Source organism: Virgibacillus sp. MG-45 (assembly GCF_036409425.1).
Classification (GTDB): domain Bacteria; phylum Bacillota; class Bacilli; order Bacillales; family Amphibacillaceae; genus LDC-1.
On sequence record NZ_JAXOFU010000005.1, the window covers coordinates 173014 to 227856 of the forward strand.

53 protein-coding genes (1 of these 53 only partly in view) are annotated in these 54843 nt (G+C 37.6%); 5 read left to right on the top strand and 48 right to left on the bottom strand.

Features of this window, described 5'->3' with window-relative positions; all coding sequences use genetic code 11:
• The 22 genes from hslU to smc all read right to left on the bottom strand — a co-directional run.
• Window positions 1-1244, bottom strand: partial view of an ATP-dependent protease ATPase subunit HslU gene (gene hslU / locus SPK86_RS07640; RefSeq protein WP_284139942.1) — the 5' portion only. Its footprint begins 151 nt before the window's first position; the window shows 1244 of its 1395 coding nt (coding positions 1-1244); it begins with the start codon at window positions 1242-1244; its stop codon lies off the left edge, out of view.
• 21 nt (window positions 1245-1265) lie between these two features.
• Entirely contained in the window at window positions 1266-1811 is a 546-nt protein-coding gene (gene hslV / locus SPK86_RS07645; protein ID WP_284139941.1) for an ATP-dependent protease subunit HslV, read from the bottom strand.
• A gap of 26 nt (window positions 1812-1837) precedes the next feature.
• Window positions 1838-2743, bottom strand: a complete 906-nt coding sequence (gene xerC / locus SPK86_RS07650; RefSeq protein ID WP_330949020.1) for a tyrosine recombinase XerC — start codon at window positions 2741-2743, stop codon at window positions 1838-1840.
• A gap of 431 nt (window positions 2744-3174) precedes the next feature.
• Window positions 3175-5253 (bottom strand): type I DNA topoisomerase, encoded by a 2079-nt coding sequence (topA, locus tag SPK86_RS07655; RefSeq protein ID WP_330949021.1) that lies wholly within the window; start codon window positions 5251-5253, stop codon window positions 3175-3177.
• A 160-nt stretch (window positions 5254-5413) separates the two neighbouring features.
• On the bottom strand, window positions 5414-6313 hold the full coding sequence (gene dprA, locus SPK86_RS07660; protein ID WP_330949022.1) for a DNA-processing protein DprA: 900 nt from the start codon (window positions 6311-6313) through the stop codon (window positions 5414-5416).
• A 116-nt stretch (window positions 6314-6429) separates the two neighbouring features.
• The gene (sucD, locus tag SPK86_RS07665; RefSeq protein WP_330949023.1) at window positions 6430-7332 is read right to left on the bottom strand and encodes a succinate--CoA ligase subunit alpha; all 903 of its coding nucleotides are present in this window, start codon (window positions 7330-7332) and stop codon (window positions 6430-6432) included.
• 57 nt (window positions 7333-7389) lie between these two features.
• Window positions 7390-8550, bottom strand: coding sequence for an ADP-forming succinate--CoA ligase subunit beta (sucC, locus tag SPK86_RS07670; protein ID WP_284139936.1), 1161 nt, complete (start codon window positions 8548-8550; stop codon window positions 7390-7392).
• Window positions 8551-8640: 90 nt separating this feature from the next.
• A complete protein-coding gene (locus SPK86_RS07675) occupies window positions 8641-8910 on the bottom strand; it encodes an EscU/YscU/HrcU family type III secretion system export apparatus switch protein (protein WP_284139935.1) in 270 nt (89 codons plus the stop codon).
• Window positions 8907-10667, bottom strand: a complete 1761-nt coding sequence (locus tag SPK86_RS07680; RefSeq protein WP_284139934.1) for a hypothetical protein — start codon at window positions 10665-10667, stop codon at window positions 8907-8909. The genes SPK86_RS07675 and SPK86_RS07680 overlap by 4 nt, the downstream gene beginning before the upstream one ends.
• A gap of 52 nt (window positions 10668-10719) precedes the next feature.
• Complete coding sequence (locus SPK86_RS07685) at window positions 10720-11487, bottom strand: ribonuclease HII (protein WP_330949024.1); 768 nt, start codon at window positions 11485-11487, stop codon at window positions 10720-10722.
• Window positions 11488-11639: 152 nt separating this feature from the next.
• Entirely contained in the window at window positions 11640-12488 is an 849-nt protein-coding gene (ylqF, locus tag SPK86_RS07690) for a ribosome biogenesis GTPase YlqF (RefSeq protein ID WP_330949025.1), read from the bottom strand.
• A 6-nt stretch (window positions 12489-12494) separates the two neighbouring features.
• The gene (gene lepB, locus SPK86_RS07695; RefSeq protein ID WP_284139931.1) at window positions 12495-13067 is read right to left on the bottom strand and encodes a signal peptidase I; all 573 of its coding nucleotides are present in this window, start codon (window positions 13065-13067) and stop codon (window positions 12495-12497) included.
• A 158-nt stretch (window positions 13068-13225) separates the two neighbouring features.
• Window positions 13226-13570: a 50S ribosomal protein L19 gene (gene rplS / locus SPK86_RS07700; RefSeq protein WP_330949026.1), complete on the bottom strand. Its 345-nt coding sequence runs from the start codon at window positions 13568-13570 to the stop codon at window positions 13226-13228.
• Window positions 13571-13742: 172 nt separating this feature from the next.
• Complete coding sequence (gene trmD, locus SPK86_RS07705; protein ID WP_330949027.1) at window positions 13743-14486, bottom strand: tRNA (guanosine(37)-N1)-methyltransferase TrmD; 744 nt, start codon at window positions 14484-14486, stop codon at window positions 13743-13745.
• On the bottom strand, window positions 14486-15004 hold the full coding sequence (gene rimM, locus SPK86_RS07710) for a ribosome maturation factor RimM (protein ID WP_284139928.1): 519 nt from the start codon (window positions 15002-15004) through the stop codon (window positions 14486-14488). The genes trmD and rimM overlap by 1 nt, the downstream gene beginning before the upstream one ends.
• Complete coding sequence (locus SPK86_RS07715; protein WP_284139927.1) at window positions 14997-15404, bottom strand: YlqD family protein; 408 nt, start codon at window positions 15402-15404, stop codon at window positions 14997-14999. The genes rimM and SPK86_RS07715 overlap by 8 nt, the downstream gene beginning before the upstream one ends.
• Before the next feature lie 89 nt (window positions 15405-15493).
• The gene (locus SPK86_RS07720) at window positions 15494-15721 is read right to left on the bottom strand and encodes a KH domain-containing protein (RefSeq protein ID WP_284139926.1); all 228 of its coding nucleotides are present in this window, start codon (window positions 15719-15721) and stop codon (window positions 15494-15496) included.
• Window positions 15722-15737: 16 nt separating this feature from the next.
• Window positions 15738-16010 (bottom strand): 30S ribosomal protein S16, encoded by a 273-nt coding sequence (gene rpsP, locus SPK86_RS07725; RefSeq protein ID WP_284139925.1) that lies wholly within the window; start codon window positions 16008-16010, stop codon window positions 15738-15740.
• Window positions 16011-16089: 79 nt separating this feature from the next.
• Window positions 16090-17433: a signal recognition particle protein gene (gene ffh / locus SPK86_RS07730; RefSeq protein WP_284139924.1), complete on the bottom strand. Its 1344-nt coding sequence runs from the start codon at window positions 17431-17433 to the stop codon at window positions 16090-16092.
• Window positions 17434-17446: 13 nt separating this feature from the next.
• Entirely contained in the window at window positions 17447-17770 is a 324-nt protein-coding gene (locus SPK86_RS07735) for a putative DNA-binding protein (RefSeq protein WP_284139923.1), read from the bottom strand.
• Between the two features lie 70 nt (window positions 17771-17840).
• The gene (gene ftsY, locus SPK86_RS07740) at window positions 17841-18842 is read right to left on the bottom strand and encodes a signal recognition particle-docking protein FtsY (RefSeq protein ID WP_284139922.1); all 1002 of its coding nucleotides are present in this window, start codon (window positions 18840-18842) and stop codon (window positions 17841-17843) included.
• Window positions 18843-18859: 17 nt separating this feature from the next.
• Window positions 18860-22426 (bottom strand): chromosome segregation protein SMC, encoded by a 3567-nt coding sequence (smc, locus tag SPK86_RS07745; RefSeq protein ID WP_330949028.1) that lies wholly within the window; start codon window positions 22424-22426, stop codon window positions 18860-18862.
• 241 nt (window positions 22427-22667) lie between these two features.
• Here smc and SPK86_RS07750 point away from each other — a divergent pair, with 241 nt between their 5' ends.
• Window positions 22668-22892, top strand: a complete 225-nt coding sequence (locus SPK86_RS07750; protein WP_284139920.1) for a DUF1128 domain-containing protein — start codon at window positions 22668-22670, stop codon at window positions 22890-22892.
• Between the two features lie 93 nt (window positions 22893-22985).
• On the opposite strand, the gene rnc is transcribed toward SPK86_RS07750, so the two are convergent.
• The 9 genes from rnc to sdaAB all read right to left on the bottom strand — a co-directional run bounded on the left by rnc (window position 22986) and on the right by sdaAB (window position 31102).
• Window positions 22986-23672: a ribonuclease III gene (gene rnc, locus SPK86_RS07755; RefSeq protein WP_284139919.1), complete on the bottom strand. Its 687-nt coding sequence runs from the start codon at window positions 23670-23672 to the stop codon at window positions 22986-22988.
• A 124-nt stretch (window positions 23673-23796) separates the two neighbouring features.
• Complete coding sequence (gene acpP, locus SPK86_RS07760; RefSeq protein WP_284139918.1) at window positions 23797-24030, bottom strand: acyl carrier protein; 234 nt, start codon at window positions 24028-24030, stop codon at window positions 23797-23799.
• A gap of 36 nt (window positions 24031-24066) precedes the next feature.
• Entirely contained in the window at window positions 24067-24807 is a 741-nt protein-coding gene (fabG, locus tag SPK86_RS07765; protein WP_284139917.1) for a 3-oxoacyl-[acyl-carrier-protein] reductase, read from the bottom strand.
• Window positions 24808-25746, bottom strand: coding sequence for an ACP S-malonyltransferase (fabD, locus tag SPK86_RS07770; RefSeq protein WP_284139916.1), 939 nt, complete (start codon window positions 25744-25746; stop codon window positions 24808-24810).
• Between the two features lie 4 nt (window positions 25747-25750).
• Window positions 25751-26758: a phosphate acyltransferase PlsX gene (plsX, locus tag SPK86_RS07775; RefSeq protein ID WP_284139915.1), complete on the bottom strand. Its 1008-nt coding sequence runs from the start codon at window positions 26756-26758 to the stop codon at window positions 25751-25753.
• Between the two features lie 73 nt (window positions 26759-26831).
• Complete coding sequence (gene fapR / locus SPK86_RS07780) at window positions 26832-27404, bottom strand: transcription factor FapR (protein WP_284140115.1); 573 nt, start codon at window positions 27402-27404, stop codon at window positions 26832-26834.
• A gap of 89 nt (window positions 27405-27493) precedes the next feature.
• Window positions 27494-29527, bottom strand: a complete 2034-nt coding sequence (recG, locus tag SPK86_RS07785) for an ATP-dependent DNA helicase RecG (RefSeq protein WP_330949029.1) — start codon at window positions 29525-29527, stop codon at window positions 27494-27496.
• 17 nt (window positions 29528-29544) lie between these two features.
• On the bottom strand, window positions 29545-30420 hold the full coding sequence (sdaAA, locus tag SPK86_RS07790) for an L-serine ammonia-lyase, iron-sulfur-dependent, subunit alpha (protein ID WP_284139913.1): 876 nt from the start codon (window positions 30418-30420) through the stop codon (window positions 29545-29547).
• A 19-nt stretch (window positions 30421-30439) separates the two neighbouring features.
• Window positions 30440-31102: an L-serine ammonia-lyase, iron-sulfur-dependent subunit beta gene (sdaAB, locus tag SPK86_RS07795; RefSeq protein ID WP_284139912.1), complete on the bottom strand. Its 663-nt coding sequence runs from the start codon at window positions 31100-31102 to the stop codon at window positions 30440-30442.
• Window positions 31103-31397: 295 nt separating this feature from the next.
• Here sdaAB and SPK86_RS07800 point away from each other — a divergent pair, with 295 nt between their 5' ends.
• Together SPK86_RS07800 and SPK86_RS07805 are read left to right on the top strand one after the other, a co-directional pair.
• Window positions 31398-32675, top strand: coding sequence for an NCS2 family permease (locus tag SPK86_RS07800; protein ID WP_284139911.1), 1278 nt, complete (start codon window positions 31398-31400; stop codon window positions 32673-32675).
• Window positions 32676-32953: 278 nt separating this feature from the next.
• The gene (locus SPK86_RS07805; protein ID WP_330949030.1) at window positions 32954-33157 is read left to right on the top strand and encodes a hypothetical protein; all 204 of its coding nucleotides are present in this window, start codon (window positions 32954-32956) and stop codon (window positions 33155-33157) included.
• 371 nt (window positions 33158-33528) lie between these two features.
• Here SPK86_RS07805 and SPK86_RS07810 read toward each other — a convergent pair whose 3' ends face one another.
• Window positions 33529-35193 carry a DAK2 domain-containing protein gene (locus SPK86_RS07810; RefSeq protein ID WP_284139910.1) on the bottom strand — a complete coding sequence of 555 codons (1665 nt, stop codon included), beginning with the start codon at window positions 35191-35193 and terminating at the stop codon, window positions 33529-33531.
• 30 nt (window positions 35194-35223) lie between these two features.
• Window positions 35224-35586: an Asp23/Gls24 family envelope stress response protein gene (locus tag SPK86_RS07815; RefSeq protein WP_284139909.1), complete on the bottom strand. Its 363-nt coding sequence runs from the start codon at window positions 35584-35586 to the stop codon at window positions 35224-35226.
• A 323-nt stretch (window positions 35587-35909) separates the two neighbouring features.
• Here SPK86_RS07815 and rpmB point away from each other — a divergent pair, with 323 nt between their 5' ends.
• Complete coding sequence (rpmB, locus tag SPK86_RS07820; RefSeq protein WP_088050134.1) at window positions 35910-36098, top strand: 50S ribosomal protein L28; 189 nt, start codon at window positions 35910-35912, stop codon at window positions 36096-36098.
• 365 nt (window positions 36099-36463) lie between these two features.
• Here rpmB and spoVM read toward each other — a convergent pair whose 3' ends face one another.
• From spoVM to SPK86_RS07895, 15 genes are all read right to left on the bottom strand, one after another.
• Complete coding sequence (spoVM, locus tag SPK86_RS07825; protein WP_284140114.1) at window positions 36464-36547, bottom strand: stage V sporulation protein SpoVM; 84 nt, start codon at window positions 36545-36547, stop codon at window positions 36464-36466.
• 50 nt (window positions 36548-36597) lie between these two features.
• Window positions 36598-37245, bottom strand: a complete 648-nt coding sequence (locus SPK86_RS07830; RefSeq protein ID WP_284139908.1) for a thiamine diphosphokinase — start codon at window positions 37243-37245, stop codon at window positions 36598-36600.
• A 4-nt stretch (window positions 37246-37249) separates the two neighbouring features.
• Window positions 37250-37906, bottom strand: coding sequence for a ribulose-phosphate 3-epimerase (rpe, locus tag SPK86_RS07835; protein ID WP_284139907.1), 657 nt, complete (start codon window positions 37904-37906; stop codon window positions 37250-37252).
• 2 nt (window positions 37907-37908) lie between these two features.
• Entirely contained in the window at window positions 37909-38790 is an 882-nt protein-coding gene (rsgA, locus tag SPK86_RS07840) for a ribosome small subunit-dependent GTPase A (protein ID WP_284139906.1), read from the bottom strand.
• Complete coding sequence (gene pknB / locus SPK86_RS07845; RefSeq protein WP_330949032.1) at window positions 38791-40809, bottom strand: Stk1 family PASTA domain-containing Ser/Thr kinase; 2019 nt, start codon at window positions 40807-40809, stop codon at window positions 38791-38793. It lies immediately after the preceding gene.
• Window positions 40803-41564, bottom strand: a complete 762-nt coding sequence (locus SPK86_RS07850; RefSeq protein WP_284140113.1) for a Stp1/IreP family PP2C-type Ser/Thr phosphatase — start codon at window positions 41562-41564, stop codon at window positions 40803-40805. The genes pknB and SPK86_RS07850 overlap by 7 nt, the downstream gene beginning before the upstream one ends.
• 140 nt (window positions 41565-41704) lie before the next feature.
• Window positions 41705-43054: a 16S rRNA (cytosine(967)-C(5))-methyltransferase RsmB gene (gene rsmB / locus SPK86_RS07855; protein WP_330949033.1), complete on the bottom strand. Its 1350-nt coding sequence runs from the start codon at window positions 43052-43054 to the stop codon at window positions 41705-41707.
• Between the two features lie 2 nt (window positions 43055-43056).
• The gene (fmt, locus tag SPK86_RS07860; RefSeq protein WP_330949034.1) at window positions 43057-43998 is read right to left on the bottom strand and encodes a methionyl-tRNA formyltransferase; all 942 of its coding nucleotides are present in this window, start codon (window positions 43996-43998) and stop codon (window positions 43057-43059) included.
• Between the two features lie 24 nt (window positions 43999-44022).
• Window positions 44023-46431, bottom strand: coding sequence for a primosomal protein N' (gene priA / locus SPK86_RS07865; protein ID WP_330949035.1), 2409 nt, complete (start codon window positions 46429-46431; stop codon window positions 44023-44025).
• Entirely contained in the window at window positions 46431-47636 is a 1206-nt protein-coding gene (coaBC, locus tag SPK86_RS07870; RefSeq protein WP_284139901.1) for a bifunctional phosphopantothenoylcysteine decarboxylase/phosphopantothenate--cysteine ligase CoaBC, read from the bottom strand. Before coaBC ends, priA begins: the two co-directional genes overlap by 1 nt.
• A 176-nt stretch (window positions 47637-47812) precedes the next feature.
• Window positions 47813-48013 (bottom strand): DNA-directed RNA polymerase subunit omega, encoded by a 201-nt coding sequence (gene rpoZ, locus SPK86_RS07875; RefSeq protein WP_284139900.1) that lies wholly within the window; start codon window positions 48011-48013, stop codon window positions 47813-47815.
• The gene (gene gmk / locus SPK86_RS07880; RefSeq protein ID WP_284139899.1) at window positions 48010-48630 is read right to left on the bottom strand and encodes a guanylate kinase; all 621 of its coding nucleotides are present in this window, start codon (window positions 48628-48630) and stop codon (window positions 48010-48012) included. Before gmk ends, rpoZ begins: the two co-directional genes overlap by 4 nt.
• A gap of 71 nt (window positions 48631-48701) precedes the next feature.
• The gene (gene remA / locus SPK86_RS07885) at window positions 48702-48962 is read right to left on the bottom strand and encodes an extracellular matrix/biofilm regulator RemA (protein ID WP_284139898.1); all 261 of its coding nucleotides are present in this window, start codon (window positions 48960-48962) and stop codon (window positions 48702-48704) included.
• An 84-nt stretch (window positions 48963-49046) separates the two neighbouring features.
• Window positions 49047-49931 carry a YicC/YloC family endoribonuclease gene (locus tag SPK86_RS07890; RefSeq protein ID WP_330949036.1) on the bottom strand — a complete coding sequence of 295 codons (885 nt, stop codon included), beginning with the start codon at window positions 49929-49931 and terminating at the stop codon, window positions 49047-49049.
• Between the two features lie 348 nt (window positions 49932-50279).
• Entirely contained in the window at window positions 50280-52934 is a 2655-nt protein-coding gene (locus tag SPK86_RS07895; protein WP_330949037.1) for a calcium-translocating P-type ATPase, SERCA-type, read from the bottom strand.
• Between the two features lie 120 nt (window positions 52935-53054).
• Between SPK86_RS07895 and SPK86_RS07900 the strand changes: the two genes are divergently transcribed.
• On the top strand, window positions 53055-54758 hold the full coding sequence (locus SPK86_RS07900) for an Rqc2 family fibronectin-binding protein (RefSeq protein ID WP_330949038.1): 1704 nt from the start codon (window positions 53055-53057) through the stop codon (window positions 54756-54758).
• Window positions 54759-54843: the final 85 nt, after the last annotated feature.

A 54843-nucleotide genomic window follows, 5' to 3' on the forward strand; every position in this document is an offset into this window, starting at 1 on the left:
CTTCTTGCTCCAATATTATCTGTGTCTTGATTTACTTGAAAGGCAATTTCCGCTAGTCTGTCTATCGCCTCATTCGTAAACACAACGTTAATACCTTCTGTTTTTAACAGTGCGGTATATTGCTTTAACAAGGCATTGGACGGTTCCTTTAAAATGCGCTTAAAATCCTCAGTTGAAAGTTTTTCTAACTCTACTCGAATAGGAAATCTCCCTTGAAGCTCTGGAATTAAATCCGAAGGTTTCGCCATATGGAATGCCCCTGCAGCAATAAATAACATGTGATCGGTTTTAACAGGACCATGCTTTGTCACAATTGTAGATCCTTCTACAATTGGTAAGATGTCTCGCTGGACACCTTCACGAGAAACATTTGGAGAATGCTCCTGTTTACCAGCAACTTTATCGATTTCATCGATAAATATGATCCCAGATTGCTCGGCACGAACAATTGCTTCCTGCGCTACTTCCTCCATGTCAATCAGCTTTTGAGCTTCTTGTTGAGTTAGCACTTTTCTTGCCTCTGATACTGGAAGCTTCCGAGTCTTTTTCTTTTTTGGCATGAATTGTCCTAACGCATCTTGCATATTCATACCCATATGCTCCATGCCAGAGCCTTGAAGCATATCAAAAAAAGATGGTTGTAATTCTTCAATATTTACAGTAACGATGTTGTCTTCTAATTCGCCTAATGCTAATTGATGTTGTACTCGCTGGCGTTTTGTTCTGATTTCATGGTCCTGTTCCTGATCCTTTTCTTGGTCGTCATCACTTTGCTGACCCGAAAAGAGTAATTCAAATGGATTTTTAACACTTGTTTGCTTTTTGGTCTGCGGCACAAGCAAGGTCACAAGAATTTTTTCCGCCTCTTGTTTTGCTTTTTCCATTACTGAATTCATCTTTTCTTCACGAACCATGCGTACAGACATTTCTACCAAATCGCGAACCATCGATTCTACATCGCGCCCAACGTAACCAACTTCAGTAAACTTCGTAGCTTCTACTTTAATAAATGGTGCGCCAACAAGTTTAGCAAGTCTTCTAGCGATTTCGGTTTTCCCAACCCCAGTTGGACCGATCATCAAAATGTTTTTTGGTACTATTTCGTCTTTAATTTTTTCTTCAAGCTTCATACGTCGATAGCGATTTCTAAGTGCAACAGCTACCGATTTTTTAGCTTGCTGTTGACCAATAATATATTTATCCAACTGACCCACAATTTGCTTTGGAGTTAAATCTACACCCATTCCTTTGTAATGGCCTCCTTATTACTCTAAAACTTCTAGAGTAAGCTGATCATTAGTAAACACACAAATTTCACCAGCAATTGTTAAAGCTGCTTCCGCAATGTCTTTCGCTGTCATTTGGTCTGCATACTTAGCCATTGCTCTTCCAGCACTTAGAGCATAATTCCCTCCTGAACCAATTGCGAGGATACCATCATCTGGTTCAATGACTTCTCCAGTGCCGGAAACTAAAAACATATGCTGCTTATTCATGACAATCAACATAGCTTCTAACTTGCGAAGTACTTTGTCACTTCGCCACTCTTTTGCTAATTCAACAGCTGCCCTAGCTAAATTACCATTATACGCCTCAAGCTTACCTTCAAACTTTTCAAAAAGCGTGAAAGCATCCGCAACAGAACCAGCAAATCCAGCTAAAACCTGCCCATTGTATAGCTTGCGTACCTTTTTTGCTTTATGCTTCATTACGACAGAGTTCCCTAAAGTTACTTGACCATCGCCACACATAGCGCATTGTCCGTTATGCATGATTGAAAAAATTGTCGTAGCATGCATTTCATTCGCCAATAAACTCACCTCTTCACTGGCATATTTCAATGATGTGCTCTAGGATGACTGTTCATATAAACTGTTCGCAAACGATCTTTCGTAACATGTGTATATATTTGCGTAGAGGATAGATTTTCATGCCCAAGTAATTCTTGGACGGTTCGTAAATCAGCACCTTCATTTAACATATGTGTTGCAAATGTATGTCTTAATTTATGTGGGTGCACATGTATAGTAAGAGACGCTTGCTCTACTAGCTTATTAAGAATTAAGCGAATCCCACGAGCAGTTAATGGATTACCTCGAGCATTTAAAAATACAGCATCAGTAGTATTCCCAGACTTCTCTATTAATTGTTTTCTACCGTCCTGTATGTAAGTTTCCAAAGCGGCTTCAGCAAACCTTCCAAAAGGAATATATCGTTCTTTATTTCCTTTTCCTTTTACAAACATTGTTCCAATAGCAAAATCAATATCGACGAGTTTTAAGTTTTGACACTCACTAACTCGCATACCTGTAGCATATAGAACTTCTAATATTGCTTGATTTCGTTGTCCTAATGAACTCGATAAATCACTTACTTCAAACAATTTTTCAAGTTCTTCTGTATATAAGAAGCCTGGTATTGATTTTCCTGCCTTTGGTAATGATACTTGAACAAATGGATTGCCAGTAACGATATTCTCTCGTTCTAGGAATCGATAAAAACTTCTCAAACTAGAGATGTTTCTAGACACTGATCTTCTGCTCAGCTTTCGGCTATACAACGTAGTTAAGAATAAACGCACAACTCGATAATCAATCTCAGCTAGTTCTGTTAACCCTTCCTGCTCCATAAACAAAAAAAATGTTTCCAGATCATTCTGATAATATTTTACAGTATATGGAGAAGCGTTTTTTTCAATTTGCAAATACTCCATAAATTGCTTGCACGCTATCTCATGCTTCATTACGTCTTCACCCCATTGAACAGCGACTAAATCATATCATACTGAATTTGAGAAAGCAATAAATTTAACAAAATTGTAACAAGATTCAGAATCGATTACTATTTTTTGAAAATGGAAACAAGATTTAATGAATTTTAGTAGGATTTTCTTAGAAGTTAAGCTCACTACTAAACTTATTATCATACAGTGTGTGTCAAGTAAAAACACTTACCAATAGGGAATTATATCCCTTTTTAATTAAATAGTCAACTAATTTACGTTTCATAGAAAATGGGAACGATACTATCATCATAACCGTTTTATCACAACATTAATCATAATACATTGAATTTTTTTGTTTCATAAGATCATTAGCGTTAATTACTACATACCAAAACCGAATCAAAGACAAACGAAAAAGTCGTTTGACTATAGATCAAACGACTTGTCATCTAGCTTTGTAGCTTTTCTTTATAATCACATTTCGTACATTGAATTTGGGTTGTTTTTTTATTTCGCTTTTCTACAAGCAAGGATTCACATTTAGGACAAGGTCTAGCAACTGGCTTATCCCAAGAAACGAAATCACATTCAGGAAATTGATCACAACCGTAAAACACACGACGTTTCTTTGATTTCCTTTCGACAATGTTTCCTTTTTTACATTTTGGACATGATACGCCTATTTCTTTCAATATCGGTTTTGTATTCCGACACTCTGGAAAATTAGAACATGCCATAAACTTCCCATAGCGACCCATTTTAAATACCATCTCATGTCCGCACTTCTCACAATCCTCGCCAGCAGGCTCATCTTTGATCTCAATTTTATCCATTTCATTTTCTGCAACTACAAGTCGCTTATTAAAATCACCATAAAAATCATCGATGATTTGAACCCATTGGATATTACCATCTTCAATTGAATCTAATTCACTTTCCATTTTCACAGTAAAATCAACATCGATAATTTCTGGGAAAAATTCTTTTAGTAAATCAATAACGATAATACCAAGTTCAGTAGGAACAAAACGTTTATTGTCAATACTTACATAGCCTCTTCTTTGAATGGTGTCCAAAGTTGGGGCGTACGTAGATGGTCTCCCAATCCCTTTTTCCTCCATCGTCTTTACAAGTCGAGCTTCTGTATAGCGTGGTGGTGGTTGCGTAAAATGCTGATTCGGATCAATGGAGTTCGCTTGTACAATCATACCTTCAGATAGGTCTGGAAGAAGCTTGTTCTCATCCTTTTTATTATCATCATTTCCTTCTACGTATACCTTCATAAAGCCTTTAAACTTTATAGTAGAGCCGGTTGCCCGAAACTCAACATTATTATTTAACAAGTGGACTGTCATTGTATCGAGCACAGCTGCAGCCATTTGACTCGCTAAAAACCGTTCCCAAATAAGCTTGTAAAGACGCAATTGATCACGAGATAAAATATCCTTTAATGAGCTTGGATCACGATTAACTGAAGTTGGACGAATGGCTTCGTGAGCATCTTGTGCTCCTTCTTTTTGCTTATCATTCGCTTGCTTTCCAAGAAACTCTTTCCCAAATTTGTCTTCAATATAAATTGTCGCTTCTTGTTTTGCAGTTTGCGAGATACGCGTTGAATCAGTACGCATATACGTAATTAACCCGGTGATTCCACCTGCTTTTTTTCCTAGGTCAATTCCTTCATACAACTGTTGGGCAATCATCATCGTTTTCTTCGCTCGGAAATTTAATTTACGAGCTGCTTCTTGCTGTAAGGAAGAAGTTGTAAATGGCTTTGCTGGATTACGTCTTCTTTCACGTTTGTTTACTTTATCAACAGCAAACTCTTTTCCGGATAGTAGCTTTTGAATTTCTTTTACATCTACTTCCGATTTTAATTCTCTTTTTTTCCCATCTACTCCATAGAAAGATCCTTCAAACAACTCTTTTTCTTTCTGAAAAGCTGCTTCGATAGTCCAATATTCTTCTGGTTTAAAATCTTTAATTTCCTGTTCTCTATCAATGATCATTTTGAGGGCTACAGATTGAACACGTCCAGCACTCAATCCTTTTTTTACTTTTTTCCATAATAATGGGCTAATATTATAGCCGACTAAACGATCCAATATTCTTCTTGCTTGCTGGGCATCAACTAGATTATGATTAATCGACCTTGGATTTTTAAATGATTCCTTTATTGCATCCTTTGTAATTTCATTAAATACAACGCGACATTTCGAATCTTCATCAATGTTAAGTGCATGAGCTAAATGCCATGCAATGGCTTCTCCCTCACGATCGGGGTCAGCTGCTAAATAAATTTTCTTAACTTTTTTTGCTGATGTTTTCAAGTCCTTTAATATATCACCTTTGCCTCGAATGGTAATATATTTCGGTTTAAAATCATCTTCTGTATCTACACCCATCTGACTTTTGGGAAGATCTCGAACATGCCCCATCGATGCTTTTACTTTATACTTTTTTCCTAAATATCGTTCAATCGTTTTAGCCTTGGCAGGCGATTCTACGATTACAAGATAGTCTGCCATATTTCTTTCCTCCTAAAATGAGGTGCAAAATAAATTATCTTAAGTTTGCGCTTCATGTGTGCCATTAACTGCACTTAATAAAATGGAAATCTTCACTAATATTAAATATATATAATACTTTTGTCAAACGAACTGATAAACGTCATTCAATTAGCAATCGTTATCTTTGCCAAATACCTTTTATCGTTTCCCAGTCTTCTTCGATATCTTCCCACTTCGATATAAGCTTTGCTCCCTCTTGAATAATTTTGTGACATCCCTTAGTTTGTGGAATCCAAGGGTCTCCTGGAGTAGCAAATACTTCTCTTCCCTGCTCTAATGCTTGTTCAACTGTAATTAGCGTTCCGCTTCGTTCCATTGCTTCAATTACTAAGGTTCCGAACCCCAATCCACTAATAATTCGATTTCTTTCTGGAAAGTGATAAGGCTGAGGGGCTGTTGTCGGCGGATACTCTGATAGAATTAATCCATTACTTGTGATTATTTCCTTAAACAATCCTACGTTTTGTTTTGGATAAATATGCTGAAAACCACTTCCTAGCACTGCAATTGTATATCCTTTTTCAGCTAAAGCAGTTCGATGTGCAAAGCTATCGATCCCTTTTGCCATCCCACTAACAATGACCCAGCCTTGTTTAATAAGTGGAGACAATAAATATGTCGTTTTCTTCATTCCTTCATTAGAAGGAGTTCTAGTTCCAACAACACTTAGGGACGGGAACTGATGTAATAGATTCATATTCCCTATCGCAAATAAAACAAGCGGCAAGTCCTTTATCGTTTTTAACATAGCAGGGTAGATGTCGTCAACTATTGTAATAATTGTATATCGGGAACTGTCTCTTTTTATGTCGTACAAAAGTGCTTCATTGTGTAGGTCTTTGTATAAAATGTAGGCTATATTTGCTGGTATAGCTAAAGTAGCAGCAAGCTGTGAGGTAGAATACTCGTAGAGTTTTGTTAATGAGGGATCTTGATGAAGAAGCTTATGAAGCCTTGCTCTAGTAATGCCTTTACAATAGTATAAATGAATCAACCGATCGCGAAATGTAGAGGGCAATAAATCACATCCTTAAGAAAAGAGCTGGTACAATTCGGAAGTTTCTAATACAATCCTAGAATACTTACATCGCAGATTAAATCTAGAATACCTTTGTACCAGCCTCTTATTATTTTTTAATGTGTTTTACATTTTTCATCGAGTCCACGTTCTTTAAGAACCTGAATCATCGTTTCTCCCATTACTGCTGGAGTATCCGCAACTGCAATGCCACACTCTCTCATAATCCGTATTTTCTCATCTGCAGTTCCTTTTCCTCCAGAAATAATTGCTCCAGCATGCCCCATGCGTTTCCCAGGAGGTGCAGTAGCGCCGCCTATAAAGCCAACAACGGGTTTTTTCATGTTTGCCTTTACCCATTCTGCAGCTTCTTCTTCCGCAGTTCCACCAATCTCACCAATCATTATTACCGCTTCTGTTTCAGGATCTTCATTAAATGCCTGAAGCACATCAATAAAGTTTGTACCATTAACTGGGTCTCCACCAATACCAACAGCTGTTGTTTGACCATAACCAGCAGTTGATAATTGATGAACTGCTTCATACGTTAACGTACCGGAACGTGATACAACACCAATGTGACCTTTTTTATGAATATAACCTGGCATAATCCCAATCTTACATTCTTCCGGTGTAATTACACCTGGGCAATTTGGTCCAACTAGGCGCGTTTTCTTGCCTTCCATATAACGTTTTACTTTTACCATATCCATTACAGGAATATGCTCCGTAATACAAATTACAAGATCCAATTCTGCATCGACAGCCTCAAGAATGGCATCTGCAGCAAATGGAGCTGGCACATAAATAACAGATGCATTTGCTCCTGTTTTTTCTACTGCTTCCTGTACCGTATTAAAAACCGGAACGCCTTCTACTTCTGTACCGCCTTTTTTCGGTGTTACACCACCAACGATTTTTGTTCCATATTCAAGCATTTGTTTTGTATGAAATCTGGCTGTTCCACCAGTTATACCTTGGACAATAACTTTTGTATCCTTATTAACATATACACTCATCTTCGTCCGTCCTTTCTATCAGCTTTCTCGAAATTTTTGTGTTTTCTTTTGAAGCTATTACTTCACCATGGAAACAATTTTTTGTGCACCATCTGCCATCGAATCAGCAGAAGTAATATTGAGCTTAGATTCCTCAAGTATTTTCTTTCCAAGGTCAACGTTTGTTCCTTCAAGGCGAACTACTAATGGAATCTCTAAGCCTACTTGCTTCGTTGCTTCCACTACACCTTCCGCAATAACGTCGCACTTCATAATTCCACCGAATATATTGACAAAAATTCCTTTTACATTTGGATCGGACAAAATGATTTTAAAGGCTTCCGTTACCTTTTCAGCAGTTGCACCACCTCCAACATCTAGGAAGTTTGCTGGATCACCGCCATAGTGCTTAATAATATCCATTGTGGACATGGCGAGGCCTGCACCATTTACCATGCAACCAATGTTTCCATCTAAAGAAATATAGCTCAAATCATATTTAGAAGCTTCAATTTCTTTTTCATCTTCTTCATCAAGATCGCGCAACGCCATAATATCTTTTTGTCGATAAAGTGCGTTATCATCGAAGTTAAGCTTTGCATCAAGTGCAAGTACTTCTCCGTCACCTGTCGTTACAAGTGGATTAATTTCTGCTATCGAGCAATCTTTCTCAACGAATGCCTGATAAAGGCCCATCATGAATTTCACCGCTTTTGATAGCAGTTCATCTGGAATATTAATATGAAATGCCAGTCTTCTAGCTTGATAACCAGTTAAACCGACAACAGGATCGATTACTTCCTTAAAGATCTTTTCAGGTGTTTTGGCTGCTACTTCTTCAATTTCTGTACCGCCTTCTTCAGAAGCCATCATGACCACACGAGAGGTTGCGCGATCTAATACAACACCAACATAGTATTCTTTTTTAATGTCACAGCCCTCTTCAATAAGGAGACGTTTTACTTCCTTACCTTCTGGGCCTGTTTGGTGCGTTACAAGCACTTTTCCAAGTATTTCATCTGCATATGTACGCACTTCGTCTAAACTTTTGGCAACCTTTACACCACCAGCTTTACCCCTACCGCCGGCATGGATTTGTGCTTTAACGACTGTTACGGAAGATCCGAGCTTTTTAGCAGCCTCCATAGCTTCATCTACTGTATAAGCTACATAGCCATTCGGAACTTTTACGCCGTAATTACGTAAAACTTCTTTGCCTTGATACTCATGAATGTTCATCCTTCATCCTCCCATCAAATTCACTGCATTTCCATTGTATTAAAAAACAACAAATTTCACAAGAATAAGCGAAACTTGTTGTCTAGTCGATTATAAATCTATTTCCTGATCTGTTCGGTAAACAAAAGCAAATACTTCCGCAACTACTTGATAGAGCTCTGCGGGAATCGTTTCATTGATATTCAGCTTAGCCAGTAACTCCACAAGAGATGGGTCTTCTAGAATAGGGACATTCGCTTTTTTTGCCTCTGCTATAATATTATCAGCTACCAATCCCTTGCCAATTGCTGTTACTTTTGGTGCATGACTTTTCTTAACGTCATACTGTAAAGCTGCTGCCTTCTGTCTTTTTTCGTTCATATTCGATAATCTACCCCTTCATAGATGGCATTATCCTTTTTCACTGAGGTGGAAGGATTTGTACGCTCCATTTCTTTAAATGGCTCATAACCAATTGAGGTTAGCTGATAATCTATGGAAGCCAATCCTGCTTTTATATCCTCCTGGTACTTTTTAGCATAATCCTTTAATTTAGGATGATCATTAAAAATAACGATGGACACTGCTCGTTTTTGAATGTGCATATCAATCACGGTTTGTTTTAAGTTTGCTAGTTCAAGGTAAAACAACACGCGACAATGATCACTATCGATTTTTCCATTCGCATTTTTTCTACCTTCAAAATCTATTTTAACATCTTGAGGCAGTCCCAACTTTCCAGCAGGAAACTGTAGCTGTGCTTGAATAAGCTGACCACTCTCCTGCACAGATTGAAGCTGTAGTCCATTTAAAACGTGAATTAACTGCTGTGCTCTATCAGAAACGTTCGTATCGCCCCGCTGTTGCACAACTTGTAGCAATAACGCTTTCATTGTATTCATTTGATGCTGCTGGTTCCCCCTAGCAATCTCGTTTTCTAAAGAAAGCCCTGATAACTGAAAGAAACGATTCATATGTGAGAGAAACGCATCTTTGAGAGATGGAAGTGACACGGTAGGCGATTCGGACAATCTAGGAAGCATGTGCGATACTTCCTCAAAAGTCGTTGTAGCTGCTAACGTCCGAATCATTGCGACTATTTGCTTTAGATGACCGAGCTCATTTTTTACATTTACTAAATTATTACCTTCTTGAGGAAGACCTAACGCTCGTAAAACATGGTCAACTGCCTGTTTAAAGGAAGTGAATTGCTGTTCTGTTAAACTAGCAGTACCTTTTAACGGCATCCCTTCAACAATTGCCCAATTGTTTAAAAAGGTGGTCGCGTGCTCTTGTATTGTAGCCTTCATGCCTATTGTAGAAGTAAACAACTGCTTTAGCCTAGAAACATCGAATGGAAAGCTGGAAGTTGCATGTTGTTCTAGCTTTGTATTACCTTGCAAATCTAAACCATGAAGTAATTGCTGCTTCCAATTAGAAAATGGAACAGATAAATCGATAAACCGCAATGCTTTCATCATATGAAATAATCTTGGATTATCTTGACGCGCCTCCGTTAGCATCCATTCCAATAATACTCCTTTTCCTTCCATAGCAGGCTGTGTTAATTCACTAATTTGTTGCATTAGTGCATGCTGTGCGATAGTGGGATTTTTTACTGCCTTTAATACATTAAAAAGACCGGATAATTGTGTAGATACACTTAAACTGTGCTGCGTTTTCATTGCTTGAAAAATTGATTCTTTTATTGGTATTGATTGCGCGATCATTTGCTTTAGCGTTTGTAACACTTCCGTTGAGGTTCCATACTTTTCAAGAATAGGAAATGCTTTTTGCAACTGCTGCACATCAAAAGGGATCTTCTCATAAACAAGTAATTGTGTGAATATGTTCATTCCTTTTGTTGCCTTAAAACCAAGCTGCTTTAATAGCTGCATCATACTATCCTCAGAGTTTAAAGTTACTTGTTCGTTTACAACCTTTAAATGAACCATGTCCGCCGTTTGCTGTACTTGAAAAAAATATTTCTCTCCAACAGTCAATGCTGCTTCCAGTTGAGCAATCATCATTTTTGAGCCTAACTGGATTGCTGCCTTATTATTCGGGTAAAGTTTTAATATCTTACCTTGCACAATTTGTCCAGGTCGAAGTTCATTAGAAGATGACGTGGTTTTCATTATAGAATTAGCTCCTGATATGTATTGAATACCCAACGAAATGACCTCCTACCTATTGATTTGCTCCTTTGACTGGGGCAAATGACTTGCGATGATATGGTGTGATTCCATATGTTTTAAGTGCCTCTAAATGAGCTTTAGTTCCATATCCCATATTTCTATTAAATTGATACATTGGATATTGTTCATGAATTTCTTGCATGAGAGTATCACGGGTAACCTTTGCCAAAATACTTGCAGCAGCGATAGAAATACTTTTTTGGTCTCCTTTGGTCATTGCTTTTGAAGGCCAAGGTAATCGATCAAGGTTCACCGCATCAATTAACACGTAATCGGGTGCAATATGAAGCTCATCTAATGCAAGCCGCATTGAACGTTTCGTAGCTTCAAAAATATTAATGTCATCAATAATGGAATTGTCCTGAACAGCAATACTATAGGAGATAGCTTGATCTTTAATAATGTGAAAAAATTCATTTCTTTGTGCCTCATTTAACTGCTTCGAATCGTTAAGTCCTAGCAATTTAAAATGAGGAGGTAAAATAACTGCTGCAGCAACAACAGGGCCAGCTAGTGGACCGCGTCCAGCCTCATCCATGCCAGCAATATACATATACCCATTTTTTCTACCTTCATTTTCAAAGTGACACATTGTTTGAAACTGTTTTTCTAGTAATAATACGTGTTGTAGTTTTGCTTCGTATCTTTTTAAAAGGGCTTGTACACCCTTTCGATTATCATTTTTTAGCTCTTGAAGCAATGTATCCTTTACTTCCCCACTAGCTAAGATTGTTTTAATTTCCGTTATTGTAGCACTCATTTTCTTAGCACCTTACTTTCTATCTCTATTATCGGTTTCTTTATTGGCAATGTGAACGATAAAACTATAGAACCTGTTGAATTTGATAAATTATATTTAGTTTACCATGTTCATAGCAAAACAAATAGCATCCATCCTATGATGCATGCTATTTAATCTAAAGCCGTTTCTAATGTAATTGCTCCGAGTCTACCAGTTCGCAAATCTTGAAGCACAATTTCTGCTACTTTATCAAAATTAACATTGCCGCCGCTCTCTAAGGCACCGCGCTTTTTCCCAATCTGTGTAAAAACATCCCACATATCCGTCATTTGTCTATCAACATCATAGCGCTCTTCCATCAAAGAAGGATAATGCTGCTGTAAATAATTGATAACAAACGCGGCTACATCCTGTAAGGATAACAGCTGATCTTTAATCGTTCCAATTGCTGCCAATCGATAGCCGACCATTTCATCCTCAAACTTCGGCCATAAAATTCCTGGCGTATCTAAAAGTTCAAAATCCTTCTTCACCTTAATCCAAAGCTGATGTTTTGTTATACCAGGGCGATCACCTGTTTTAGCAATTTTTTTATTTGCTAAGCGGTTAATCAATGTCGACTTTCCTACATTGGGAATACCAACGATCATTGCTCTTGCTGCTCTTGGTTTAATCCCTTTTTTTTGTAGCTTTGCCATTTTTTCATTTCCTAATGCTTTAGCAGTTTGGATTATTTGAGTGATATCGGCTCTATCATTAACATTTACTGCAACTGCTGGGATATCCATTTGCTCGAAATGGGTAATCCAATGATCTGTTTCTTTTTGATCTGCCAAGTCACGTTTCATCAGCACAATCATTTTACGCTTTTGCTGTAATACTTGTTGAAGCATTGGATTTTGCGAGGATAAAGGTGCACGAGCATCTACTAGTTCGACAACAAAATCAACTAATTTCAGCTTTTCTTCGATTTCCCTTCTTGCTTTTGCCATATGTCCTGGAAACCATTGTATTGTCATAGTATGCTACTCTCCCTCTCCTAACACTTGCATGCGTTTAAATGGCCAATAAATCACACTAGTCTTACCTACGATTTGCTCCATTGAAATTAGTCCAAGATCACGACTATCAACAGAATTCCCACGATTATCTCCTAGAACAAGTACGTGGTCTTTCGGAATTGCCTCATATTCTCCAGGTAAATTCTCAAGTGAAAAATCCTCTGTTAATATTTGATATGGCTTCATCTTTTGTTTTTGTTCTTCTAAAAAAGGTTCCTCAACCGCTTCACCATTAATGTAAAGTACATTGTCCCTTACAGCTACATGCTCTCCAGGAAGACCGATGACTCGCTTAATAAAATCCTTTTTATTAGAAGCATGAAAAACAATAATATCAAACCGATTCGGTTCATGAATACGATAATCAAATTTATTTACAATCATCTGATCTCGATTATGTAATGTTGGCATCATTGATGGTCCATCCACTATAATTGGGGTGAAAAAAAATGTTCGCACAATAAAGGCCAGCGCAAAAGCAATTAATAGTGCCTTCACCCAATCAAACCAATCACTTTTTCGCTTAGCCTTTCCCATAAATCGCCCTCCATTACAAGTTATATAGTTTTATTTTAATCTATAAGTAGAATTTCATTCAATGATAAAATGATTGCATTGTAAAACAATCGAGTAAAAAAGGAGCTTGCACATAATGCTAAGCTCCTTTCCTACATGTGTTCGAAAAGAATCTAATCTTATCGACGCTCTTTAATACGTGCAGCTTTTCCACGTAGATTACGTAGGTAGTAAAGCTTCGCACGACGTACAATACCACGGCGAGAAACTTCAATCTTATCGATACGTGGTGAATGTACAGGGAATGTACGTTCAACTCCAACACCGTAAGAGATTTTTCTAACTGTAAATGTTTCACTGATTCCACCGTTTTGACGCTTGATTACAACGCCTTCAAAAACCTGAATACGTTCACGGGTTCCTTCAACAACCTTCACGTGAACTTTTACAGTATCTCCCGGGCGGAAATCAGGATGGTCTGTACGAAGTTGATCTTTTGTAACAGCTTCGATTAATTGTTGCATCCTGTTTCACTCCTTCCAACCCAATGCTCATATCGGTAAATATGACAGCGGAACATTGTTTATAGCGCTAAAGCATACACTTAAGCACAATCATTAATATACCATAATGATGCTAGTAGTTCAACTACTTTTACACAGTACATCGTACATTTTATAGAAAATAAACCAGCGACTAATCGCTTACTTTGTTATTAGGATGACTTGTTAACCAATCCCATTCTTCATCTGAGAGAATGTCTTTCGTTAATAGCTCTTTTCTCCGCGCATACGTCCGTTCTAACGACTTTTGTCGACGCCACTCTCTAATTCGTTTATGATCTCCAGATAAGAGAACTTCCGGCACATGCATTCCCCGAAAATTAGCAGGTCTCGTATAATGTGGATATTCAAGTAAGCCAGTAGAAAATGAATCTTCTGGCGCCGATGCTTGATTCCCTAGAACATCCGGTATTAAACGTACAACACTATCAATGACTACCATCGCACCAAGCTCGCCGCCTGTTAAAATATAATCTCCAATTGATATCTCATCCGTAACTAGATGCTCACGGATTCGCTCATCATAGCCTTCGTAATGTCCACAAATAAATAGTAAATGCTCTTCTTGCGCCAATTCTTCCGCTTTCCTTTGCGTATAAGGCTCTCCTTGTGGACACATCAAAATAACACGGGGCTTTTCTTTTTTCCTATTTGTCACAGCTTCTACTGCATCGAATACAGGCTGTGGTGTCAAAACCATTCCTGCTCCGCCACCATATGGATAATCATCAACCTTGTTATGCTTATTTTCGGTATAATCTCGAAAATTCACAAGATCATAGGAAAGCTTTCCCTTATCCTGTGCTTTTTTTAACATGGATGAATTCATCACGCCTGAAAACATTTCAGGAAACAAAGTCAATATGTCGATATGCATTAGTCTAGCAATCCTTCCATTGGTTCAATCATGATTCTTTTCTGATCCACATCAATGTCTTTCACAACATCTGGGATATACGGAATAAGCAAGTCCTTTCCCGCTTTTTGTTTTATTACCCAAACATCATTTGCACCAGGCGAGAGTATTTCTTTTATAACGCCTAATTCTTCCTTCGTTGTTAAGGAAAACACTTTACATCCAATAATCTCATGGTAATAAAATTCACCATCTGCTAATTCTGTTAGCTGAGAATCATCGATTTTCAAAAATGCACCTTTAAATCCTTCCACATCATTTATATTGTCATAGCCTGAAAAGTGAAGCAAATCAAACCCTTTGTGCATTCGATGCCCATCGATGGTAACTTTGATAAGGCTCCCTTCAGCATTCGCAATATATAAGGAATTTCCTCGTGTGAAGCGCTCTGCAAAATCCGTAATTCTAAGCACCTTCACTTCACCACGGATTCCGTGTGTATTTACAATTTTTCCTACTTTAAACATTTTGTCAGTCATTTTTTTCACCATGCTCTTCTATTCGAATGATTACTTCATCCTCTAGTACAATTGCTTGTTCCCCCATAAATTCATGCCAATGCATTCCTTCTTCGACCTCAACAAGAGCTTCAACTTCTCCCTCAACAATTTCACTACCAAGCGATAGCATATCTAACTGTTCTATCTTAAACTCAATCAGTTTAATTTTTTCTTTGCGATTTTTAATTTCTTGCTGAAATCGATCAATAATCTCTTGTTTGGAAACACCAGTTTTATTTTGAAGCTTCCGCTGCTCAAATAGCAGTTGTTGACACTCTTGCTCAAGTCGCAGTTTATGATGAACAAAATTATCGTGCAATTTCTTTTTACTTTTTTCGGTAATAATTTGCTTAACCTGGACCTTTTTAATGATTTTCATTTGCTTTTCCTCGCTCTCACATCATTGTCCGACGCAATCTAAATAGAGAGGTATGGATGTGTAAAAAGGGAAAGGTCATCCCTCTCCCTTTACATAATATCCAGATAAATACGTTTTTTTGCATCCGACTTAGCTGCATATACAACTGTTCGGATTGCTTTTGCGATACGGCCATTTTTGCCAATAACCTTCCCTACATCTTGTTGATTAACAGTAAGATGATATACAATCTTTGCTTCTTCCTCTGTTTCTGTTACCTTGATGTCCTCGGGAAAATCAACAAGCGGTGTAACGATAGTCTCAATTAGGGCTTTCATGCGCTATCACACTACCTTACTTTTGGTTTTTTTGGTCGTGGAATTTCTTCATGATGCCTTCTTTTGAAAATAAATTACGAACAGTATCACTTGGTTTTGCTCCGTTTGCCATCCAGTTTAATGCTTTTTCTTCATCTATTTTAACCTCAACTGGATTTACTACTGGGTTATATGTTCCAATTTGCTCGATAGAACGTCCATCACGTGGTGCACGTGAATCAGCAACTACGATACGATAAAAAGGATTTCTTTTAGACCCCATACGCTTTAAACGAATTTTTACAGCCATTTTCTTGCACCTCCATTAATATGTTTTACACAGTTTTAAATTTTAACAGAAACATTGAAGCCTGTAAAGTGTTTTTACATTACATGAAAGGAAATTTAAAACCTTTGCCTTTTTTTCCTTTTTGCATGTTCGTCATTTGCTTCATCATTTTCTTCATTTCATCAAACTGCTTGAGTAAACGATTCACTTGTGAAACAGAGGTTCCAGATCCTTTTGCAATTCGTTTCTTTCGATTTGCATTCATAATGCTAGGATCTTGACGCTCCTGCTTTGTCATCGACTGTACAATTGCCTCTACATGAGAAAGTTGTTTTTCATCAATTTGAACATTTTTTAGCCCTTTAACTTTATTTGCACCTGGCATCATTGTCAAAAGGTCTTCCAGTGGACCCATTTTTTTCACTTGGCCCATTTGTTCTAGAAAATCATCAAAAGTAAAGGACATCGTCCGCATTTTTTCTTCTAATTCTTTTGCTTGCTTTTCGTCAACATTTGCTTGTGCTTTTTCAATTAAGGTTAATACATCACCCATACCTAATATACGAGAAGCCATTCGCTCTGGGTGAAATACTTCTAATTGATCTAGTTTTTCTCCCATTCCGGCAAATTTAATAGGCTTTCCGGTGACTGCTTTAATGGATAATGCTGCTCCTCCACGAGTATCGCCATCAAGCTTTGTTAACACAACTCCAGAAATATCTAATTGGTCATTAAAGCTTTCGGCTACATTAACAGCATCCTGACCTGTCATTGCATCAACAACTAGGAAAATCTCATCAGGTTTTACATTCGCTTTAATTTCCTGTAATTCATCCATTAAATTCTGATCGACATGAAGTCGACCAGCGGTGTCAATAATAACATAGTCTTGATGCTCTGCCTTCGCCTTTTCAATTGCTTTTGTAGCAATTTCTATTGGACTTACATCTGTTCCCATGGAGAAAACAGGCATATCCAATTGTTTTCCTAACGTCTCAAGCTGATTAATTGCAGCTGGGCGATAAATATCACAAGCTACTAAAAGGGGACTACGGTTATATTTTTTGCGTAATAAATTAGCTAGCTTTCCTGTTGTAGTCGTTTTTCCTGCCCCTTGTAATCCCACCATCATAATAACGGTTGGTGAGCGATCAGCAACGGCGATTTTACTTTGCTCGCCGCCCATTAATGCGGTGAGCTCTTCTTTCACTACTTTAATAACTTGCTGTCCTGGTGTTAGACTTTCCATTACTTCTTGCCCGATTGATCGTTCCTTAATACGCTTTATAAGGTCCTTTACTACTTTAAAATTAACGTCGGCTTCAAGTAATGCGAGTCGCACCTCACGAGTCATTTCTTTTACGTCCTGCTCAGACACTTTTCCTTTGCCGGTAATTTTTTTAATCGTATGTTGTAAACGGTCGGCCAATCCTTCAAATGCCATAGAAGGTGTCCCCCTAATCTATTTCTTTTAATTGTTGAAGCAATGGTTGAAGTGCTTTGTCTTCATTCCCTAGCTTCTGTTCTAACTGTTCTATAAGCTCCATACGTTTTTGAAATTTATCGTACAAATTTAATTTCTCTTCATATGTTTCAAGCATGGCTTCTGTACGTTTAATATTATCATACACTGCTTGGCGAGACACTTCCTTCAATTCGGAAATTTCACCTAAAGAATAATCTTCTGTATAGTACATTTCCAAGTAGTTACGTTGCTTTGGAGTTAAAAGCCCTTGGTAAAAATCTAATAAATAATTGACACGGGTCGTTTTCTCAAGCATTTTATTCATCCCTTGTTAAGTAGAATTGCTTTACGTAATATAATAACGAAAGCGTACAATTACTGTCAAGTTATTCTTCGTCTTCAGATGTCTCAAGCATATCTGCGAACAACCCGTACACAAAGGCATGCGCATCAAACTCCTGAAGATCTTCCATTCCTTCACCAAGTCCAACAAACTTAACCGGGATTTGGAGTTCATGACGAATCGCTAACACAATTCCGCCTTTCGCTGTACCATCTAATTTTGTTAATACAATGCCAGACACATTTGCTGCTTCGGAAAATGTTTTTGCCTGGCTTAACGCATTTTGACCAGTTGTAGCATCCAGTACGAGTAATACTTCATGTGGTGCCCCAGGAACTTCGCGTTCAATCACACGACGCACCTTTGCAAGCTCATTCATTAAGTTTACTTTATTTTGTAGTCGACCAGCAGTGTCACAAATTAAGACATCTGCTTTACGTGACTTGGCTGCCTTAATACCGTCAAAGATAACAGCAGCTGGATCGCTTCCTTCCCGCTGCTTAACCACTTCTACGCCTGCACGTTCTCCCCATACTTCAAGCTGCTCGATAGCACCCGCACGAAACGTATCGCCCGCTGCTAAAATAACATGTTTTCCTTCTTGCTTTAAGTTATGGGCAAGCTTGCCAATCGATGTTGTTTTTCCAGCACCATTTACACCTACAACAAGAATAATGGATAATTGATTCTCATTTAGTTCTAGCTTTTCGATGCTTTCGTTATCATCACCATAATAAATTTCCACAAGCTTTTCAGAAATAACATCTCTGACTTCTTTTGTATCCTTTATGTTTCTTCGTTTTACTTCCAATTTTAATTCATCAATTAAATCCATTACCGTCATAACACCAACATCAGCAGAAATTAAAGCTTCCTCTAGCTCCTCGAAAAAGTCTTCATCAACTTTCCGATACTTGGCAATTAAATCATTTATTTTACTCGAGAAAGAATTTCTTGTTTTTTCCATTCCTGTTTTATATTTTTCAGAAACCCCTTCAGTATCTGTTTTTTTAAACTTATTCTTTAATTTATCCATAAAGCTCATTTTGATCTAGATCCTCCTTACGATTGAATCAATTCCTTCGTTTCTTCTAAGCGAACGGATACAAGTCTAGATACTCCAGATTCTTGCATCGTCACACCGTAGAGTACATCCGCATTCTCCATTGTACCTTGACGGTGAGTTATAACGATAAATTGTGTTACTTCACTATAAAGTTTTACATATTTTGCAAAGCGCATAACATTTGCTTCGTCCAATGCAGCTTCTACTTCATCTAGTATACAAAACGGAACAGGACGCACTCTTAATATCGCAAACAAAAGAGAAATTGCCGTTAATGCACGTTCTCCACCAGATAGAAGTCCAAGGTGCTGCAGTTTTTTGCCTGGTGGTTGGGCAATAATATCCACACCTGTTTCTAATAAGTTTTTGGGGTCGGTAAGCTTTAATTCTGCACGCCCTCCACCAAATAATTCTTTAAACACGATTGCAAATTCTTCCTTAATCTTACTAAACGTGTCATCAAAAAGTGCTTCCATTTCTTCATCCATTTCAGCAATAACATCGTATAGTGTTTGCTTTGCTTTTACTAGATCATTTTGCTGTTCAGATAAAAAGGAATGGCGTTCCGCAATACGATCATATTCCCCAATTGCCCCAAGGTTAACTGTTCCTAATCGATCAATAGCAAGTTTAATTTGCCTCACTTCTTCGGCAGCTTCTTGCGTGTTTTCCACTTTTTCAACGAGTTGACTCGCCTTTTCAAACGTGATTACATATTCTGTTTGAAGATGGTTTAATTTAGTTTCTAATTCAACATCCAGGCGATTTGAACGAACCTCCAGTTGCTGAATTTGCGTTACAAGTGCTTGGTGATTTTTGTTTTCTTCCTTTAACTCGCGATCTCGATCCTGTTGTAGCTGTGTACGCCGAGCACGATTTGACCGCTTTTCTTGAATTTGAATAATTAACTTTTCTTTTTCTGCTTTACTCGCTGTAATGTTTGCATCAATTTCTTCTTCTGTTTCATTGCTCTGCTTCATTTCAACTAATTCGATTAATTCTTTCGTACAGTCGCTTAACTGCATCTCTATATCAGAAACCTGTTCTTCAAGGGATGAAGTTTTTTCTAGCTGGTTTGTGACTTGAATTTCTTGTTCTGCAAGAAGAACTTGCTTTTGATGGAGGTCATCCTGCAATAGTTCCTGATTTTCTTTTAGCTCATTTTCTTGTTTGGATAATTCGTCAATTTGCTCCTGAATCGATGCAAGTTCTTTTTCAATTTCCGTAAGCTGTTTTTCAACTTGTATATCACGGGTTTCTAATGCTTCACGATCAAGCCTATGCTGCTCTTCTTCTTGATCATAGATAGATAAGTTTTCATTAATTGAATGAAGCTTCATTTCATATTCTTTATCTGCTGCTTTAGCATCCTGTAACGCAATATTACACGCTTCCAATTTTTGCTCTAATTTCATCAGCTTTTGCTCTTGTTCAGTGATGCGCGATTTTTGTTCTGAAACGCTATGCTCAAAACGCTGTGCTTTTCGTTCAAAGTCATTTAGCTTTTCTGTAATTTCCTGTAAATCCTTTTCTCTCGTAAATAATGATTGGTTTGTTTTCTTTTGCGCACCACCAGACATCGAGCCTCCAGGATTCACAACATCTCCTTCTAGGGTAACAATACGATACTTGCGCATGACAAGATTTGCTATTTCATTTGCATCCTTTAACGTTTTTGCGATAATTACATGCCCCATGAGATGATTAATCGCTCTTCTAAAGGTATCATTTGTTTGAACTAGATTTGCTGCAATATCCACGAATCCAGGGTGTTGTTCTACTTTTTTAAGAATATCCCCTGTAATAAAGCGTTGTTGAATCGATTCAAGTGGTAAAAAAGTCGCCCTCCCATTATTCGTTTGCTTTAACCAAGCAATAGCTTTACGGGCAGCTTGATCATCTTGCACAACGATATGCTGTGCTTGACCACCTAATACCGTTTCAATAGCAGTAATATAGTTTTTGGGGACTTCCATAAGTTCAATAACAGCACCATGAATATGAGTTAATTTACTATCTTCCCTTGCTTTTAGAACGGATTTAACTCCATGAAAAAAGCCTTGAAAGTCCTCTTTCATTTCTTCTAGCATTTCTTTTCTTGATTTTAGCTTTTCAATATACTGATAACCTTGATAAAGCTTCGTTTGCGATTCTTGGTATGTATGACGTGTGGCATCTAGTTCTTGTTTTAATTCCTTCATATCATTGTCAGTGCTTTGAAATTCCAATTCTTTTTCATGTAATTCTTTTTTCATATGTTCACTAGAATTCGTCAACTCTGTTCTAGTTGCAATTAAATCTTGGAATCTTTGCACTTGTTTATGATGCTTTGACGTAATTTGCGTAAGCTGATTTTGAATCGATTGTCTTTCATTTCTTTTCGCGGCCTGATCATTTAAAAACTCGATATACTGTGCTTTTAAATCCTCGATTTTCTCTGCAATATCCTCTTGACCATTCACTAATTTGCTTTCTAAAGCTACAACGAGTTCCTTCGTTTGCTTTCTAGCTTGTTGTAATGCGACAAGCTTTTCTTTTTCAACATGGAGCTCCTCTTTAATACGTTCTAAGCGATCCATTAATTCCTTTTTTTGTTGCTCTAATTTTTCCTTGTTTTCTGCATAATGCTTTGTCCGCTCATTAAATACTTGCTTTTTGCCTTCTAATTTTTCAAGCTGCTCTGTTGTCTGCAATAAGCTCGATTGCATTTCTTCAATAGAATTATCTATTTTTTGAATAAGCTGTCTTTCTTGCTCAATAGCAGCTTCCTTTTGTTGAATCAATGTTTTTTGTTCAATTTCATTCATTTTTTCTTTTTCGAGTTGTTGCATTGCTTGCTGCCATTCATTATTCAATTGCTCAATTTCAGTAGCAAGTAACGCTATTTCTTTTTCTTTTAGGAGGTCTTTTAGTTTAACAAATTCCTTTGCTGTTTCTGCTTGCTCCTTTAGTGGATCGATTTGTTGCTCAATTTCATAAATAATATCTTCCACACGATTCAGGTTTTCTTGTGTTTCAGCCAGCTTATACTCGGCTTTCTTCTTACGCTGCTTATATTTCAACACACCCGCTGCTTCTTCAAAAATGGTCCGTCGTTCCTCTGCCTTGGAGCTTAAAATTTCCTCAACTTTTCCCTGACTAATAATGGAGAAGGCATCACGACCAAGCCCTGAATCCATAAAAAGATCGACGATATCCTTTAAACGGCAGGATTGCTTATTAATATAGAATTCACTATCACCTGAACGATATACTCGGCGAGTGACACTAACTTCATCATAATCTATCGGAAGACGTTGATCACTATTATCTAAAACCAATGTTACTTCAGCGACATTTAAAGCTTTTCTCGTATCACTTCCTTGGAAAATGATATCTTCCATCTTTGAGCCGCGTAGTGATTTTGCAGATTGCTCCCCAAGTACCCAGCGAATTGCATCAGTAATGTTACTTTTTCCGCTTCCATTCGGACCAACAACTGCTGTCACTCCAGGGACAAATTCCACATTAATCCTTTCCGCAAAAGATTTAAAACCTACGCTTTCCAACCGTTTCAAAAACATATACATTCTCCTTAATGTTGCAAAAATCTAATCCTAACGAGTTCTTACTTTAAATTCTCGCTGTTTATCACTGGATTTTAGCTTTTATCTATTATATCGTCATAATTAATATGGGCGTTAACTGCATTTACGTATTGGCTTTTTAACGCATTTATTTTATCATAAAGAAAGGGACAAAAGAAGGGTGTTCCTTAGCTAGAACGGTATTTTAATCTATTCTATATCATTTCGAGGTGAAATAATGAACTTAAACGTCCCTACAAAGGAAAATATGCAGATTATTTTAGATGAAATTGCTGAAAAGCTTAGCGTTGTCAATCGATCTATTATGGATGCAGCAGATTATGATTTAGAAAAGTATGAAGAATTAAAGCAAATGCATGCACTTGTTCTCCAAAAAGGATCGTTAAGCGCCTTTGAAGTGCAAGCATTTCTAGATGAATTGCGGACAGTAAGAAAGTCCTAACAATGGTGTACATCTGTAATCGAAAATAAACAACAACCAGTCTACTTTTTGTACCCTGGTTGTTGTTTTATTTCAGCTTTTCACTTTTATTCCTCATTGGTTTTTGTATTTATCAATTGCATGTTTAGCAGCTCTTTGCTCTGCTTCTTTTTTCGTTCGACCAGTTCCCTTGCCAAACACCTTACCATTCAATACTACTTCCGCCACAAATTCTTTATTATGTGAAGGACCTGTTTCGGCAATAATTTTATACTCCAAGGTTTGATTTTTATGCTGTTGACTAAGCTCTTGTAGCTGACTTTTATAATCCATCGTATGCGAAAAAGCACCAGTTGTAATTTTCGGAAATACCTGTTCTTCTAGAAAATTTAATGCTTGTCCAAAGCCTTGATCAAGATAAAGCGCTCCAAGAAAAGCTTCAAATACATCCGCTAAAATCGCTGGCCGCTCTCGACCACCTGTTTGTTCTTCCCCTTTTCCAAGCAATAAAAACTCTCCAAAATGAAGGTCACGCGCAAATTTTTCAAGGGACGCTTCGCAAACAATCGCTGCCCGCAGTTTCGTCATTTCTCCCTCAGGCATGGCTTCGTTTGTACGGTATAAAAATTGCGATATACCTAACTCTAAAACAGCATCACCTAAAAATTCTAAACGCTCATTATCCGAAAACTGTTTTCCCCGATGCTCATTCACATACGATGAATGAGTAAATGCTTGTTGAAGTAATTGCTGCTTGTTAAATGAAATGCCTAATCGCTCTTCTAGTTGATGAAACTGCATTTGTTGACACCTCGTTCTCTAAAAAATAGATGGAGGTTGCCCTTATAACTAGTAACTTGTAGCTACCACATTATAAGTGGACAGCCTCTCCATTATTTTAGTTTTTCAGGAAATCCTGATTTTATTAGTTTTGACTGTTTATATAATTAACAGCATCACCTACTGTATTAATTTTTTCAGCCTCTTCATCAGCAATTTCCATATCAAACTCATCCTCAAGCTCCATTACAAGCTCCACAACGTCTAACGAATCTGCTTCCAAATCTTCTTTAAAAGAAGCTTCCATCGTTACTTTAGACGCATCTACATCAAGCTTATCAACTATGATTTCTTTTACGCGATCAAATACATCTGCCACCCTTTTCACCTCCCTTCAAAGAATATAATCTACACATTACATCACCATACCACCATCAATGTGAATCGTTTGACCAGTAATATAATTTGCATCCTCAGAAGCAAGAAAACGAACTACTCTTGCAACATCCTCAGGTGCTCCAAATTTTTCTAATGGAATCATGCCAAGCATTGCTTGCTTTTGTTCTTCAGTTAACGCATCTGTCATGTCTGTTGAAATAAATCCAGGGGCTACTGCATTTACAAGAATATTGCGCGATGCCAGCTCTTTTGCCGTCGTTTTTGTTAAACCAATGACACCTGCTTTTGCAGCTACATAATTAGCCTGACCTGGATTTCCACTCACACCAACGATAGATGCAACATTAATAATTCTACCTGCACGCTGCTTCATCATTTGTCGTGTAACGGATTTCGTACAGACAAAAACGCCTTTTAAATTTGTATCGATGACGGCATCAAACTCATCTACTTTCATTCGCATGAGCAAATTATCCTTTGTAATTCCTGCATTATTCACTAAAACATCGATACTTCCAAAGCGTTCAACCACTTCTTTCACCATCGCCTTGACGCTTTCTTCATCTGCAACATTTGCTTGAATTTTAAATGCTTGCACTCCTAATGCTTGAATTTCATCAACCACTTGCTGTGCTTTTACTTCATTTCCTGCATAGTTAACTGCAACATTTGCACCTTGCTTCGCCAGCTCCAGTGCAATTTCACGTCCGATTCCTCTGGACGCACCAGTAACAATGGCACTTTTTCCCTTTAGCATTTATGCTTCCCCCTTAAACCAGGAAATAAATTCCTCCATCGTTTTCTTGTCTTGTACGGCAAAGGTTTGAACTGTCTTGTCTATTTTTTTCACGAGACCACATAACACCTTGCCAGTTCCTACTTCAACAAATGCATCAATTTCTGTTTCAAGCATATTCCGAATGGATTCCTCGAAACGAACTGGGGAATATAACTGTTTTATTAATAAAGCTTTAATCGCTTCACTATCTGTCGTAGGAGCTGCTGATACATTTGCATAAACTGGAATGCTTGCATCATGAAACGTTATTTCCTCTAGATAATGTGCGAATTCCTCATTTGCCGCTTTCATTAACCTTGAATGAAATGGGCCGCTGACATTTAAAGGCATTACCCGTTTCGCACCTTTATCTTTTAAGATAGTCGAAGCTTGTTCAATACCCTCTTTTGATCCCGAAATAACAATTTGACCTGGACAATTTAAATTTGCCACATCAACAACCTCGTTATCGATCTCCTGCAAAGCTGTTTCAAGTGCTTCTTGCGTCATACCTAAAACCGCTGCCATCGTTCCCTGTCCCTTTGGAAAAGCCTGCTCCATTAAGCGTCCTCTTGTTGCAACAAGTGGCAAAGCCTGCTGAAGAGACAATGCTCCTGCTGCTACAAGTGCACTATATTCACCAAGGCTATGCCCAATTAGCATGACAGGCTGAATTCCTTCTTCAAGTAATAATGTATGTGCTGCAATGGAAGATAGCAGCAAGGCGGGCTGTGCATTTTCCGTTTCCGTTAAGGTCTCTTTTGGTCCTTCAAACATGATTTTCCTCAAATCAATATTTAAAATTTGGTTTGCCTCTGTATAAAGCGCTTGAATCGAAGCATGTGAATCATGTATTTCTTGACCCATTCCAATTGTTTGGGAACCTTGTCCTGGAAACATAAAAGCCACTTTTTTCATGCGTTCACACATCCTCCTTTTTCACTGTTTCTAAATTTTCAATTGTTGATGCAATCGTATCTGTCACACCAAACTCCACCATATGGCTAGCTTGCTTTATTGCACTAACGATTGCTCGACTATTTGAAGAACCATGTGCTTTAATAACTGGAGCAGCGAGTCCAAAAAGCCCTGCTCCTCCATATTCTGCGTAATCAAGTTTGTTTTTAAGACCCTTTAAGTCTTTTTTCACAACTGCAGCTGCGAGCTTAGTTTTTATAGAACTCATAAACGTTCCTTTTAACATAGAAAACATTGTCAACGCTGTGCCTTCAATGGTTTTTAAAGCAATATTTCCACTAAAACCATCTGTAACGACAACATCAGCTACACCATTTAGTAAATCCCTCGCCTCTACATTTCCAATAAAATTAATAGGCGCATCCTTTAATAGTGTAAATGCTTTTTTAGTGAGTTCATTTCCTTTTCCATCTTCTGTTCCAACATTTAAAAGTCCGACAGTCGGATTTTTTATTGCGCGAACCTTTTCCGCATAGATAGATCCCATAATCCCATACTGCAACAAATGCGTTGGTTTTGCTTCTACATTCGCTCCGACATCAAGCATTAGGAAGCCTTTTCCATCAACAGTTGGTAGGGTAGGACTTAATGCAGGGCGGTCAATTCCCGGGATTCGACCAACAACAAACAGTCCTGCGCTCATTAGGGCTCCTGTATTTCCAGCAGATATACATGCATCCGCACGTTTTTCTTTTACTTCTTTTGCCATCAGTACCATAGAGGCATTTTTCTTTTTGCGAACTGCTCGAACTGGTTCATCTTCACTCGTTATTACTTCATCGGTGTGCATCACTTCAATGTTGGTTGAATCAGTTAAAAATGGGGTTATCTTTTGTTCATCACCAACTAATAATATGTGTAAATTATTGTTTTCTGCTATAGCTTCCATCGCTCCTTGAACGATTGCTTGTGGAGCATGGTCACCACCCATAGCGTCAATTGCTAGTCTCATTTATGTAACTCCTTTTGAAAGAATTCAATGCAGTATTTATTATTCGATTGTATTTTGACAAAGGTTTATTCTCTTAGTTTGATTGTTGCTCTGCTGAACGATACATATAGAATTTGCCAGAGAAAACTTTTTCGTTTTCGACATAGCTATCGACAAGAACAATTGTAAGGCCTTTTTCTGTATTTCCTTCGACATGTGCTTTTGCAACTACTCTTTCGCCTTCTTTAACTTGTCTAGTAAATTTAATCTCCGATTTTGCTGTTAAAGCTAATTCATCATTTATGACTGCTACCGCTAACGAGTTTGCCTGCGCGAACAAATGATGCCCACGGGCAATATTATTTCGAGAAAACACGTGCTCTTTGCCAATATCTAATATGGAAATTGCACGTTTATCCAACTCTAAATCAACAATTTCTCCAATGACATCTTCCATCGTAAGCGCACGAACCGTTTCATTCCATTGTGATGTTGCTACTGATTTAATCCGCTCACGGAGTTCAGGAATAGCGAGTTCCATTCTATCTAATCGTATCGTTTGAATGCTAACAGAAAACTTATTTGCTAATGCTTCATCCGTTATAAATGGCGTTTGGTCTATTGTTTCTTGTAAAAGTCGTTGCCTTTCTATTTTAGGCATTCTCATATTCATGCACCGTCCAATATCCTCCAAATCTTTATGACTTGGTACTAATAGTAATATATAATACCAATAAAAATTATGCAAGTGTCTATTTAATCAAGCTTTGTCGAATAAACACCATCTTCTTCTAATTTTCTTTGTAACATTTTATAATCCTTGTCACATAACAGCAAGTCGTTGCGAATTATTTCCTGGCCATCATTTCTTGCCGTTTCCAATGCACGATAATCGTGAATCATATCGGCAACTTTAAAATCTGGAAGACCACTTTGTTTTTTACCAAAAAAATCACCAGGTCCTCGAAGTTTTAAGTCTTGCTCTGCTAATTCAAAGCCATCATTTGTTTCTGTCATAATTTTCATCCGTTCTTTTCCGATCTCCCCTTTAGGGTCGGCAATTAATATACAGTAGCTTTGTTTATCTCCTCTTCCTACTCTTCCCCGAAGCTGATGGAGCTGAGAAAGTCCAAATCGTTCTGCATCATAAATTACCATCACCGTAGCATTCGGAACATTTACCCCTACCTCTACTACTGTTGTCGATACTAGTATTTTAATCTCGTTTAAAGCGAATTGCTTCATTACATTGTCCTTCTCATCGACATGCAACCTGCCATGCATCAATCCAACTTGAATCGAAGCATCATAATACACTTTTAGTTGCTCATAAAGATCAACTGCGTTTTGAATATCTAATTTATCCGACTCCTCGATTAACGGGCAAATCACATATGCCTGTTCACCAGCCGCAATTCGTTTTTCTATAAAATTCAGCACACGATCTAGCATATTTTCTTTGATCCAGTATGTTTCAATTTGTTTTCTTCCTGCAGGCATTTCATTAATTATGGAAACATCCATATCACCAAATGCGGTAATAGCAAGTGTTCTAGGAATTGGCGTTGCGGTCATAAAAAGTACGTCTGGGTGAAGTCCTTTATTCCGTAAGCTCCGTCTTTGTTCAACACCAAATCGATGCTGTTCATCGATAATAACAAAACCGAGATTATCAAAGTTAACATCTTCCTGAATCAGTGCATGTGTACCAATTACAAGGTCAATTTGTTTGTTTTCGATAGCCGTTGTTAGTTCTCTACGCTTCTTTCCTTTTACAGAACCAGTTAAGAGGGCGACCGATACGCGGTCACCAAATAACGTTTTCAATGATTCATAATGCTGTTCAGCTAAGATTTCTGTTGGAACCATTAATGCTCCTTGCTTTCCAGCAGTAATGGACGCATACAAGCAAATGGCAGCAACCACTGTTTTACCTGAACCCACATCACCTTGAAGCAAACGATTCATTCGAAAAGGAGATTCCATATCGGAAAGGATTTGTTCCACAGCTTGTTTTTGTGCCTTAGTTAATTGGAAAGGAAGATCTTCTATAAAGGCTTGCACTGTTTCTTTATCATATTGCTGCGCATTTCCTGTTGTTGCTTGGCGTTTAAGTTTTCGAAGTAGCTGCATTTTTAATTGAAATAACAAAAATTCCTCATATGTAAAACGCCTTCGTGCATGCTTCAATGCATTTCTATTTTCAGGGAAATGCATCGTGAATAACGCTTCCCTTCGCTTTGGAAGCTTGTAAGCTGTTAAAAAGGTTGCTGGGAGCAGTTCATCAATATTATTCGCATATTCATCTAAAGCATGTTTAATCGCTTTTTTTAATCTAAAATTCGTCATATCTCCTTTAACGGAATATATAGGTTGAATTTCAGCATGTGTTTCTGCTGCACCCTTCTTATAATTACTTACTGTAATTTGCAGTCGATGTGCATCCCATTTGCCCGTCAGTGTGATAATGTCTCCTTGTTTGATTTGCTTTTTTGCAAATGCACGATTAAACATAACTGCCTTAACCGCAATCCCCTCTACTTCTACATTAAATTGGAGTCGGGATTTTTTCTTTCCGAAAAAGGAAAGAGAAGGATCATGAATTACCCTTCCCTCAATGGTAACTTTATCTTCGTGAATTAATTCTCCGATGGGCTTGATCTCAAACACATCGTAGCGTGAAGGAAAATAAAACAATAGATCCTCTATTGTAAAAATATGCATTAACTCAAATTCCTCTGCTACCTTTGGACCAATCCCCTTTACATTTGTTATCGAATCTTTCAGCATGAGTACTCATCACTCTTTCAATCTGACATTCCAAATATTTTATCCTTTAAAAAACGCCCAGTTGGTGTATCTGCAAGCCCACCCTCACCTGTTTCTCGAAGTGCAGATGGCATCGTTTTACCGATCCGGTACATTGCGCCAATTACCTCGTCACACGGGATGCGACTCTCTACTCCAGCAAGTGCCATATCTGCCGATACAATAGCAAGTGATGATCCAGCTGCATTTCGCTTTACACAAGGAACTTCAACAAGTCCTGCTACAGGATCGCAAACAAGACCTAGCATGTTTTTTAACGTAATAGCAAATGCTTCAGCGCATTGCTGTGGTGTACCACCCGCCATTTCGACAATCGCAGCGGAAGCCATCGCACCAGCTGATCCGACTTCTGCTTGGCAGCCTCCTGCCGCACCCGAAATAAACGCATTATTCGCAACTACAAAACCAAATGCACCTGATGTAAACAAATACCGAATCATTTCTTCACGTGTAGGGTTTAATCGTTCTTTCACTGCAAACAATGTACCAGGCACACATCCCGCACTTCCTGCAGTGGGGGTAGCACAAATAATCCCCATCGCTGCATTCACCTCGTTCGTTCCCATTGCCTTGCTTACAGCATCCATCACTAAGTGTCCTGAAAGAGGTGTATGCTCTTTCATATAATTTTGAATTCGCACTGCATCTCCACCTGTGAGGCCTGTAACTGATTCAACTCCCTTAAGACTGTCTTCTATTGCCTTTTCCATAACAACCAAATTTTTTTCCATTTCATCGAATACTTCTTGACGTGATTTATTTTTCACATCCATTTCTTGGCGAATCATTACTTCTGATATTGTAATGTTTTCATTCTCTGCGATTTCAACCAATTCTGCTACAGTTCGAAACATGAAAACACTCCTCCCTTATCTAGCTTACAATCTTAGATATTTGAATGATATGATCCGCATTTTCTAGTTCATGCAATACGGAATCCTCCACATTTTGATCTACCTCAATGACCATTAGTGCTTCTTTTCCTACGTCCTTCCGATTAACTTCCATATGTCCAATATTTATTTCATGCTTTGCCAATATTTTTGTAACAGAAGCAATCGCACCAAATCGATCATTATGCATAATTAAAATGGCGGGATGATTTCCTGATAGCCTTAATTCAAAGCCGTTTAACTCGGTAATTTCAACTTTCCCACCACCGATTGATATACCAACCAATTCAATGCTGTCTTTTTCATTACCGACAATTAAACGTGCCGTGTTTGGGTGATCTGTTGCTGCACTGTCTTCAATAAACTGGATATGAAAGCTCTGCTCTTCTGCAATTACTAATGATTGCGCCATACGTGTATCATCTGTTTCAAAGCCAAGTAATCCTCCTGCTAATGCAAGGTCGGTACCATGTCCTTTGTATGTCTTTGCAAAAGATCCATAAAGATGGATTTTAGCCCATGTTGGTTCACTACCAAGTAAATTCCGGGCGGCTTTTCCAATTCTTGCTGCACCAGCGGTATGTGAGCTTGACGGACCAATCATAACCGGACCTATAATATCAAATACAGAGTTATACTTCATGAACATCACCCCTATGCTTTATATTAATATAGTTCTCTTCTTTAGACCTATTGTAGATTATAACAAAAACCTTGTTAAATATCATTCTCATTATTATGGAATCCCTAAGCACTATTTGAACGTTGCTTTATGCTTCATTTATTATCTAATTCCTCTATATAGGAACCTTTCATTGCTTTCCTAAGCTAAACCATTTATAATTATCTCTTGTGGATACCGTCCAAGTGTTACGCTATGTTTCGTAAGGAGACGGAATCGGGTGGGAGAGGGATAGAAAGAGTTATGAGGAGAAAACATGCCTTATAATGTGAAACAACCGAAGTTGAAGCAAGCTTGGGGAACGGAATTAATTGCTGGTCTTGTTGGATATTTAACAACCGTTTATATAGTTATTGTTAACGGCTCTATCCTTAGTGAAGCAGGTATTCCGCTTGAAAGTGGCATGATTGCAACCATTTTAGCAAGCTTTACAGGAACTTTATTGATGGCCGTTTATGCAAAGCTGCCATTAATATTAATCCCAGGCATGGGAATTAACGCATTGTTTGCTTACTCCATTGTGACCGGTACAGGAATGTCTTTTCAGGAAGGTCTAGCAGTTGTTTTAGTTGCTTCCATAATATTTCTTATTACCGCATTTACAAAACTAGGAAACGTGCTTAAAAATGCAATTCCTGACTCACTGAAGCATGCAATAACAGTAGGACTTGGATTTTTTCTCATTTTAATTGGATTAGAAAAAAGTGGTCTCGTTGTAAAAGGGGAACATACCATTGTTGCAATTGGGGACTTTACCAGTCCAATCGTTATTGTTAGCTTAATTACCTTGTTCTTAGCAATATTTCTGTTTGTAAAAAACATTCCTGCCAATTTTCTTATAACGATGATTGGTGGTACCATACTTGCTTATGTATTCGGAACACTTCAATCATCTGGAGCAACATTAGATGTTGATCTGAAGGAAGCGATTTTTGTTCCGTCCTTTACTGCAATCAATGAGCTATCATTTTGGCTTGCTGTTTTTCCATTGGCTATGATTCTCATATTTGAAAATATGGGGTTAATCCATGGACAACTAGGGATGCTACAAAAACAAGAGAATTATGCACGCGCTTATCAGACAACTGCTTTTTCTTCTTTACTTTGTGCTTTTTTCGGGACATCCCCTACCGTTTCAGCAGCAGAAAATGCAGCAGTAATTGCATCTAAAGGAAAAACATGGATTGCAGCTTTAACAGCAAGTATCTTATTTCTTGCAACATTTCTGTTCATTCCATGGATATCGATAATTCCTAACACGGCAATTAGCCCTATTTTAATTATCGTTGGTGTGCTAATGGCGCAAAACATTCGTCACATTTCATTGGAAGATTTATCAGAAGCTATCCCTGCATTTTTGGTGACGGCGATGATTCCTTTTACTTACAGCATTGCAGACGGAATGGCCTTTGGGTTTATCGCATATCCAATCGTAAAAGTTGCATTAGGAAAAAGAAAAGAGCTATCTCCTGTGCTTCTAGTTATTGCTAGCTTATTCGTTTTAGACTTTGTCGTAAAAATAATCGATTTGTAAATAACAGAAGCGCAACCAAAAAACTCTATGGAGCATTCGATATGCTCTATGGAGTTTTTTTGGTTCTCTGTCAAATGTGGTGATATGATTTTCACTCCACCATCTCTTTTATTAGATGTATATTATAAATAATGCTTGTGCCTAAACCACAGGAAATAAGCCCGATTTCCACAGGCACGGTCACAGCTAACTTGGTAAAGGAAAGAGATCTTCCAGAGCGTGCTGGACCTAAGACATGAAACGCTACAGCAACGACACATTGCACGCAGAAAAAGCAAATGGAAAAAGACAACAACCCATTAAAATTATTTCAATTGTATCGGTGCAATCGAATTACGACCTATACCGATGCAAAATTGGAAACTGCTGCACCACCATTAGTGGAAGAAACCAACGAAGACTCCTGCAGGGAAAGAAACAACCGAAAATCATTATTGCGCCAATACAGTGGAGCAATAAGAGTTAGTATGAAGGCAAGCTAAATATCGCCTTTGCGATCAATGCTTGCACTTCACTTACCGTGGCGCCCGTGGAAAGCGCCCACCTGAATTGGAAATTAACGGAGTGCCAATCAAATCAAAAAGGCATAGCCACAACCATTTACGACTATGTCATTTTTAAAGAACAGCTGAATCACTACTAACTCTACTTCAAAAGTTAGTTTTTTACTCTTACTTTTAGGTACCGAATGCGTGTGTTTTTTTGCTTCTATTGAAGCCTTGATAGAACCAAGGGTACCACCACATGTAGTATAGAGCCCTTTTTATATTACGGAATAAAGCAAACTACATCTATACAGACCAAAAAAGCTGCCTTATATCGTTTAGATAATAAGGCAGCTTTTAACATTTAATTACTCCACAGAAAAAATATAAGAATAGATAGGTTGTTTCCCGTTATGAATTTCAATTTCTACATCTTCAAATGTAGCTTCAATATAAGCTTCCAATTGCTTTACTTCTTCCGCTTGCACATCTTCCCCATATAATATGGTTAAGATTTCATCATCTTCTTCGATCATTTCTTCTAGTAATAATTTAGCTGTTTCCAATTTGTCTGAATGAGTCGCTTTAATTTTACCATCTTCTATCCCCATAAAGTTCCCATTCTCGATTGTAATCCCGTCAATTTGCGTATCACGAACCGCATACGTAATTTGACCTGTTTTAACTTGCTTACTTGCCTCTAGCATTTGATCTTTATTCTCGTCTAATGTATTTTCCGGATGGAAAGCAAGTAACGCACTTATCCCTTGTGGAATTGTTTTTGTTGCAACAACAACGGCATTTGTATCAGCTAATTCCGCTGCTTGCTCTGCTGCCATCACGATATTTTTATTGTTCGGTAAGATAATAACATGCTTAGCATTTGCTTCTTTTATAGCTTCCGCAATATCCTGCGTGCTCGGATTCATTGTTTGTCCACCTTCAATAACAACAGAAGCTCCAAGGCTTTCAAAAAGTGCTTTTAAACCAGAACCCATCGCAACTGTGACGATTGCATTCTCCACTTTTTCTTTCGGTGCAGCTTTCTTCTCAGTTTTATCACCAACAATGGAAGTATGCTGTTCACGCATGTTCTCGATTTTCATATTAATCAAGCTACCGTACCGCTGTCCTATAGTCATCACATTTCCTGGATATTCCGCATGAATATGGACTTTTACGACATCATCATCTGAAACAACGAGTAATGAATCACCATGCTCACTTAACTCATTACGGAATGCTTCTTCGTCGAATGGTTTTTCATTTAATTTATCATCTTCAAACTTCACCATAAATTCCGTGCAATATCCGAATTCTATTTCAGATGTATCCATAAAATCTTGCGCTATTTTATGGTGCTCTGCATTTACCATGTCTTGCATTCCTACCGTGTCAATGCTTTCAGGTAGCTCTTCCCCTTTTAAAGCAGCTAAAAAGCCTTCATAAATCGTTACGAGGCCTTGTCCGCCAGAGTCAACTACTCCTACTTCTTTTAAAACAGGTAAAAGATCTGGTGTACGTTTTAGGGATGCTTTTGCTTCTTTCAATACTTTTTCCATCAAATCGATGATATCTTTTGCTTTAGAAGCTTCTTGAACCGCCTTCGCTGCCGCATCCTTTGCTACAGTTAAGATTGTACCCTCCACTGGCTTCATAACCGCTTTATATGCTGTTTTAACACCACTATCAAAGGCAACAGCAAGATCTTCAGGTGTAATGGCTGATTTTTGTTCCATCCCTTTAGCAAATCCTCTAAAAATTTGGGATAAAATAACACCTGAATTTCCTCGCGCTCCCATGAGTAGCCCTTTAGAGAAAGCTTGAGCCACTTCGGATATGTTTGTCGTGTTAAGCTGTTTAACCTCATTTGCACCTGAAGTCATTGAGAGATTCATGTTTGTTCCTGTATCGCCGTCGGGTACTGGAAAAACATTAAGTGCATTTATTTTTTCGGCATTGTTGGATAAATGGTGTGCTCCTAAACGTACCATTTGCGAAAACATCATGCCATCTAAATTGTCAATCGTCACTATACTTCCTCCTCCAAAACAATACTACGTTTAATCCTTAGAAACACGTACTCCTTGTATGAAAATATTTACGGAGTCAATTTGCAACCCTAAGGATTTATTTAATATGTACTTTACCTGTGATTGCACATTATGTGCCACTTCAGATATTTTTGTTCCATAGCTCACAATTATATACATATCAATATGGAGATGATTGTCTTCTTGTCTCACAATCACTCCTCGAGAAAAGTTTTCCTTCCGAAGGATCTCTGCAATTCCATCTCTAATTTGACTTTTTGATGCCATTCCTACAATGCCGTAACATTCAACTGCAGCACCACCAGCGATAGTTGCAATCACTTCATTCGTAATGGTCACGTGACCATCATTTGTATTCAACTCTATGGACATATTAATCCTCCTTCATTACTTTAATCATAATCATATTTTACTACATGCATGGATTTTTTAAAAGCAGACCTATCTCCACAAAAAATGTGACCATGATCTTGAATAAAATTATGGGACGATTTTATTCATAGATGGTCTCCTATATCAATTAAGTGTATCTATGATTTCGTCTCACACTTAATTAGTTTTTGCCCCTTATAACAATGAACGAATATTTTTGTTCTGTCAAGAGATTTTTCTTTATAGAAATATTGCATTATACAATGACTTATGGTAAATTGAATAAGTATTAATTGACACAGGTATGAGTAGGAGGGATTAACATGGCAAGAAAATGTGTTGTAACCGGTCGTCAAACACGCAGTGGAAACCAACGTTCCCACGCTATGAATTCCAACAAGCGTAATTGGAAAGCTAACGTACAAAAAGTTCGTATTATGGTAGATGGAAAACCAAAACGCGTATATGTTTCTGCACGCGCCTTAAAATCTGGCAAAGTAGAACGCGTATAATTATATACAACTATCATTCGTTATGAACAGAAGCACCCACTTGTTGGGTGCTTTTTTCATTTTTCTATCGATTTGGCTTGATGTTAAATATAGTGTCCTCTGTTATATAGAGGTCTACTGTGTACAACGAATTTTATCATGGATTTACTCGGATAAAAGTTAATTGTAGGTTACTCGAACTCTTGTTACACAAGTAACGTCAGAGATAGGAGTGATAAATTTATCTTTGGGCTTGAAGCCTTTAGACAAGAAATACATCACCACATTTGCCAAAGAACCATCTATATTTACGTTAATTATAAAGCTTGTTTACAGCGTATAAAAAAAGCTTCTGTCAACCAATAATTGACAAAAGCAACTTCTGACTATTTCTCTTTTTTAAAAACACCGATCACGATTCGAACAAAGCCTCCGATAAATCTTGGAAGTTTAATAGTATAAAATTTCATGAGTTCGACCTCCTCATTTTGCAAAAAGCTTACATTGGAATCGTAACAAATTAGGAATCACGACTCTTTACTAGTATTAATATGCCTTCAGTGTATGAAAAAGTACCACTATTTGAAATAAGCTTATTTGAAATACATCGTGTCGAACCCAATGAAATCGTCGCAGCTTTTAATGGATAATAAAACCCTTGTAATGTTAAACCTGTTACCGAATTGGTTAGCGGAAGAAAAGAAATATTTGGATATCTTCCATTTTCCTGCACAGTATACGATCCCGGCTTTGTCACTTCTAATTCATTTAAATTATCCACTATAATTCCACGAATCCCTTTTTCTAGAAGTAGATATAAAGCTTGGACATTCACTAAGGTATGATCTAGGCGACCACCGGTTACAGCAAACAAATATACTTTTTGAGGATTTAATTCGATTGCTTTATTTAACGCAATTTCAAGGTCTGTTTCATCCTTTTCGTCTGGATACGCTTTATAATTAGAAGCATGCTTTTCTATTAGATTCTTTTGTAACTTATCAACTGAATCAAAGTCACCTAATGCATAATCCAGCTTCATACCTGCCTCAATTATATAGGTTGCTCCAAGATCGGCTCCAATCCAAATGTCTACTTCTCCGCTATAATCGGTCAAATCTGGCAATGCATCCCTCGGTCCATTTGCTACAATTGCAACACATACCATCTATTTAACCCTTTGTTGACTCTATAATTGATTGAATTGCTTCTTGACGGTCTGTTTTATTAAAAATAGCACTTCCTGCAACTAACACATCTGCTCCTGCATCGGTACACCATTTTGCTGTTTCTGTATTTACACCACCGTCTACTTCTATCTCAAACGTTAGATTTCGTTCTTTTCTCCACTTAGCAACTTGTTTTATTTTTTCTGCCGCTTCATAAATAAAGGACTGTCCTCCGAATCCAGGGTTAACTGTCATAATTAATACTAAATCCACATTTGGAAGAACATCGCGAATCATTTCAATGGGTGTCCCTGGATTAATGGTTACACCAGCTTTTACGCCAGCATTTTTAATCATTTCAATTGTTCGGTGTAAATGGACACAGGCTTCTTGATGAACTGTAATGATTGAAGCGCCAGCATCAGCAAATGCCTGAATATATTGATCTGGGTTTTGGATCATTAAATGAACATCTAAAGGAAGGGATGTAATCGGCTTTATTGCATCGACAATTAATGGTCCAATTGTAATATTTGGTACAAAATTACCGTCCATTACGTCTACATGGATGTAATCGGCACCTCCTGCCTCTACATCTTTTATTTCCTCTCCTAGCTTGGCAAAATCAGCTGATAAAATAGATGGTGCAATTTTCGTCATCGTTAATACCTCGGCTTTCTTAATTGGATTTCTTCATAAAAGCGAACATAATGATCATAGCGATAATTCATAATGTCCCCTTTTTCTACAGCTTCTTTTACTGCACATTTTGGCTCATTAATATGCATACAGCCACGAAATTTACAAGCATGCTGACGTTCTCTAAACTCTGGAAAGCATGTGGCGAGTATGTCCAGTTCTATTTCTTGAAAATCTAACGAACTAAATCCAGGTGTATCCGCAATGAGTCCACCATTTATTTCTACTAATTCCACATGGCGTGTTGTATGCTTTCCTCTTCCTAGACTTTTTGATATTTCTCCTGTTTCAAGGGTTAAGGATGGCTGCAGTGCATTTAATAAGGATGATTTCCCAACACCTGATTGTCCAGCAAATACCGTTACACGTTCCTTAAAGTAATGCTTTATTGCTTCAACATCTTCCGTGCTTTTTGTGGAAATAAACTCGATCGGATAACCAATTTGTTCATACTCACGCTTGAATTTCTCCATGCTGACCATGTCTTTATCTGTCAGCTTATCCTTTTTTGTTATAAAAATAATTGGTTTAATTTCTTTTGCTTCAATCAATACTAAAAAGCGATCGAGCAGAACCGTACTAAACACTGGTTCTGCTGCTGAGCTAATAATGACAGCCTGATCAACATTGGCAATTGGTGGACGAACCAATTCATTTTTTCGTTGTTTAATTTCTGTAATGTATCCTTCTCGATGATCATTTATATCATATACGACAAAGTCTCCGACTAAAGGAGTTATCTTTTTATTACGGAAAACACCTCTCCCTTTACACGAAATGATCTCTTGGCCTGTTTTCACATAATAAAATCCGCTCAGTGCCTTCATTATCCTGCCTTCTGGCATTTATTCACCCTCTTCGTATGCTACAGTTTTGTTAAGGACTACTTCACCATCACGTATCACTTTGTATTCCCCATTCGAGTCTGGTGCAATCATTAACTTAATCGTATACTCCTTGTCCTTCGTAATCTCATCTTCTTTGTAAACTTCCGATATTTGATTATTCATATCTCCGATGTATATTTGAACCGTTTGAGGTGTTGGCTTTTCATCTTCTTCTGCCTCTTCTTCTGGATTATAAGGAACCGTAAATGTAATCGAATGCGTTGATGGTGGTTTTTCTTCTGGACCAATGGAAATGTATACATCTACCGTTGCACCTTTCTCCAATGCAGTGTTTGCAGAAGGCTTTTGTCGGATAACTTGTCCTTTAGGAACGGTATCAGAGTTCTCTTCAATTTCATTCATCTTAAGACCCTGATCAGCTAAATATTCCTTTACCTCATCACGTGACATTCCACGTAAATTATTTAAGCTAATCAATTCTGGACCACTGCTTATTTCAAAGATAACCTTTGTCTCCCCAGGAATTACTTCCGCATCTGGAGCGGGTTGAATTTGATTAATAATCTCACCTACTGGCTGATCCGAATGCTTTTCGTACGCAATTACTTCCTGGTAATTTTTTTCTTCTAGCATTCTTTTTACTTGATCAAAGTCCCGTCCTACATAATCTTCAAACGTTTCTTTTTCTTTTCCTTGGCTAACAAAAACCGTTACGGTATAATTTTCCTTCACCGATTTTCCTGCTTTTGGATCCGTTTTTACAACATAGCCTTCTTCAATTTCATCGGAATATATCATTTCTTGTTCTGCTTTTAAATTTAATTCTTCCAATGCATCAACAGCATCCTGATACTCCATTTCAGCAACATTTGGTATAACAACATCCTTCGGCTTTAACATACCTGGAACCAAGAAAAGTGCAGCAACAAGTGAAGCAAGTAAAACAAACAGAATAGTGAAGCTAATGATAAGCTTCTTTTTTCTTCGTTGCTTTTTATCTGGAACCGGTTTGGATTTCGATTTTGATTTTACTTTTTCTTTTCCCTTTTTATTTGCTTTTTTTGTATCTGCATTTGCTTGATGCACGATCGTATCTTGATGTGAATCCGATATTTGCGTTTCTGTAATAATCGGAATCGCCTTCGTTTCCTCTCCTAACTCATTAGGTGGAACATATTTTTCTTCATTAATACGACTTGGATCAAGTGCAGACTCTAGACTTGCTTCCATTTCGTATACCGTAGCGAATCGGTGAAATGGATCCTTTGCTGTTGATTTTAAAACAATATTTTCCACACTTTGTGGAATTTCAGGGTGAAACCTTCGAACAGAAGGGGTTTCGTTTTGCAAATGCATTAAAGCAATTGACACTGGGGATTGCCCAGAAAACGGCAGCCGTCCTGTTAACAGCTCATAAAAAACAATACCTAGTGAATAAATATCCGATTTTTTAGTTGCCATTCCACCTCTTGCTTGTTCCGGTGATAAATAATGAACAGAGCCTAGCACAGAATTAGTCTGTGTCAATGCAGTAGCACTCAATGCAATCGCGATTCCAAAATCTGTTACTTTTACTTGACCATATGTATTGATTAAAATATTTTGAGGCTTTATATCACGATGGACAATATCATTTTCATGTGCATGGGCAATAGCTGAGGTTATTTGCTTCATAATATCAATTGCTTCCATAACCTCCAATGGTCCATGACGGTGAATATATTCCTTTAAAGTCATCCCCTCTACATATTCCATAACCATATATAAAATATGATCTTCTTCTCCTACATCATAAATATTTACGATATTAGGGTGGGATAAGCTGGTTGCTGATTGTGCTTCTCTATCAAATCGAGCAATAAATTCTTCATCATTTGCAAATTCCAATCGCAATACCTTAATTGCTACATCTCTTTCAAGAATTATATCGGTCGCCAAATATACATTGGCCATCCCGCCTCCACCAATTGTTTCTTTAATTTGATAACGTTCTCCTAATAATCGACCGCTTAGCACGCTTCATCACCAGCTTTCTCTGATGAAATATGCTGAATCATCACAAGGGATACATTATCTTCCCCACCGCGTTCGTTTGCTAATTGAATCATTTGTTGTCCTGCCGTCTTTAAATCGGTTGCTTCTTGTATGAAAGTAAATAGTTCTTCATCTTCAACCTTATCCGTTAGTCCATCCGAGCATAATAATAGCTTGTCTCCTGATTCCCAACTAATTGATTGAATGTCCGAAGCAACCTGTTCTTCAGTGCCTAACGCTTTCAAAACAATGTTTTTTCGCGGGTGATGCTGGGCATCTACCTTCGTAATTTGACCAGATCGAACAAGTTCATTTACGAGAGAGTGGTCTTCAGTAACTTGATTAAATCCGTGTTCATTGAGCACATAGCATCGACTGTCACCAATATGCGCAATTGTAAAAAACTCATTCGTACAAATCGCAATAACAATCGTTGTACCCATTCCTTTACATTCTTCGTTTTCGATTGAATGCTGGTAAATTGAATGGTTAATATCATTTAATGCATGAGATAGCCATTCTTCAGCCTTCTCCGGTGAGGTCAATTCTGATGTAGCTAGCCATTTTTGTTCCATTTGCTTTGTTGCCATTTGACTTGCAACATCTCCTGCACGATGTCCACCCATTCCATCAGCAATAACGGCCATTATTTGACCAGAGGCATTTTTGTATACACCTCCAGCATCTTCGTTATGGCGTCTAACCTGACCTGTATCTGTTAAAAACAGTCCTTCCATCATTCCACCCCATTAATCATAGGCTTTTATTTATATACAGTATTACACAAAAAGCACAATAAAAGAATTTTTTTATGTTTTTTTAATCTATAACGAATTAAAGCCATCTCTTCACGAGCGAAGTTCAGAATATATGACATCTACAAGTGGCGTGTTACTCTAGTTAAAAAGAAGCCATCCGTATTATACGTTTGTGGGAATATTTGTAAACCATATGGTGTTATTCCTTGGGACTCATTTAATATAGTGGGAAGCTCTTCAAAAAAATGTGCATCCACATTAAATTCAGGATTACTTGTAAGAAACGCTTTTATCACTTCTTCATTTTCTGTTGGATCCACAGTACATGTACTATAAATAAGACTACCTTTGTCTTTTAATAATGGTGCTACACTGTCTAAAATTTCACGTTGGATTTTAGCTAATTGAGCAATATCGTTTTCTGTTTTACTATATTTTATATCCGGCTTTCCTCGAACAACCCCTAGTCCTGAACAAGGCGCATCAACAAGGATGCGATCAAAACTTTCGGACGCATACATCGTATGTAGTTGTCTTGCATCAGCTTGCTTTGGCTCGATAATAGACAATTGAAGCTGCTCCATTTTTTGCTGGATTAGCTTGATCTTGCGTTGGTGTAAATCATGTGCATGAATTTCACCGCTGTTTTGCATTTTTTCTGCAAGGTGTGTTACTTTCCCGCCAGGTGCACTACAAGCATCAAGAACTTTCATGCCAGGTTCAGCTTGCATCATTTCACCAACAAGCATCGAACTTTGATCTTGAATGGTAACTTTCCCTGCTTTCCACAACGCTGATTTCATGATATTCCCTTTTTCAATTATGATTCCTTGCTCTGAGAAGTCAGATGGGCGAACTTCTATCCCCTCTTTTTGCAATATTGCCATTGCTTCATCACGATTAATTAGCAGGGGTTGAACGCGAATTGATACTGGTTTATGTGTTGTATTCGCTATACACATTGCTTTTGTAATTTCATAACCGTAATGTGTTATCCAACGTTGTACAAGCCATGTAGGATGACTCGTTTCCACGGCTATTCGTTCCACATCGTCTGAAATTAAATCAGTATTTGGTACGCCATTTCGCTGAATGTTTCGTAACACGCCATTAATCAAAGCTGCAATGCCACGATGCCCTCGTTGTTTGCCGATTTCTACTGCTTCATGGATGATGGCATGGTCTGGAATCTTATCTAAATAAACCATTTGATAGATCGACATACGAAGAAGCATCTGTACCCATGGCTGAAGCCTCTTTTTCCCTTTTATAAAATGCTGGATATAAAAGTCCAATGTTAGCTTTTGTTGTATGGTTCCGTAAACTATTTCAGTTAGTAAAGCCTCATCTTTTACAGGAATATGCTTTGATTTAATTTCATGATTAATTAATAAATGACTATATCCATTGTCTTGATCGATTCGTAGTAAAAGATCTAATATTGTATTTCGAAGCAGATATTTTTCCACAATTACTCACCTAATATTTTCCCGATTTTAATTCGTTCACTGGATCCTAATAAATATTCCTTGACAGACATTCGTTTTTTTCCTGATGGTTGAATTTCTGTAATTCTCACAGCTTTTTTGTTACCGCATATTACCGTTAAACCTTCGTCATTTGGCTTAGCAACAATTTGCCCTGGTACACCTGAATATTCATTATTATCAACTTCTCCCCACCAAACTTTCATTGGTTGATTATCATATGTTGTAAACGCTACTGGCCATGGATGAAGTCCCCTAATTTGGTTATAAATCGAAGTGTTTGCTTTACTCCAGTCGATACGCTCTTGCTCACGCTTAATATTAGCTGCAAACGTTGCCTTTACATCATCTTGCTTCATGGGCTGAAGCTCACCATTAAATAGCTTCGGTAAGGTTTCTATTAATAATTGTGCCCCTGCTGTTGATAATTTATCATGCATCGATCCTACATGATCAGCTTGTTCAATTGGCACACGAACTTGCGTTAAGATATCACCTGCATCAAGCTTCTCAACCATATACATTATGGTTATACCTGTCTCTTGTTTTCCTTGCATGATTGCATAATGGATTGGTGCTCCCCCACGTAATTCAGGTAATAACGAGGCATGAACATTAATACAACCAAATGCTGGTGCATCTAATAGACCTTTAGGAAGCAATTGTCCATATGCCGCAGTAACGATTAAATCTGGGTTATAATCAATAATTTCCTGGTATGCTTTCGTCAATTTTTCAGGCTGATAAATCGGAATACCATGCTGTTCTGCTTCTACCTTTACAGGAGGAGGAGTCAATATTTTTTTTCTTCCCTTTGGTCGATCAGGTTGTGTAACAACAAGTACTACTTCATATTCGGATTCTATTAGCGTTTTTAAAATTGGCACTGAAAAATCTGGTGTACCCATAAATACAATTCGTTTCAAGCAAATCCCTTCTTTCCTATAGCTTTACATGAGTTGATACGGCTGCATATCAACAGTTACTAGTAAATCTTCCTTGCGAATTTCTTCATCTAATTGGTCGATAATCTTTTTAATATATACGCGAAGCTTTGGTTCGTTTTTGTATTTTAACATGCATTGATAGCGATATCTATCCTTCATCTTTAAAATTGGAGATGGTGTTGGTCCAAGAACAACCGTATCTTTGTGCACGCATTGTACGAGCATCCTTGCTATTCGTTGTGTTACCTGAACAGCTTTCGCATGATTAGGATGAGAAACAGTTAATAACGTTAAATATACATAAGGTGGGTATTGGAATGTTCTTCTCATCTTCATTTCATGTTGAAAAAATTGCTCAAAATCATATTTACTCGCTAACATAATACTATAATGTTCAGGTGTATACGTCTGAACAATTACTTTCCCTGGCAATTCATGTCTACCTGCTCTCCCACTAACCTGTGTTAAAAGCTGAAAGGTTTTTTCAGAAGAACGAAAATCAGGTAAATGTAACATCGAATCAGCAGTTAATACACCTACCAACGTGACATTTTCAAAATCAAGTCCTTTTGCAATCATTTGCGTCCCGAGAAGAATGTCTGCTTCTTTGTTCGCAAATTGTCGCAGCAACCGTTCATGTGCGCCTTTTCTACTTGTTGTATCGACATCCATACGTATAATGCGGGCTTCTGCAATAAGCTGTGTTAACGCTTCTTCCACACGCTGGGTCCCTGTTCCAAAATAGCGAATAGAATCACTCTCACAGGAAGGACAATTTGATGGCATTGGCTCCTCATAGGAGCAATAATGGCATTTTAATTGATTGCTCTGCTTATGAAACGTTAAAGCGATGTCACAATGGGGGCATTCTTTCACATGGCCACAATCTCTGCACATGACAAACGTGGAATAGCCGCGACGATTTAATAGAAGCACAATTTGTTCACCACGCGCCATTGTTGCTTCTACTTCTTCTTTGAGCGCTCTCGAAAACATGGTGCGATTTCCTGCATGAAGCTCATTTCGCATATCAATTATTTCTACCTCTGGCATCCCTTTATTATTTGTTCGTTTATTTAAGGTTAATAGCTTATAAACATGCTTCTTTGCACGTGCATAAGATTCTAGTGTCGGTGTGGCACTTCCTAAAATAACTGGACAATTATTCGTTTTTCCACGCTGAATTGCAACATCACGCGCATGATATCTTGGCTGATCTTCCTGCTTGTAGGTTGTCTCATGCTCTTCGTCAATAATAATAATGCCTATATTTTCAAACGGTGCAAAAATAGCCGAACGTGCTCCAACAACTACTTTTACTTCCTTCCGATAGATCTTTCGCCACTCATCATATTTTTCACCATTTGATAATGCACTATGCAACACAGCAACTTTCGATCCAAACCTTCCTTTAAAACGGTTAACCATCTGTGGTGTAAGTGATATTTCAGGAACAAGTACAATTGCTTCCTGCCCTTTTTCTAAAACATCTTGTATAGCTTGAAGATAAATCTCCGTTTTACCACTCCCGGTAATTCCGTGCAGTAAAAATATATCGTGCTTTCCTTGCTCAATCTGCTTTTTAATCGGCTTAATTGCTTTTGCTTGCTGCTCAGTTAATGGTAATGGCGCTGTTTGTGGAAAAGAAGAATCGTCATATGGATTTCGGTACACCTCTTGCTTATATGTTTTTAGTAATGATTTCTGAACTAAGGTTCTAATAGTAGAATGACTTGTATGAAACTGCTTTAATAAAGCGGATTGTTCCACTGCTTCCGAATGATTAATAAAGAAACGAATAATATCTCGTTGTTTTTTTGCAGACGTCGGTAAATCCAATAATGCTTCTTCTAGTAAATAAAGCTCCTTTGCAGGTGACACCATTGTAATTTGTTTCTTCGTAATTCTAGATTTTACAATGTATTCAAGCTCAATTTCTCCAGTCTCTATTACTTTTCTCAATAAGCGATAAGGAACCTTAGCAGCGACAAATTCTGCGTATGCTAATCGATCGCGTCCCTGAAATAGAATTTCTAATTGATCTGGTAACCGCTCCGTTGTCATACGAACGAGCTCTTTATCATAGTTTGCTTTTAACACTTGTGGAAGCATTGCTTGATAAGCAGTAATATAAAAGCTTAATGTTTCATTAGCAAGCCACTTACCAAGTTTAAGCAATTCATCGGTTAACACAGGAGTAATATCAAGCACGTCAACGATTTCTTTTAATTTATCAAAATGAGAGGAATCTGCTTTTCCTACAACAAACCCCATGACCTTCCGCGGACCGAACGGTATAATAACACGCATTCCAACTTCTAGCACTTCTTGGAAACGAGTTGGAACGAGGTAGTCAAATGTTTGATTTACCTGTCGGCTCGGAACGTCAACAATCACTTTTGCAATATCCACTATGCTTCATCCTTCATATCTTGTTCAATCAATAGTAATAGCTGTTCCGCAATCTTTTGTTTCGTCGCTAGTGGAAGCTGTTTTTCCGAGCCTTTTTTGTTTAGATAGGTTACGGTATTCGTATCGCCTTCAAATCCAGCTCCTTTTATCGCAACATTGTTAATAACAATCGCATCTAACTTTTTTTTCAATAGCTTTTTCCGTCCATATTCGATAGGATGTGCTGTTTCTGCAGCAAATCCTACTAGAAATTGATCTGTTTTCCTTTGGCCAAGCGTAGCTAAGATATCTTTTGTCCGTTCCATTTCAATTTGCCATTCGCCAGCCTTTTTTTTCATTTTATCGTCATAAACAAGCTTTGGTCTGTAATCTGCAACAGCAGCAGACTTGATTACAATATCATGTGTATCAAAATGGGCTAAAACAGCGTCATACATCTCTTCGGCTGTAACAATATCTATTCGTTTAATTTGTTTATGCTGGATTGATAGTGTAACAGGCCCCGTAATCAACGTAACTTCTGCCCCCATTGAAGCTGCTGCCTCTGCCAATGCAAATCCCATTTTTCCGGAAGAGCGATTCGTAAAAAAGCGCACTGGATCAATTTTTTCTCTTGTAGGACCTGCAGTAATAAGTACTTTTTTACCTACGAGCTTTTGCTGGATTTGCTGGTGCGATTGAATTACTTTAATAATCTGTTCTGGCTCCTCAAGTCTTCCTTTTCCTATCCATCCACATGCAAGATAGCCTGCACCTGGTTCAATAAAGTGACAGTCCCTTTGAACTAGTAGCTGCATATTATGCATCACCGCTGGATGCTGATACATATTTACATTCATTGCCGGGGCAATGTAAATAGGTGCTTGTGTAGCTAGTAATGTAGTAGTTAACATATCATCCGCAATTCCATTGGCCAGCTTTGCAATTATATTTGCCGTTGCTGGAGCAATAATAACGAGATCTGCCCAATCCGCAACATCAATATGCGCAATGACCTTAGGATCTTGTTCATCAAATGTATCTGTATAAACACGGTTTCGAGATAATGCTTGAAAGGTAAGAGGAGAAACAAATTCACATGCACTTTTTGTCATGACCACTCGTACATTTGCGCCTTGCTGCGTTAGCTTACTCGTAAGTGCACATGCCTTATATGCAGCAATTCCTCCTGTAACTCCTAATAATATGTTTTTATTAGCAACCATCTTATTCATCCTCTTTGTATTAATCTTTCTATCACTCTAGTTTAGTTATACCATATTTTGCATTACATTTGTCGGTTCTACTATTTGCTTTTGAGGGTTGTTTTACACGGTTTCATTCACTTTAACTAAAAAGAGAATACCCTCGCGAACTAATTATAAGCGAGGGTAATTGTCTCTTATTTATTTTCTTCTATTACTAATTTTCCAGCCAAAATTTCTTCTAGTGCCATACCTACAAATTTATGTGATTTGGGTGTTTCAATCATTAAGTTGTTTAACTCACGAATTTGTCTTGCACGTTTTGCAGATAAAGTTACCAGACTATATTTTGATTTAATTTTGTCCTGTAGTGCATCAATGGATGGTTCAAGCATCATTTTATTTCATCCTCCAATATTTTCTTATATTGTTTAGCAATTCGTTCCCGCTTTAAATGTTCACTTTGAATAATGGATTGTATTTTATGAACAGCTTGATTGACATCATCGTTCACGACAACATAATCATAAGCATCCATTAATTCAATTTCATTTCTTGCTTCTTTTAAACGATTTTTAACTAATTCATCTGATTCGGTCCCACGACTAACAATTCGATTTTTCAATTCCTCTAAGCTTGGAGGAAATAGAAAAATAAAGACTCCTTCAGGAAAGTTTTTCTTCACTTGTAATGCACCTTGCACTTCAATTTCTAAAAAAACATCGTACCCTGCCTGCAGCGTTTCCTCAACATATTCTCTTGGTGTGCCATAGTAATTATTTACGTATTGCGCATATTCCAGTAATTTGTTCTCGGCAACTAACTGTTCAAATTCTTCCTTTGATTTATAAAAATAATCTACACCGTCTACCTCGCCAGGGCGTTTATTACGAGTAGTCATAGAAATCGAGTATTTCAAATCTGTTTTCCGATCAAAAAGCTCCTTTCTGACCGTACCCTTTCCTACTCCAGATGGTCCAGATAAAACAAATAATATGCCTTTCTCTTCAATCAACGCGTTTCCTCCTAATAATGCTGATAACATCTAATTATAATTACTTTTTATCATCTAATCAATACTTTATGCTACTCATCGGAAATTTCATCATGGCTTAATACACGTTGTCCAACTGTTTCCGGCTGAACGGCAGATAATACAACATGATCACTATCTGTTATAATTACTGCTCTCGTACGTCTACCATACGTTGCATCCACCAATTTATTATTATCCCTAGCTACTGTAATAATCCGTTTAATTGGCGCTGATTCTGGTGAAACAATGGAAATAACCCGGTTAGCAGATACAACATTACCAAAACCTATATTTACTAATTGTAAGCCCACACTTTTTCCCCCTTACTTCACTAACTCTCTTTAATTTAATAATATCATCCATTATATGGGAACTAGTTATTAAAATACAACGTTTTACTCGATATTTTGAACTTGTTCTTTAATTTTCTCTAAAATTGTTTTTAAGTTTACTGTCCATTCGCCAATTTGACTATCCGATGATTTCGACCCAATCGTATTAATTTCCCGGTGCATTTCTTGAACGATAAAATCAAGTTTTCTTCCGATTGCTTCTGCTTGATGCATCGTTTCTTCAAACAATTCAGCATGGCTCCTCAAGCGAGTGATTTCTTCTGTTATATCGCCTTTTTCAGCGAGTAAGGAAATTTCTTGATAAATACGATGATCTTCAATTTTTTCCTGGTAATTTTCTAAGTGTTCATGGAGACGTTCTAATATGCGTGCACGATATTCGGAAATAACCTGTGCTCTGCGCTCTTCTATTAATAATACCATATTTTGAACGGTTTTTATTCTATCTGTTAAATCTTTCGCTAAAAAGGCACCTTCTTCTTTTCTCATCTCAAATACTTTTAGCACTGCTCGCTCTGTACTCTTAAGCACATGTCCTATCAATTCATGCGGTTGTTGTTCCTTTTCATGTATCGTTATAATCTCTGGTAATGCAGTAAGCATAGCCATGGGAATATCCCCTGATAATTGATACCTTTCCTTAGCTTGCTTAAGCTCATTCATATATTCATCAAGCAAAGCCCAATCTGTTGTAAGTGTTCGACTGACAAAACCAGTCCCTTCTAAGCTAATAAACACTTCAATTCGACCACGGTGAAACGTCTTCGCAATAATACGCTTTATTTTTTCTTCTAAGAATAGCAAGGAACGAGGAAGCTTCAATACGACATCTAGAAAACGATGATTTATACTTTTAATTTCCACATTAATGGTATTATTTTCTATTGTAATTTGATCTCTTCCATAGCCTGTCATACTGTTCGTCATAAAAATCACATCCATTTTATGTATAGACTCATTATACCAATGAAATTCCATGAACAAAAGTGACCATAATTTTTTACCTGAATACGTTACGAGCAACGATGGCAAAAGATCCTTCCCCATAAAAGCAGAAGAGGATAACAGCCTCAACAACTCGATAAGTAATTTATTCGAATGAAAACATAAAAAAATAAGTCTGAATATATTCAGACTTATTTTAGTGAAGAAGCCGCTTTTTGCTTTCGAGGAAGTTGAAGTGCTGCCCACGAAAAGCGAAGAGTATTAGGCTAGAACGTAAATCGCACAATCGCTTTTTTGAATGAAAAAAATCTTGTCCCAGCGTCATTTCATTTATTTTTTTGTGAATCCAAACAAAAATGTTGGTATCGCACTTAATCCGAGTATGAGCAACCAATCACGCCCACTTAAGAAAGTCGTATGGAAAATAGGTTGTAATGGTTGCCAGTAAATCACGATAAGCAATAAAATAATGGAAGACAGCACAGATAAGACGAGATACATATTCTCAAATGGATTTCGATCAAAAATAGACTGCTCACAACGACAATCAAATACATGAATCAATTGCGCCATGACAAGTGTTGCAAAAGCCACTGTTTGCCCATGCACTAAGTGGGCAGAATGATCATACGTAAGTATGAATGCAATTAATGTAATAATCCCGATTACAATTCCTCTACTAACAATTTTAAAGCCAAGTCCTCTGGAGAATACACCTTCTCTAGGATTTCTAGGACCTCTTCTCATAACATCCTTTTCTGCCTGATCTAATCCCAATGCCATTGCCGGTAATCCGTCAGTTACAAGGTTAACCCATAATATCTGCACAGGTACTAAAGGTAATGGTAGTGCCAAAAGCATAGCAAACAGCATGACCAGTATTTCTCCAACATTTGATGCTAATAAATATCGGATAAATTTTCGGATATTCTCATAAATATTACGCCCTTCATTAATAGCAGCTTTTATCGTGGCAAAGTTATCATCCATTAAAATAAGTGATGATGCTTCTTTTGTTACATCTGTTCCACTAATCCCCATGCTTATTCCAATATCACTTGCCTTAATCGCCGGTGCATCATTAATCCCATCTCCTGTCATGGCAACGACATGTCCTTTTGCTTGAAATGCTTGGACAATTTTAAGCTTATGGGCAGGAGTTACACGTGCAAAAACATATACATCATCAATAACCGCTTCTAGCTCATCTACTGACATTCGATTTAACTGTTGCCCATCAATAACCTTCCCGTCATTTGGAAGCAAGTTTAAATTCTCAGCAATTGCCTTTGCTGTTTTAGCATGATCTCCTGTAATCATTACCGTTTTTATCCCAGCGGCCTGACACTCGGCTATAGCCCCTTTTACTTCTTTTCTAGGCGGATCCATCATTCCAAATAATCCAATAAAGGTCATATCTTTTTCTAAAAAGTCAGCATCTAAGGAAGCGTTCTTAGAAAGAGGCTTCATGCTAATCGCAATCGTCCGTAACGCTTTTTCAGCCATATGATCAATTGCTGCTTCAATATTCGTTTTATTAGCATGCTTTAATAACGTTCGCCCATTTGCTTCCATCACATACGATGACCGTGGTAGTAATACTTCAGGTGCTCCTTTTGTAATAAGAAAACGTCGCTTGTTCTCATCCTCTAAAATAATACTCATTCGTTTACGGTCAGAGTCAAAAGGAATCTCTTTAATAATTCGAAATGACTCTGCTAATTCCATCGATAATCCAAGTTTTCTAGCAGCAACGATTAAAGCTCCATCAGTTGGATCACCGTCTACATAATATTTTCCTTTGCGAACGAATAAAGAAGCATTATTACAAAGCATTCCATACAAAAGCATCATTTCCAAATTAGGAAAGTGTCGATCTATCTTACGCTCCTGTACATAATAATCACCAATTACATCATATCCATCACCAGTTACAGAAAGATTTTTTCCATTTAAGAACAACGATTTTACGGTCATCTGGTTTTCCGTCATTGTTCCTGTTTTATCCGAGCAAATAACTGATGCACAGCCGAGTGTTTCTACTGCTGAAAGCTTTCTTACGATAGCGCGCTTTCGAATCATTCGCTGTACACCTAGTGATAAGGCAACCGTCACAATTGCTGGCAGACCTTCTGGAATAGCGGCTACAGCTAATGAAACCCCTGCAAGAAACATTTGATATACTGGATGTCCTTGATAAATTCCAACGATGACTACGAGCAATGTAAGCATTAATGCTAAAAAAATTAATATTTTCCCTAGCTCTGCTAGCTTTCGCTCCAACGGTGTTGGTACTTTTTTTGTACTGGCCATTAAGGAAGCAATTTGCCCCATTACGGTATGCATTCCTGTACCAACAACAATACCAATTGCATGACCTCGAGTAACCATCGTTCCTTTAAAGCCCATATTTAATTGATCCTGTGGGTCTAGGTCATCACTTGAAATAGCTGTTGCATGCTTGGCAACTGGTAGTGACTCACCGGTCAGTGCAGACTCTTCTGTTTCCATACCATTAGATTGAACAATACGAATGTCTGCTGGAATACGATCGCCACTGTATACCCGAACAACGTCGCCGGTAACTACATCCTTTGAAGCGATTTTTTCCCATTTCCCTTCACGAAGCACATTTGCCATAGGTGCAGATAATTCCTTGAGCTTTTCCAATGAATTTTCTGCTTTTTGCTCTTGAAAATATCCAATAAATCCATTAATTAGTACAATAACCATAATAGCAATGGCATCAATATATTCTCCGAGCATTCCTGCTATTAATGTTGCAGCGAGAAGAACGAGAACCATAAAATCTTGAAATTGCTTTAAAAAAATTAACCCTTTTGATACTTTTTTGCTGCCTTCTAATACATTAGGCCCAAATTCTTTTCGTCTTTTTTCTACTTGCTTTTGCGTTAGTCCCTTACTCGTTACTACATGAAGCTTTTGCTCTACCCGTTCAATATCAAGCTGATACCATTTTTTCACGATTCATTCCTCCAAGCGATAATCAAAACAGCATTAAATTCATAGCACAGATTTGCTTTATTCCATATCTATGCAGACTTGTCCTGAAACATGCTATAATTGCCTGAGAGGTGAAGTCATATGCCATTTGACGGTATCGTTACAAGAGCAGTAACTGAAGAATTAAAAAAACAATTAATTCCTGGAAAGATTACTAGAATCCATCAGCCAACAGACACAGAATTAACCCTTACTATACGAAGTCAAGGAACAAATCACACCCTATTATTTTCAATCCATCCAACCTATGCCAGATTCCATGTAACAAATGATAAATATATTAATCCAGAAACACCCTCCATGTTTTGCATGGTGCTTCGCAAATATTTGGCAGGTGCAATCATAGATTCAATTGATCAACTAGGATTAGAACGAATTATTACGTTTTCTATCCAAACTCGAAATGAAATTGGCGATATTGCCAATCACAAGCTAGTTTTAGAGTTGATGGGCAAGCATAGCAATATCATGCTAATTGATGAGGAGAAAAATCATATTTTAGATAGTATGAAGCACATTTCGCTGGCCAAAAATCGTCATCGGACAATTCTTCCTGGTGCTCAATATTTGCTTCCGCCAACACAAAACAAAGCAAATCCGCTGCTGATTCACGGGGAAGAGCTTATTCGTAAGCTTGATTTTAACGCTGGAATGCTGGATAAACAGATAGTCCAAACATTAGAGGGCTTTTCTCCAACGATTGCAAAAGAGATCATTGCCCGTTCCGAGCTAGGAAAGCCGGAAACATATGCTGAAAAGTTCTCAGAAATACAATCATTACTTCTGCAACATCACTATGAGCCTACGATATACAAAAACAAACGCGAAGATTTTCATGTCATTCCACTAACAGCGTTTCATGGTGAAAAGGTAACATTCGATACTGCAAACGAAATGCTTGATCAATTCTTTTCTGGAAAAGCCGAGCGGGATCGTGTAAAACAACAAGCGAAGGATTTATTTAAGTTTATTCGCAATGAAAAAGAAAAGAATGAACGCAAGCTAAAAAAACATAGACAAACGTTAAAGAAAGCGGAAAATGCGAACCAGTATCAAAAGATGGGAGAGCTTTTGACTGCTAATATGCATTTAGTTTCTATTGGAGATACAGAAGTAACGGTGATTGATTATTATGATCCGGATCAAATTGAGTTCACGATTCAGCTTCAAACGAATAAAACCCCAAGCGAAAATGCGCAAAGCTTTTTTAAAAAATACCAAAAACTGAAAACGTCGAGACAGGTAATCGAAATAGAAATAGAAAAAACGATTTCTGAAATCAACTATTTAGATCAATTATTACAGCAAATTGACGTTGCTAGTGAAGAAGATATTGAAGAAATAAGAGAAGAATTACGTGAAGAAGGATATTTGAAACACAAATCAAAGCAAAAAAAGAAGGCAAATAACCAACGCAAGCCGAAGCTAGAGACCTACGAATCCTCTGATGGAACATTGATTCTCGTTGGGAAAAACAACAAACAGAATGAGTATTTAACAACAAAATTAGCCTTTCGTGATGAGATATGGTTGCATACGAAAGATATACCAGGCTCCCATGTTGTTATTCGCTCAAAGGACCCTTCTGAAACGACCATTATAGAAGCTGCTAAATTAGCTGCCTACTTTAGTAAATCGCGAAGCTCATCTTCAGTGCCAGTCGATTACACGAAGGTAAGACATGTCAAAAAACCAAATGGAGCCAAGCCTGGCTATGTAACGTATGAGCAGCAAAAAACCGTTTTTGTTACACCTGAAACATCTATTCTTGCTTTAAAAAAATAAAGAAAAGGATTTGTAAAAAAAGGGCTAATCTGTACTGAACCCATAAAGTTAGACTAAATTATTAAGCAGATAATTGGCTGGTTTG

What these genes read in the sequence shown, in the direction of transcription:
- rpoZ (WP_284139900.1), bottom strand. Translation starts at nt 48,013, where the DNA reads ATGATGCTTGAACCATCCATTGATGCACTACAGGACAAAATTAAATCA.
- SPK86_RS07715 (WP_284139927.1), bottom strand. Translation starts at nt 15,404, where the DNA reads ATGAAAATCATTAAAAAGGTCCAGGTTAAGCAAATTATTACCGAAAAA.
- sucC (WP_284139936.1), bottom strand. Translation starts at nt 8,550, where the DNA reads ATGAACATTCATGAGTATCAAGGCAAAGAAGTTTTACGTAATTACGGC.
- SPK86_RS07800 (WP_284139911.1), top strand. Translation starts at nt 31,398, where the DNA reads ATGCCTTATAATGTGAAACAACCGAAGTTGAAGCAAGCTTGGGGAACG.
- ffh (WP_284139924.1), bottom strand. Translation starts at nt 17,433, where the DNA reads ATGGCATTTGAAGGATTGGCCGACCGTTTACAACATACGATTAAAAAA.
- coaBC (WP_284139901.1), bottom strand. Translation starts at nt 47,636, where the DNA reads ATGGTTGCTAATAAAAACATATTATTAGGAGTTACAGGAGGAATTGCT.
- fapR (WP_284140115.1), bottom strand. Translation starts at nt 27,404, where the DNA reads ATGAGAATGCCTAAAATAGAAAGGCAACGACTTTTACAAGAAACAATA.
- plsX (WP_284139915.1), bottom strand. Translation starts at nt 26,758, where the DNA reads ATGAGACTAGCAATTGACGCTATGGGTGGTGACCATGCTCCACAAGCA.
- rplS (WP_330949026.1), bottom strand. Translation starts at nt 13,570, where the DNA reads ATGCAACAATTAATCGAAGCTGTTACAAAAGATCAACTTCGTACAGAC.
- fabG (WP_284139917.1), bottom strand. Translation starts at nt 24,807, where the DNA reads ATGCTAAAGGGAAAAAGTGCCATTGTTACTGGTGCGTCCAGAGGAATC.
- topA (WP_330949021.1), bottom strand. Translation starts at nt 5,253, where the DNA reads ATGGCAGACTATCTTGTAATCGTAGAATCGCCTGCCAAGGCTAAAACG.
- rsgA (WP_284139906.1), bottom strand. Translation starts at nt 38,790, where the DNA reads ATGCCAGAAGGCAGGATAATGAAGGCACTGAGCGGATTTTATTATGTG.
- SPK86_RS07680 (WP_284139934.1), bottom strand. Translation starts at nt 10,667, where the DNA reads ATGAAAACCACGTCATCTTCTAATGAACTTCGACCTGGACAAATTGTG.
- sdaAB (WP_284139912.1), bottom strand. Translation starts at nt 31,102, where the DNA reads ATGAAGTATAACTCTGTATTTGATATTATAGGTCCGGTTATGATTGGT.
- smc (WP_330949028.1), bottom strand. Translation starts at nt 22,426, where the DNA reads ATGTTTTTGAAACGGTTGGAAAGCGTAGGTTTTAAATCTTTTGCGGAA.
- rpmB (WP_088050134.1), top strand. Translation starts at nt 35,910, where the DNA reads ATGGCAAGAAAATGTGTTGTAACCGGTCGTCAAACACGCAGTGGAAAC.
- xerC (WP_330949020.1), bottom strand. Translation starts at nt 2,743, where the DNA reads ATGAAGCATGAGATAGCGTGCAAGCAATTTATGGAGTATTTGCAAATT.
- rimM (WP_284139928.1), bottom strand. Translation starts at nt 15,004, where the DNA reads ATGACTGACAAAATGTTTAAAGTAGGAAAAATTGTAAATACACACGGA.
- SPK86_RS07830 (WP_284139908.1), bottom strand. Translation starts at nt 37,245, where the DNA reads ATGGTATGTGTTGCAATTGTAGCAAATGGACCGAGGGATGCATTGCCA.
- lepB (WP_284139931.1), bottom strand. Translation starts at nt 13,067, where the DNA reads ATGGGAAAGGCTAAGCGAAAAAGTGATTGGTTTGATTGGGTGAAGGCA.
- SPK86_RS07750 (WP_284139920.1), top strand. Translation starts at nt 22,668, where the DNA reads ATGAACTTAAACGTCCCTACAAAGGAAAATATGCAGATTATTTTAGAT.
- SPK86_RS07675 (WP_284139935.1), bottom strand. Translation starts at nt 8,910, where the DNA reads ATGAACGAAAAAAGACAGAAGGCAGCAGCTTTACAGTATGACGTTAAG.
- ylqF (WP_330949025.1), bottom strand. Translation starts at nt 12,488, where the DNA reads ATGACAATACAATGGTTTCCAGGACATATGGCAAAAGCAAGAAGGGAA.
- SPK86_RS07805 (WP_330949030.1), top strand. Translation starts at nt 32,954, where the DNA reads ATGGAAAAAGACAACAACCCATTAAAATTATTTCAATTGTATCGGTGC.
- sdaAA (WP_284139913.1), bottom strand. Translation starts at nt 30,420, where the DNA reads ATGTTTCGAACTGTAGCAGAATTGGTTGAAATCGCAGAGAATGAAAAC.
- rpsP (WP_284139925.1), bottom strand. Translation starts at nt 16,010, where the DNA reads ATGGCTGTAAAAATTCGTTTAAAGCGTATGGGGTCTAAAAGAAATCCT.
- sucD (WP_330949023.1), bottom strand. Translation starts at nt 7,332, where the DNA reads ATGAGTGTATATGTTAATAAGGATACAAAAGTTATTGTCCAAGGTATA.
- SPK86_RS07685 (WP_330949024.1), bottom strand. Translation starts at nt 11,487, where the DNA reads ATGAGTGCTACAATAACGGAAATTAAAACAATCTTAGCTAGTGGGGAA.
- trmD (WP_330949027.1), bottom strand. Translation starts at nt 14,486, where the DNA reads ATGCATATCGACATATTGACTTTGTTTCCTGAAATGTTTTCAGGCGTG.
- SPK86_RS07735 (WP_284139923.1), bottom strand. Translation starts at nt 17,770, where the DNA reads ATGCTTGAGAAAACGACCCGTGTCAATTATTTATTAGATTTTTACCAA.
- rpe (WP_284139907.1), bottom strand. Translation starts at nt 37,906, where the DNA reads ATGACGAAAATTGCACCATCTATTTTATCAGCTGATTTTGCCAAGCTA.
- ftsY (WP_284139922.1), bottom strand. Translation starts at nt 18,842, where the DNA reads ATGAGCTTTATGGATAAATTAAAGAATAAGTTTAAAAAAACAGATACT.
- spoVM (WP_284140114.1), bottom strand. Translation starts at nt 36,547, where the DNA reads ATGAAATTTTATACTATTAAACTTCCAAGATTTATCGGAGGCTTTGTT.
- SPK86_RS07890 (WP_330949036.1), bottom strand. Translation starts at nt 49,931, where the DNA reads ATGACGAACAGTATGACAGGCTATGGAAGAGATCAAATTACAATAGAA.
- SPK86_RS07815 (WP_284139909.1), bottom strand. Translation starts at nt 35,586, where the DNA reads ATGTCCATAGAGTTGAATACAAATGATGGTCACGTGACCATTACGAAT.
- rnc (WP_284139919.1), bottom strand. Translation starts at nt 23,672, where the DNA reads ATGCAGTTTCATCAACTAGAAGAGCGATTAGGCATTTCATTTAACAAG.
- SPK86_RS07850 (WP_284140113.1), bottom strand. Translation starts at nt 41,564, where the DNA reads ATGGAAGGACTGTTTTTAACAGATACAGGTCAGGTTAGACGCCATAAC.
- recG (WP_330949029.1), bottom strand. Translation starts at nt 29,527, where the DNA reads ATGCTGAAAGATTCGATAACAAATGTAAAGGGGATTGGTCCAAAGGTA.
- SPK86_RS07900 (WP_330949038.1), top strand. Translation starts at nt 53,055, where the DNA reads ATGCCATTTGACGGTATCGTTACAAGAGCAGTAACTGAAGAATTAAAA.
- fabD (WP_284139916.1), bottom strand. Translation starts at nt 25,746, where the DNA reads ATGAAAAAAGTGGCTTTTATGTTTCCAGGACAAGGTTCCCAAACAATT.
- SPK86_RS07720 (WP_284139926.1), bottom strand. Translation starts at nt 15,721, where the DNA reads ATGAAAGCCCTAATTGAGACTATCGTTACACCGCTTGTTGATTTTCCC.